The organism is Serratia sp. NA_112.1 (assembly GCF_052691715.1).
On the sequence record NZ_JBQZFO010000003.1, the window covers coordinates 226,397 to 280,964 of the forward strand.

The following is a 54,568-nucleotide window of genomic DNA, read 5'->3' on the forward strand; positions in this document are numbered from 1 at the left end:
GGATCCCGATTGATACCAATACCTGGCAGCAGATCTGTGCGGCAGCCAAACAGGCGGGCATGCCGGACGACGAACTGGACGGTTACCAGACCAGGGCGCTGCGAGTATAAAAAAAGCCACTCGCCTGGGGGCGGGTGGCTTTATTAGAACCGCATCAGCTTCAGTCTTTAAAATACCAGTAGCCGTTATTGATCAGTGCGGTCAGCAGCGCCAGGAACGACGGATCGTCCACCGCGTCACCCAACTGGCTAGCATTAACGCTGAAGTTCTGGCACATGGCATCGACAGCCTGCAGATGCTCGGTATCCATCAGTTCGCCGTTCACAAAGCACTGGTCACCAACGCGCAGTACGCGCAGGCCACCCAGACGTTGTAATGGCTCGCCCTGCTGGAGCAGTTCGTAGATTTCGCCGGCCTGGTAAGGCGGCTCCGGCGGCGCGGCATCCAGCTCGTGGCGGGTCTGGGAGATAAACTCGCCGAACCATTGTTGGAAGTGTTCCGGTTGCTCAACCAGATCCAGCATCATTTGGCGCAGAGCGTCGACTTCCTGCGGTAGCACTTGCGCCGGATGTTCACGCAGCTGAATGTCCGGATCGCTGTAACGTTTGCTGCCCAGTTCGCGTGCCAGTACGTGGTCGGCAAAGCCGCTGATCAGTTCACGCCCGTTCGGTGCCCGGAAGCCCACCGAGTAATTCAGCGCGTTTTCCAGCGCGTAGCCTTCATGTGGGAAGCCTGGCGGAATATACAGAATATCGCCCGGTTCCATTTCTTCATCGATAATGGCGTCGAAAGGTTCAACCTGCAGCAGGTCCGGGTGTGGGCAGTGCTGTTTCATCGGCACTTTTTCGCCTACGCGCCAGCGACGGCGGCCGGTACCCTGAATGATAAACACGTCATACTGATCGAAATGTGGGCCAACGCCGCCGCCCGGCACCGAGAACGAAATCATCAGATCGTCCATCCGCCAGTCCGGCAGTTGACGGAACGGGCGCATCAGCGCGCTGGAAGGCTCATGCCAGTGATCGACTGCCTGCACCAGCAGCGACCAGTTGTTCTCGCTCAGGTGGTCAAAACTCTCAAATGGGCCGTGAGCAACCTGCCAGCGGCCGTCCTGGTGGCTAACCAAACGGCTGTCCACTTCGTTTTCCATCGCCAGCCCAGCCAGCTCATCCGGGGAGATCGGATCGATAAAGTTTTTGAAGCCACGCTTCAGAATCACCGGACGCTTTTGCCAATAGCGTTGCAAAAAATCGTTCCAGTCCAGATCTAATTGATAATCCATGTTCTATTCCAGGATAGAGGAGTGAGCCTGAGTGCGATTATAACGGAAGTTTGGCCCCGTGGATCGGGGCCTGAGCAACAGAATTTACTCGTTATGGTGGGAGTCGTGCTGGCGAGCGAAAGTGACCTGCATACGTGCACCGCCCAGCGGACTGTCACTGATGGTAATGGAACCGTCGTACTGCTCGATAATCTCTGCCGCTACCGATAATCCCAAACCCTGACCGGGGCGCAATGTATCTACCCGCTGGCCGCGCTGGAAGATCAACTCGCGTTTGCTTTCCGGAATGCCAGGGCCGTCATCATCGATGACGATGGTGAGAAACTTATCGGAGTGGAGGGAGGTGATTTCAACGAATTCCAGGCAGTACTTACAGGCATTTTCCAGTACGTTACCCATCACTTCCATAAAGTCGTTTTTTTCGCCCATAAAGGTCACTTCCGGCGAGATATCCAGCGTGATCACCACGCCTTTGCGCTGATATACCTTGTTCAGTGCCACCGTCAGGCTGTCCAGCAGGGCCGGTACCGAATGGATCTCGCGAGTCAGCACCGTTTGCCCGGAGTTGATGCTGGCGCGGTGCAGGTAGTAGCCGATTTGCTGCGAGATACGGCTGATCTGGTCCAGCATGATCGGCTCGGCTTCCTCGATGGTGGTTTGCTTACCGGTGCGCAGTGAGCGCAATGTGGTTTGCAGTACCGCCAATGGGGTTTTCAGACTGTGGGTCAGATCGGAAAGTGTGGTGCGGTATTTGGTATAGCGCTGGCGTTCGTTGCGAACCAGAATATTCAAGTTGCGTACCAGCCCGCGGAGTTCGCTGGGGGGATTCTCGTCGAGCTGTTCCCGTTCACCGTTTTCCAGCTCGCCGACTTGATTCACCAACGCCTGGATCGGTCGCAGGCTCCAATAGGCCGCCAGCCACAGCAGGGGTACCACCAACAGCAGGTTGGCCAGCAACACATAGCTGAACCATTCCCAGACTACATCTGAACGCTGAAGTTCTTGTGGGATAGTGTCGACCACCACGATGCGTAGCGCTGGCAATCTTGCGGTCGCCGCATAGGTATTGACCGCCACGGAGTGGGTCAGCGCATTCTGGTCGTTGTCGTCATAGTCTTTGAGCTGATCCTGCGCCTTGGGGTTGTTACCCAGGACTTCGCTACTGATACGGGTATCGGTATCAATTTCGTAGAAACCGGACTCTTCCAGCCATTCTTTGTTGATCCGTTTTTCCAGTTCAGGTACCTGACGCTGGCTCCACAGCAGCTTGCCCTTAGCGTCGTAAATAAACACCAGAGTAGGGAAGTTGAGATCGATATCGGGCGGAATGGCGATGGTGAGCTTGTTGTCTTTCCATTGGGCCAGGCTGAAGAACAGATTGCTTTCACCGCGCAGCAGGCGGAAGGCGGTCTTGTCGAAGCTGACGATATAGCCCACTACCGCAACCAGGCCATAGGATAGCGACAGCGCCAGGATTACCCCGGCGGTAGCCATCAAAAAGCGAGCCCGTAGGGAAAAAGGCTTTTTATTTTTGTTGAACATCATGTTCACTTTGCATCAAAACGATAGCCCTGGCCACGAACCGTGGTGATCACTTCCTGTGGATATTCGGCCTGCACCTTTTTACGCAAACGCCCCATCAGTACGTCGATGGTGTGGCTTTCGCGCAGTTCGGCATCCGGATACAACTGCAACATCAGCGAGTCTTTACTGACCACTTTACCGGCGTTGCGGATTAAGGTTTCGATGATGGTGTATTCAAACGCGGTCAGTTTGATTTGCTGTTCGTTGACGCTCAGTTCACGGCGTGAAAGGTCGATCTGGAACGGCGGCAAGACGATCACCTGGGAAGCCAGGCCGCTGTTACGGCGCATTAATGCCTGCATACGGGCAATCACTTCTTCCAAATGAAACGGCTTGGTGACGTAGTCATCGGCACCGGCTTCAAGCACAGCCACCTTGTCTTGCCAGCTTTCACGGGCGGTCAGCACCAGGATCGGTAATTTCATTTGGTGGGCGCGCCAGCGGCGGATCAGGCTTAGGCCGTCTTCACCCGGCAGGCCGAGATCGACAATCGCGATGTCCGGCGCGTGCTCCTGCAGGAAGTAATCGGCTTCCTTGGCATCTTCTGCCGCATCAACCTGGTGGCCCATTTCACGCATCTGTACGGAGAGGTGGTGGCGCAATAAACCATTATCTTCAACAACCAGTACTCGCATGGCGGACTCCTGTAGATCTGCGGGTGAACATCCTGTCACCCACGCTGTAAAGGTAACACGCTCGGCAGCGTGTGAGGGATAGCGTGCAATAACCTTGGCCATCGGATCGTGATATTGACGTTATGGTAGGTATAACCGGCATTTCCCGCAAGGGACGCAGAGCCTTGGCAGGAAATAAGCGCTATCGATTTTTGGTGCGCGGCCATTATCGACAACGTCCAATAAACGTTGGATAAACAATTCCCATGAGAAGTTAAACCAAACTTAAACGAGAGGAGATGTGAGAAAAAGACAGGAGCCCAATCGGCTGGGCTCCTGGCCGGTTTTAAGGATGATCTGGTTTGGTGAGGCTGTTTTTGCGTATTTACTGCACCTGAGCGGCGGTGACCGCCGGTGCATCAGTTATCCAGATAGGTCTGAGCACCCGGTTGGCTGACGTTGCTGTTTAGCAAAATTTTGACCGATCCCCTATCCTGCAGCAGCGGATTTACCTGCAGTGCTGCAGACCTTTTCGAACTTGTCGAAGTAGGGTTCCAGCTCCTGATAGCTCAGCGGGTAGTCCTGCAGCGTCATGTCTTCTGGGATCCACTTGGCAGCGTATTTTTCATTTAGGGTGGTGTGCAGCTTCACCTCGGATGGCAAAGCGTGCATTGGTTTAGGGTTGGCGCTCTGAATGAAATAATGCATGATCTTTTTCAAAACATTTTGTTCACAACCAGATTGATATAGCTCAATTAACCAACATCTCCAGCGCTGGTTTATCCTCCAGCGGTATGGAAGACTCTGAGTCGGAATAGCATGAAACACAGCGGTGACAGCCAGCAGGGCGTTTCGCCAGATGCGATACAGGCAAGCTTTATTCAGCATTTACGACAAGGAATGACGCGTAAGGCTGCGCTGCATCTGACAATCAAACAGCAGGTAACGACGGGCGAACTGAGCTACCTGTCAAAGCTGCCGCCCAGCCGGGTTCTGGCGGCTCGATTGGGGGTTTCACGCGATACCGTCGAACAGACCTATGCCCAACTGGAAGCGGAGGGCTATATTGCCCGTGCCGTGGGGCGCGGTAGCTTTGTCAGCTACCAGCAAGACACCCTGATCGGTCGTGAACTGCTGGCCACTGACAACCCTGACCAGGCCCTGTTGGTGGAGCGTGAGCTGAGTGCGCATGGTCGCTCCTTGCTGATTGCCGCTCATGCTCCGCATACCCGCCGCAACGGCTCGTTGACCCCCTCACTGCCCGATTTGCGTCTGTTCCCCATCGACAGCTGGTTGCAACTGGAAAAGCAGGCGGTGCGACAGGGGGCGGAGCGCCTGTTGGGTTATGCCGATCCTCAGGGGCTGGTGGAGTTGAGAGAGGAAATCATCGAGTATCTGCGGCGTGAAAGAGGGGTTAAAGCCGGCACGGAACAGGTGATTGTGGTGACCAGTTCCCAGCAGGCGCTCTCGCTATGTACTCAGGTGCTGTTTAATCCCGGCGACCGGGTGTTTGTGGAAGAACCGGGTTACCAGGGCGCGAAAAAACTGGTTCAGTCTGCGGGATTAATCGCCCAGCCGATTGAGGTGGATCCCTGTGGCATGGATATTGATGCGTTAATAAATACCGAAGAGGGCGGACGGGGCGTTTATATTACACCGTCCCACCATTATCCGCTGGGATACTCACTCAGTATTGAACGAAGATTAAAACTGTTGGCATGGGCGCAGCGTGAAAAGGCCTGGATCCTCGAAGATGATTACGATTCCGAATTCAATTATAACGGCCTGACTACCGCTGCGTTGCAGGGGCTGGATCAACATCAACGAACCTTATATATCGGTACCTTTAGCAAGACCCTGTTCCCAGGATTACGCATTGGTTTTCTGATTGTTCCACCGCAGCTAATTAAACCCATGGTGGCCGCCAAACAATTCCAGGATGGATATACTTCGGCCCTGCCGCAAATGACGTTATTTAAATTTATCAATGAAGATTTCTATGCCGAACATTTAAGGAATATGCGCAAGATATATCAGGCCCGGCTGGAGATTTTGCATGCGGCGGTGCATCAGTACCTTGCCGCCTGGACTCAACCACGGTTACCGCAGGGCGGGCTGCAATTGGTTTGCCCGTTGCAGGACGCGGCTACCGAGCGGTGGTTGATTCAGGCCGCCGCTGCGCAGGACATGAGGGTCTACGGTTTGATTGATTTTTATACTCACACCCCAAGTGAAGGGGCGTTGGTATTTGGCTTTGCTGCCTATGCCCCCGACGAGATTGTAAATTTTATCAAAAAGTTATCATGCATTTTTGATTCGTTACCTGTACCGGGCTAAAAGCAGTCAGGTCGCTAAAATTGGTCTGCTCGTTGTTATTAATTGGTCTGTTTTCAGGCTGCGTTGGCCGGTGTACCCTGTTGGAATTACGTTACTTTTCTTGGAAAAACCCGTGAGGCACCATGCATCCAGTAAACCCTGAAGTAGTAGTACGCAGAATACAAAACGATGATAAATCACAATGGTTGGATCTTTGGCAGGGATATCTTCATTTTTATCGTGCGGATATTTCGGCAGAGGTTACCGATCATACCTTCGAACGTCTATGTGTAGAGTCGCAGGTTTATGGTCTGGTGGCGGAAGATAAAGGCGGCAAGCTGTTGGGATTGATGAACCTGATATTCCACCCTTCAACCTGGAGTTCTGTTGGCTATTGTTATATTGAAGATCTCTATGTTTCACCCGCGGCACGCGGCAAGAAAGTGTCTGAAAAATTATTTGATCAGGCCTATCGCTTGGCGAATGAAAAAGGCAGTGAGCGGGTTTATTGGGCGACGCAGGAATATAATGCTCCGGCCCGTTCGCTGTACGATAAAGTAGGTAAAAGAACTTCGTTTATTATTTACCAACGTTAACGGCAGGTTGCGGAGACTTTATGGTGCTCAATCAATTCGGCCAGCCGGTGGGTGAGCCATTAGCCGATTGGCAGGCGGCGAAGCGGCCCGGTGGCGAGACGCTTGACGGGCGCTTTTGTCGCCTGGAATCGCTTGAGCCTCAGCGCGATCATGCCGCGTTGTTCAGGGCTTTCCAGCAGGCACCCGATGGCCGCGACTGGACCTATTTATCGATAGAACGGCCGGAGAGTCTTGCTGCCATGCTGCAGCATCTGACAACCTTGCAGGCGAACCCCACGTTGGTGAACCTGACGGTGTTTGACCGCGCAAGCCAGAGTCCGGTCGGGACGGTTGCCTACATGCGTATCGACGAAGGTAACGGCGTGGCAGAGATTGGCCATGTCAGTTGGTCACCCGTGATGAAGCAGTGCTCGAGCGCCACCGAAGCGATTTATCTGATGCTGCGGCACCTGTTTGAGGACTTGGGTTATCGCCGCTGTGAATGGAAGTGCGACAGTCATAACGCGCCCTCCAAACGGGCGGCGGCGAGATTCGGCTTCAACCATGAGGGCACTTTCAGGTATGCGCTGATCACCAAGGGCCGCAGTCGTGATACCGACTGGTTTGCCATCACCGCTGACCGCTGGCCGACAATCAGGGGCGGGTTTGAGCAATGGCTGAACGCCGACAACTTTGACCAACAAGGGCGGCAGAAAAAACGGCTGCAGGATTTAATGGGATAAAAAAGGCGGCCAAATGGCCTAATGCTTGTCAGTTAAGAGAATGAGGCCCGATAATTCGGGCCTTAGCAGGAGAGATACCAGGTTGTAAGCCCGATTCTTTCGTTTTCCTCTAAGCATAAATATGAATTTTTATTCATACAATATGCTTAACTGATTGGTATTAGGCCAAATGGCCGTCTTGCTGTTTTTACTGTAGGGCGATTACTTCAATTCATCGACCATGGTCGCCGCGCGGCCAATGTAATTAGCCGGGGTCATGGCTTTCAGACGCGTTTTCTCTTCTTCCGGCAGTGCCAGGCTATCGATAAACGTCTGCATACCGGCAGCATCCACACGCTTGCCGCGAGTCAGCTCTTTCAGCTTCTCGTACGGCTTTTCGATGCCATAACGGCGCATGACGGTCTGGATTGGCTCGGCCAACACTTCCCAGTTGTGATCCAGTTCATCCAGCAGGTGTGTCTGGTTCACTTCCAGCTTGCTGATGCCTTTCATGGTCGCCTGGTAGGCGATCAGCGCATAACCCAGGCCAACGCCAAGATTACGCAGCACGGTGGAATCTGTCAGGTCGCGCTGCCAGCGGGACACCGGCAGTTTGCTGGCCAGATGGCCCAGTACCGCGTTTGACAGACCCAGGTTGCCTTCGGAGTTTTCGAAGTCGATTGGGTTAACCTTGTGCGGCATGGTAGAAGAACCGATTTCACCGGCGATGGTTTTCTGCTTGAAGTGATTCAGGGCGATATAACCCCAGATATCACGGTCGAAGTCGATCAGGATGGTGTTGAAACGCGTTACGCAGTCAAACAGCTCGGCGATATAGTCGTGCGGTTCGATCTGAGTGGTGTACGGGTTCCAGATAATGCCCAGCGAGGTAACAAACTCTTCGCTGAACAGATGCCAGTCCACTTCAGGGTAAGCGACGATGTGGGCGTTATAGTTGCCGACCGCGCCGTTGATTTTGCCCATGATTTCCACGCGCTCAAGCTGACGGAACTGACGCTCCATGCGGTAGGCGACGTTGGCAAATTCTTTACCGACGGTGGACGGGGTGGCCGGTTGGCCATGGGTACGAGACAGCAGCGGAATATCGCGGTATTCCAGCGCCAGGCCCTTGATCGAATCGATGATTTTACGCCAGTACGGCAGCACCACATCCTGACGTGCCGTTTGCAGCATCAGCGCGTGCGACAGGTTGTTGATGTCTTCGGAGGTACAGGCAAAGTGGATAAACTCGGATACCGCCTGCAGGGCAGGGACCGTTTCCACTTTTTCCTTCAGGAAATACTCAACCGCTTTCACGTCGTGGTTGGTAGTGCGTTCGATAGTCTTGATGCGTTGCGCGTCTTCTTCACTGAACTCTGCGACGATCTTATCGAGGAAAGCGTTTGCGTCGGCGTCAAAAGCCGGAACTTCCTTGATTTCTGCGCAGGCGGCCAGTTTTTGCAGCCAACGTACTTCAACCTGCACACGGAATTTCAGCAGACCGTACTCGCTGAAAATGGTGCGCAGTGCGCTGACTTTATCACCGTAGCGTCCATCAACGGGGGAAACGGCGGTCAGTGAGGATAATTCCATCGGTAGCAACTCCTGGGATCTATTAACAATGAGCAACGATATTTTGCGCCTGTTTGAACAGACGATTACGGGAAAACATTAACTGCAGGCGGCTACCGCCAACCTGTTGCCACAGCACAGCGGCACGGATGCCTGCCAGCAGTGCGGCGCGAACCTTGGCCTGCACCTGCGGGTTTTGCAGGATAGCCGGTGAACCTGTCACCTGAATGCGTGGCCCGAGTGGGCTGACGACGTCGACATAGATGCCGGCCAGCGCGCTGATAATGGTGTCTGATTCCAGATCAAAATGTGCCAGTTGACGTTCAAGCTGGCCGAGACGTTCGCCAAGCTGGTTCATCGCCTGTTTGTTGGCGTTGAGTTTACGCTCCAGCACCATCAGGCTGATGGTGTAGCGGGTCAGTTCTGCAGCCAGGCCTTTATTGTTGGCATTGAGCACGCCCATCAGCGTCTCAAGGCCCATTTTCAAATTGCGTTCTTCACCGCCGAACACCGCCAGCGTGGAAGGAGGATCCATCTGCAGCAGGCTGCTCAGCGAGGTATGAAATGCCTCGCGCTCGCATTGGCCTTCGTGCGCCAACTGCTGGACCAGACGCGCAGTCTGGCTGATCCCGGCCATCGCCAGCGTAATGTCATAATAGTTCTTCGCCACGATTACTCCTGTAAACGCTGTTCGATAATGCCGCCGCCGAGGCAGATTTCATCCAGGTAGAACACGGCTGACTGACCTGGGGTGACGGCGGCGACCGGCTCGTCGAAACGCACTTCAATGCGTTGTTCGTCAAGCGGGGTGACGGTGCAGGGAATATCCTGCTGGCGATAACGGGTTTTCACCGTACAGCGGAACGGCCCACTCAGCGGCAGGCGATCGACCCAATGCAGTTGCTGCGCGATCAGCCCGACGGACATCAGGCGCGGATGCTCATGCCCCTGCGCGACCACCAGCACGTTGTTGGCGACGTCTTTGTCCACCACGTACCATGGATCTTCGCTGCTGTCTTTCATGCCGCCGATACCCAGCCCTTTGCGCTGGCCCAGGGTGTGGTACATCAGACCCTGGTGTTCACCGACGGTTTGGCCGTCGACGCTAACAATCGGGCCGGGTTGTGCTGGCAGATAACGGCCGAGGAAGTCGCGGAATTTGCGTTCGCCGATAAAGCAGATACCGGTGGAGTCTTTTTTCTTGGCGGTCACCAGTTCAAGCTGTTCAGCGATGCGGCGCACCTCTGGTTTTTCCAGTTCACCGACAGGGAACAGGCTTTGTGCGACCTGCTCGTGGCTCAGGGTGTAGAGGAAATAGCTCTGGTCTTTGTTGCCGTCGACACCGCGCAGCAGACGGCTTTTGCCGTCAACGTCCTGGCGACGCACGTAGTGGCCGGTGGCGATAAAATCTGCCCCCAGATCTTCTGCGGCGAATTCCAGGAAGGCTTTGAATTTGATTTCTTTATTGCACAGGATGTCCGGGTTCGGCGTGCGGCCGGCCTTGTACTCTTCCAGGAACAGTTCAAACACGTTGTCCCAGTACTCTGCCGCGAAATTCACCGTGTGCAGTTCGATGCCGAGTTTGTCGCATACCGCTTGTGCATCGGCCAGATCGGTCGCTGCGGAGCAGTACTCTTCATCGTCGTCTTCTTCCCAATTCTTCATAAACAGCCCAGCGACCTGATAGCCCTGTTGCTGTAACAGATAGGCAGTAACGGAAGAGTCGACGCCGCCGGACATACCGACGATTACTTTTTTCTGGCTGTTGTCTGACATGGGGATCTCGCGAACTTGAACACTAACCGTGCTGATAAAAAACAAGCGCAGGATTTTACCACGTTGCCTTCGTCGGCGCACGGCACTTATTCACCTCAGAACGGCCAGTTATAGCTGCTGACCAGCGACAGCGGGTAGCGTTCCGGCTGCTGATAACAACGAATGCTTTCGGCGACCAGAGCGGAGCGCAGGTTGGGCGCCTGCAAAATCTCTTCGGCGCTCAGCCACAAACAACGGTCGATGTCACTGTCGTGCGGCTCGGTCGGCAATTGCTGCTCCAGCTCAATGACAAAGCAAAAGCGCAGGAACGGCGTGTTGTCCGGTGCGATCCACTGGTGCAGCTTGAGGAACGACTGCGGCGTGGCGCGAATGCCGGTTTCTTCCCACAGCTCGCGTTCTGCGGCTTGTACCAGCGTTTCATCGGACTCGAGATGGCCGGCCGGCTGGTTCCAGAGTGCCTTGCTGTTAATGGTCTCTTCGACGATTAAAAACTTGCCGGCGGCGTGAACTACGCAGGCAACGGTTACGTGCGGTTTAAACATGGAGGCCCCTTACAGCGAAGGATTGACGGGCGGACTAAAGTGAATCAAGGCATTTCCATTCACCGGGTTGCAGTTCCCCCAATGACATATTACCCATACTGTAGCGAATCAGTCGCAGGGTAGGGAAGCCGATATGTGCAGTCATGCGACGTACCTGGCGGTTTCTTCCCTCATACAGAGTGACTTTCAGCCAGGCCGTGGGGATCGACTTGCGTTCGCGGATCGGCGGATTGCGCGGCCACAGCCATTGCGGTTCGGCGACCAACTCCACGCCGGCCGGCAGGGTCGGGCCATCCTTGAGCGTGACGCCGTTGCGTAAAGCGACTAAATCGCTGTCCTGGGGCGCGCCTTCTACCTGCACGTAATACACTTTGCCGGTGCGTTTACCCGGCTCCGTGAGCTGCGCCTGCAGCTTGCCGTCATTGGTTAACACCAATAATCCTTCGCTGTCGCGATCCAGTCGCCCGGCGGCGTAAACATCAGGAAAAGGAATGAATTCTTTCAGCGTGGTGCGGCCGGCCTCATCGGTAAATTGCGGCAGCACATCGAAGGGCTTGTTGAATAACACCACGCGACGCGGCCCCTGCGCGATAGCAGGTTTGGCGGAAGCAGGCGGGCTGAATCGTTTAACTTTGTGATTTCTAACAGGGAATTTTTTCATAACAGTTGAGATTACGGATGATAGGCGCATTATAGCTGAATCCGTTTCGGATTGGCGCGGACAGAAAATTCCAGTAGTATCTACACGCATCTTACAAAGCATTAACAAAAATTGCGCTTGAAGGAGAGGTTGATGGAAAGCAAAGTAGTTGTTCCGGCAGAAGGTAAAAAGATTACGGTCGATGCCCAGGGTAAACTGGTTGTTCCGAATAACCCGATCATTCCGTTTATTGAAGGCGACGGCATTGGCGTCGACGTTACCCCTGCTATGATTCACGTGGTTGATGCAGCAGTAAAAAAAGCCTACCACGGCGAACGTAAAATCTCCTGGATGGAAATCTACACCGGCGAAAAATCCACTCACGTTTACGGGAAAGACGTGTGGCTGCCGGAAGAAACCCTGGATCTGATCCGTGACTACCGCGTTGCCATTAAAGGCCCGCTGACTACCCCAGTCGGTGGCGGTATTCGCTCCCTGAACGTGGCCCTGCGCCAGCAACTGGACCTATACGTGTGTCTGCGTCCGGTGCGTTACTACCAGGGCACCCCAAGCCCGGTTAAACAGCCAGAGCTGACCGACATGGTGATCTTCCGCGAAAACGCCGAAGACATCTATGCGGGTATCGAGTGGAAAGCCGGTTCTGCTGAAGCAGACAAAGTGATCAAGTTCCTGCGCGACGAAATGGGCGTGAAGAAAATCCGCTTCCCAGAGCAATGCGGTATCGGCGTGAAGCCATGCTCTGAAGAAGGGACCAAACGTCTGGTTCGTGCAGCGATCGAATACGCAATCACCAACGACCGTGACTCTGTGACTCTGGTTCACAAAGGCAACATCATGAAGTTCACCGAAGGTGCCTTCAAGGATTGGGGCTACGAACTGGCGCGTGAAGAGTTCGGCGGTGAGCTGATCGACGGCGGCCCATGGCTGAAAATCAAGAACCCGAACACCGGTAAAGAGATCGTGGTTAAAGACGTGATCGCCGACGCCTTCCTGCAGCAAATCCTGCTGCGTCCGGCTGAATACGACGTAATTGCTTGTATGAACCTGAACGGTGACTATATCTCCGACGCCCTGGCCGCACAGGTTGGCGGTATCGGTATCGCACCGGGTGCCAACATCGGTTCCGATTGCGCACTGTTCGAAGCGACCCACGGCACTGCACCTAAGTATGCCGGTCAGGATAAAGTGAACCCAGGTTCCATCATCCTGTCTGCAGAAATGATGCTGCGTCACATGGGCTGGTTCGAAGCGGCTGATCTGATCGTTAAGGGCACTGAAGGTGCAATCGCTGCCAAGACCGTGACCTATGACTTCGAACGCCTGATGGAAGGCGCTAAGCTGCTGAAATGTTCAGAGTTTGGCGACGCTATCGTTAAGCATATGTAATTTTCAGCATTGCTGAAAATGTTAACGGGGGCTTCGGCCCCCTTAGTTTTTCCCCTCTCAAAAAATTCTTCTGCAAAACTTCTGCAAAACGGATTGAAAAACGTACAAATTTCGTTATCGATTATTTCTCGTAAAAAACGTGATTGCACTAATACTAAACACATAAGTAATGTGATAGTTTTACGAAATCATCGTAATAGGGAATTTAAAGATGGTGACCTGCTCCCCGTTGATTAACACACCGCGATGTTAGTAATGTCTTCATAAGCCACATGAGGACATCCCCATGAAGAAGCGTTTTTCCGACGAACAGATCATCAGTATTCTCCGCGAGGCTGAAGCCGGGGTTTCTGCCCGTGAACTCTGCCGTAAGCATGCTATTTCAGACGCTACTTTCTACACCTGGCGCAAGAAGTATGGCGGTATGGAGGTGCCCGAGGTTAAGCGCCTGAAGTCGCTTGAGGAAGAGAACGCCAGACTCAAGAAGCTGCTTGCCGAAGCCATGCTGGATAAGGAGGCGCTTCAGGTGGCTCTGGGGCGAAAGTACTGACGACAGGCCAGAAGCGGGAAGCCGTTGAGTTTATGTGTGATGCGACCGGTCTGTCGCAACGTCGTGCCTGCAGTCTTACAGGTTTGTCTCTGTCGACCTGCCGCTACGAGGCTCAGCGTCCGGCGGCTGATGCGCATTTATCAGGGCGCATTACTGAACTGGCACTGGAGCTCAGGCGTTTTGGCTACCGCCGCATCTGGCAGTTACTGCGCCGTGAAGGGCTTCTGGTTAATCACAAGCGCGTGTACCGCCTTTATCTTCTCAGCGGGCTGGGTGTAAAACGCAGACGACGTCGTAAAGGACTGGCAACGGAACGTCTGCCGCTGCTCCGCCCTGCAGCGCCCAACCTGACCTGGTCGATGGATTTCGTCATGGACGCGCTGGCCACCGGTCGCAGGATAAAGTGCCTGACCTGCGTGGACGACTTCACGAAGGAATGCCTGACGGTCACTGTTGCCTTTGGGATTTCAGGTGTTCAGGTCACGCGTATTCTGGACAGCATTGCGCTGTTTCGCGGCTATCCGGCGACAATAAGAACTGATCAGGGCCCGGAATTTACCTGCCGCGCGCTCGATCAATGGGCCTTTGAGCATGGCGTGGAGCTGCGGCTTATCCAGCCCGGCAAGCCGACACAGAACGGATTTATTGAGAGTTTTAACGGACGCTTTCGCGATGAATGCCTGAATGAACACTGGTTCAGCGACGTCAATCATGCCAGGAAAACCATCAGCGAATGGCGTCAGGATTATAACGAATGTCGCCCGCACTCCGCGCTGAATTATCAGACGCCGTCTGAATTTGCAGCGAGCTGGAGAAAGGGTAATTCTGATAGTGAAGGATCCGACATTACTAAGTGAGCGTTGTATCTAATCCTGGGGGCAGGTCAGGTAAGTCTACACCTCGCCATTTTTCAATTGACCTGGAAAATTGTGAAGTCGGGGGGAGCAATAGCGTAAATGTCACCTTTTCTGGAGTAGAGGGTAAAGACGGTCGGCTTGGAATTTCAGGCACGGCCAGTGGCGCGAGTATTGCATTTACTGATGGCGCGGGCGAAGTGATTAAACTGGGATCGCCAAGTAAAAGTATTTCTCTCCAGAATGGGAGTAATACCCTTCCATTTACTGCTTACCTGCAAGGGGATGGCGTACCGGTAAATATTAAGCCGGGCGATTACCAGGCTTTGGCGCAGTTCACACTGAACTATCAATAACCTGTTTAATCCACTATTGAACACTGAGGCAACTGTATATGCAGTTGCCTTTTTTATTTGGAGATCACAATGGATCAAAAATTTTTCCGTATCCCCTTTGCCAGTGCTGGCGATAAACAACAAATTCCCGACGAGAAAAGCACAGAGGGTTTTGTCAGTTTTTCGAGGGCTGGGGAGAGGATTATCAAAAAGACTTGATGAGCGACGCCCGCGCCAAAGCGGTAGAGCGTGATGCGATGAACAGCATACTGAATGCCATTACGGTCGCACTGCGTCAGTATCAGACGGACAGCTTCCCTGAGTGGATCACGCCAGCGAACAACGGCGGCACGGCTTATCAGTATGGCGCTGGCGTGGTGGTCCGCCACCGTCAGGGTAATGGAGCATTTGCCTCTTATGTTTCGCTGGCGGAGAATAATGCAACTGAACCCGGTACCGAAGGTGCACAATGGCAAGCCTTTATCTACCGCCGGGCTACCCAGGGTGAAGCCGACGCAGGCACTGACGACACGCTAATTATTACCCCGCCCACGCTGCAGCAGGCCATTAAAAACGCCATTGGCGACATAACGACTGAGTTGGCACCGTTCCTGTTGCCAGTCGGGGTTATTGTTTCATGGGGCAGCATGACACCGCCTGATGGATGGATTGAGGCCAATGGACAGGGATTTGATATAGCCAAGAACCCCAAATTACATGCTGTATTCCCATCGGGCAATGTGCCTGACTTGCGAGGGAAGTTTGTACGTGGTTGGGCACATGGTTCAAATGCAGACCCTGATCCAGGCCGAAGCATGTTGAGTGAACAAGCGGCTGCTGACACGAACCATTATCACCATACGGGCAGGCTATGGGCTCCAGCAGGGAATAATGATGATATTTGGCTCATCAATCGAGGCGATGATAATAGCGGAGAGTCCTACGGGGCTTTCGTAGTCACCGGGGATAGTGGATGGTCACGGTTGGGGGGTATTCCTCCAGCGGCAGTGGGCAGTTTAGTGCTACGGGTAATCCGAAACGGTAGGATGGATCCTCAGGGATGGGTGACCCATATCCAGCAAATACGGCATTAATGTACATCGTCAAAACAGACCAGGCTGACAACATCAAGCCAGAGCCAACACCAACGAACATTATCGTAACGCCGTCATCGTTGAATATTGGTGTGGGTGCAACGCAGCAATTCAGCGCTCAGGTTCTGCCCGTCGATCTTGCCCCTAGCTTCCCGGTGACATGGGTAAGCACTAATACCGCGGTGGGTACGATTGATGGGAGCGGGCTATTCCGTGCTGTTGGCCCAGGCAGTACAGATATTATCGCGAGTGTCAGCTCGGGCCTGAGCGTGCGTGTGACTGTGCGGGTGGATATTCTATTAACGTCAATAACGCTGGCTGCCATTCCCGATCAGGTTGCGGGTAACACCTATGCGTTGAAAGTAACGAAAACACCATTGAATGCCACTGAAAACATTAGTTACGGTTCGACAGACAGTGCTGTGGGAAGTGTTACGGCTGATGGACAACTGATCGCTGCTGGAGAGGGAACGGCGACGATCAGTGTTGCCGGGGATGTTTCAGGGAAAAGTGCCAGTCGGGTTGTAAAAGTTACCGCTGCACCGGTGGTATCTGATTTTCTGGCAATTAAAAATAACTTGTCTGAAATTGCCGATGCGGGGGAAGTGGCGCAGGCCGAGTCTCAGAAGAACCTGGGCCTTGGGGCGTTGGCGACTAAGGATGCATTAACAGCGAAGGACACCGGCTCGGTGCCTGTGGTCGATAAAACGTTACCCGCAGGCACCGATCTAAACGATGTCACTGAGCCGGGAGAGTACTACCAGAACATGACCAGCAATGCCACGTTGGCGCTGAATTATCCTGAGGCACTGGCCGGCGCATTGAAGGTTATTCCGCACCGGGGTAGATAAGGGGGCCTGTCGTCAGGTGTATATGCCCTATAATTCAACGGTTGAGTACCGACGCTATGCTTTCGGCAGTCCGCTGGTGTTTTCTGCATGGAAGGCGTATTGAGTAAAGGGTCGGCGTTTGCCGACCTAATACAACCACCGTCCAGCCTTGGCTGATTTAATGAGCATATTTATGGTAAGAGGTTTTGGTGGCGATTTATCGTTAGGGAAATAGGTGCTGAAGTCCAATGTATCATGTTCAAGATGGAATTCCGTGAAAATCTCATCCAGCAAATCCATAGCTTCCTGTTCGTCAATTTTCATTGTGTAGTTCAGCGAACTATCGCCGGTCAGCATTGGTTTTTTTAAAGTAAGCCACGATCGTCCATTGTAAGGTTCCACCATCTCTAAAATACGCTTTTCAATGTCGACTACCATATCTTGTCACTCCCGCGGGCTATGGTGTTGTAATGAATCGTAGCTCTAAATGAAATCTCTGTTATATCTTTAGCCAAAATCACCCATCCAAGGACTGGTATCGCACGACCAACAAAAGTCCCCATTTTTCTTACCATGCGAATTTTTAATGTTGATGGAGGATAACCGCCTATTACTGAGGGCATTTTCAACCCGAAGGGGAACATTTTATTGCCGAAAACTTTGCGGGCTTGTCGAGATGCGAGAGATGTATCAGGTATAGCTGTTTTAAATTTCCCTCTTGTTGGCGATATGTTCCTCCCCGAATGGATAGCTGCTACGGCCGCAATATCCTGAATACCTAGTTGATCTGCCGTTTCTTCACAAAAAATCCAAAAGAACAACTCGCCAGCGCTCAGATTTTGCATACCCTTGTAAAAGTACGTCCCGCCTAATTCTTCAACCGTATCCATAACTTTTCCTTGTCATTTTAGTTGTTGCCTAACATACCAACTGAAGCGAAACATTTCTATGCTGGATGCTGATTTGGGAAAATGGCCCGGTTTTTGTTCTGAGGTGTGTTGCGGGATGCTGCCGCTTTAGTTCGAGAGAAAAAATAATGGTGTCCGATCATCATTTTTTTGATTACTGATTGCTCAAAATTTTTGCGGGGTTGTTCTGCAAAACTCAACGAAACCCACCGAGAATAAAGGCGTTTGAAACACGATTCAATGGATGTCAGAAAACAAAAAAAATCGGAATTTATTTATATATTTCAGATTGTTATTTTATCGGTAGTATATGCTGCTGCGTCACATGGGCTGGTTCGAAGCGGCTGACCTGATTGTTAAAGGCATGGAAGGCGCAATCGCTGCCAAGACCGTGACCTATGACTTCGAACGCCTGATGGAAGGCGCTAAACTGCTGAAATGTTCAGAGTTTGGCGACGCTATCGTTAAACACATGTAAGTGTGTTTTAGCGTTAAATGATAACGGGAGCCTGATGGTTCCCGTTTTTTATTATTCAAACCGCAACGGTTATCAAAACGTTATCAAAATAAATTATCAAAACCTAGTCGGTTTTCTCATCTTGCTTTGCTGAAAGACTTACTTTCAAAACTAGAATCAAGCAAGAAATTACTTCTATGGACTCTGAGGTGTCTGTTAAACCCGTGGCGATTCAGTTCTTTCCAGTGACTATTCTAAAAGAAGGGAATCATGAATAGCGTTCATTCAGGATTTAAAAAAACCTGCCGTCATTAATGCTTATTGTCGTCTCACTATGGCTGACAGGCTGTACCAAGGCGAATACTGAGGCGAACGCAGGGCCGTCTGCGGAGGGTGTCGATGATCTTTTTGCTGCCATTGACGGCAAAGCAACTCCTGCAGCAGGGGATGAGGTTAGCAACTATGCCTGGCAGGTACGCGCTGCGATTCAGAGCCATTTCTATGATGCCAACGCCTATGCCGGCAAGAAATGTTCTGTAAGAATGAAGTTTGCCCCGGATGGGATGCTTTTGTATGTCCGGTCTGAAAGTGGTGATCCCGCCCTTTGCCGGGCTGCTATAAAGGCAATCACAAATACCCGCTTCCCCAAGCCGCCGTCACAAGCGGTTTACGGTGTTTTTAAAAATTCCGTACTCGAATTTCGCCCCTAAGCGGCTGAATGAAAAAACTATCGTTCAACAGATGTGATTGTATTTTATGTTTGAACAACAATGGGAGCCGCAGGGCTCCCGTTAGGTTGCTTTGTGGTGAGCAGCCGAAAATCAATAAATTGATTTTCCTGATTTTTATTTATCGGCCTCTACTCGCTCTGGGCAGGAATGAGGTTTGTCATCAGTCTGACGGGAGCCGCAGGGCTCCGGTTTTTACTGGCAGTAAAAATCTCCGCAATATTTTAATCCACCTTGGTGGCATCAGGGTGATTCTTGCCTTCCTCGATAAAATCTTCATCAATCTCATCGGTGGTATCGGCACTGTCGCGGCCGGAAAGAATATTCCAGCAGGCGATGAACAGAGCGGCGATAAGCGGGCCGATGACGAAGCCATTAATGCCGTAAATCTCCATACCGCCCAGGGTTGAAATCAGGATCAGATAATCCGGCATCTTGGTGTCTTTACCCACCAGCAGCGGGCGAAGGATATTGTCGACCAAACCGATGATCACCACGAAGAAGCTCACCAGGAACAGGCCTTTCCACAACAGACCTGTGGCGAAGAAATAGATGGCGGCGGGTACCCAGATAATGGCGGAACCTACAGCAGGGATGATGGACAGGAACGCCATCAATGCGGCCCACAGCAGGCTGCCCTCGATACCGGTGATGTAAAACGCCAGGCCGCCGAGCGCGCCTTGCACTATTGCAACCACTACCGTGCCTTTCACCGTCGCGCGGGAAACCGCGGCGAATTTCACAAACAGATGATGTTTAACGTGCTCGGATAACGGTAAGGCTTCGAGCGACAGGTTAACCAGATAAGGGCCGTCTTTCAGCAGGAAGAACAGCAGATAGAGCATTACGCCAAAACCAACGGCAAAGTTGAAGGTGCCTTTACCGATCAGGAACACGCTACCGGCAAGATATTGTCCACCCTGCAATGCCACCTGTGAAAGTTTCTTTTGTATTTCTGCTGCGTTGTCGAGGTTATGCTCGGTAAGGAAATGGCGGGCCCAGCCAGGCAGCACCCGCAGGGTATCGGCCAGAACTACCGGGAATTGGGCGTTATTACCCTGTAATTTGGTGTAGACGACGTTAAGCTCAATAGCCAATGAAGACGCAATAATCGCCAGGGGCGTAAATACGATCAGACAGATTACTGCGACCGTCAAAAGCGACACCAGGCCGTTTCGCTCCCCCAGATACTGTTTAAGTTTTTGCTTCACTGGATGGAAAATCACCGCCAGTATAATTGCCCACAGAGCCGACGAATAATAGGGACCCAATACGTCCAGAAAAGCAGCGGTAACTATGAAAAGGATCAGAATAAAGAATCCCTTTGAAATACCCTTAGACATCATACGCGTCCCTCTGATGATAGATTTCTCCGCCAATGCCGGTATTCAACGGCATTGACACTTCTTGAAGATTAAACCCTATCATCACAAACGCGTAACAGGTAGTGGATTTTACAGATGAAATATTAATGAAACTTATCAGTCATCATCTGTTCAGCAGGGGGATTTGAGGGGGGAGATGCAGGCTTATTACAACAAAATCCCCCAGCCTGACTAACCCGTTACTCTTTGCGAATGAACGTAGGATTAATTACAGGCCTTGGCGATGGGCGGGCGTTGGGTCGAAAACTGTGTGCGCTCCGCCGATGCCGGCGCCAACTGGGTGGAGTTTCGCTCAGGCCCCGTATCGGGGCCTGAGACTGCTACCTGCTGAAAACCTCAGTTCGCACAATGATAGCTAACTTATTCACCATATTGATTTTAACGTGGAATACATAACCGCAGAGAATGTGGATTATGTGGCTCGAAGCATTAGAAATATCTTTAAATTCTGTTAAGTTGGCCGCTGGCCTAATCACAAGGAGAGAACGATGTTAGAGCAATACTATCCGACGACGATGAGCTCCAAATCGATCACGGATGAGCAACATAAAAGACTGGTGGCGGTGCAAGCGGCGCTGGAGCTGATCAAGGCCACGCTGTCTGATACCAACGACGGTAACGGCGTGGATTTTCAGTTGAAGGCCGCAGAAAAGCACATTGGCCCGATGGCTGATGCGATCCAGGAAGCGCTGAAATAAATTACGCCAGTGATGATTAACCGCCTAATGGGGGGTTATGCTACTCGTGTGGGAAAATTAGGATTTTTTGTCTAGTAATCGTGCAGAAATATTGACAAAAGTCCTTCAGGATTATTTTAGGGAACAGGCGGAGGAGAGCATTGATGAAGGATGTGCATATCGCACTTTCGGGCGGCTGTGTGAGGTTGGCCTATCCGGGAGAAAACGTTCTGGATTTCACCGATAACCTGTCATTTGGGCCGCTGTGCACACTGGATGACGCACAAGGTCTGCAGGATCGAACCCGCTGGTTTCAAGAGTTGTATCAATCTGTTCACGCCCCCGAATGGGACACTTCTTTACAGCGCCTGGCGGCGATGGAAAGCCTGAAAATACGGTTGGCCGCGGTAAGCGGGCAGGTGACCCTGTGGATTGGCGATAATTCCGATGAGCAATTGATGTTGCGGGCGCTGTTGCCTTTGCTGGCGGAAAATGCCGTTTTTGTGGTTAACGTCACCGAACTTGCCGGATGTGATACCACCGGTAGTTGTCCGATTGAAACGCTCGAATCCTTGTGGATCCGGCGGCGTGAGTTGACAGCGGAAGACCGAGCTACGCTTATCGCCGATTGGCAGCGTCTGTTGCAGGACAATGCGCGGGTGCGAATTTTCACTCAGGGAGGAATACAGGGCAAAACCCAGGACTTCCACGATCCACTGCTGTTACAACATTGTCCGAAGGATTTCACTCAGGGTTCCAAAGTCGTGGGCAACGCGATGGTCAATTCACCCTATTGGGTGGGCGACACCTTTTTGAACTTCCGGCTGTACGCACTAATAGAACAGGGCGTCTTGCAGGCGAAGATTGGCGGGGTCAACATGAATCGACTTCAGGTACGGCAGGCTTAACCTTACTTACCCGCGCGGTGTTTTTTGTGCTGTGCTGCGGGAAAACCGTTTTTCACAGGACAGCAGATCTGCTTATAATGCCTCACTGACTGTATAAATAAACAGGCGTGGTGCGATGACACTGAAGTTGGATGGTGAAAAGATTGTTCGTAACCGGTTTACCGGCGAAAAAATTGAAAACGGCAGCTTTATCAACTGCGATTTTTCAGGCACCGACCTGACGGGAACCGAATTTATCGACTGTCAGTTTTATGACCGCGAGAGTCAACAGGGCGGTAATTTCAACCGTGCGTTATTGAAGGATGCCAGCTTCAAAAACTGTGACCTGTCGATGGCTGACTTCAGAAACGCCAGCGCGTTAGGTATCGAAATCCGTGAGTGCCGGGCGCAGGGCGCAGATTTTCGCGGCGCCAGCTTTATGAATATGATCACCCCACGCACCTGGTTTTGCAGCGCATACATAACCAAAAGCAACCTGAGTTACGCCAATTTTTCGAAAGTGGTACTGGAGAAGTGTGAGCTGTGGGAAAACCGTTGGAACAGCGCGCAGATCCTGGGGGCGACTTTTAGCGGTTCGGATCTGTCCGGTGGTGAGTTTGCGTCGTTTGATTGGCGTGCCGCCAATTTTACCCACTGTGATTTGACCAACTCGGAACTCGGTGAGCTGGATCTGCGCAGCACCGATCTGCAAGGCGTAAAGCTGGAAAGCTACCAGGTGTTTCAGATGATGGAGCGGCTGGGTATTGCGATTATCGGTTAAGCGAGACTGGCGTTCCTGCTTTTGTAGCGCCTGATTGACAAGCCAGCGGAGGGTAAGGATTTTATCACTTTATCGGCATCCGGTGTCGAGAACTTATTGATTTGTCAGGTTTATGTTAAGGTTTTATTACAATTAAACATCAACACAATAATAAAATGTGTGTTGACGCCAGCAGTACAGAGATTGAGGATAAATGGCGCAATGCGGATGTGGTGGAAGGGACTTGATTTTAAATAGCGCTTGCTTAAATAAATCCCTCGTGTATAAATAGCGTCATCGGTTTGTAGTACAGACCTTATGAAAGCAGTTTTAGTAAAGCAGTTCTCAGTATTAGTGATATCCCATAGATACCTCTTCTTCCGCGAATTTCCTTCTCTAGTGCCCAAGTAAGTTTCCAATAAAAACAGACCTCAATCGCCTTATGGCGTCTCAAAAAAATAAAGGAAATATCTATGTCTACTAAAATGACTGGTTTGGTAAAATGGTTTGATGCAGGTAAAGGTTTTGGCTTTATCTCCCCGGCTGACGGCAGCAAAGACGTGTTCGTACACTTCTCCGCTATCCAGAGCAATGATTTCAAAACGCTTGATGAAGGTCAGCGCGTTGAATTCACTATCGAAAACGGTCAGAAGGGTCCTTCTGCCGGCAACGTAGTAGTTTTATAATTTATAGGTAGTGTTTTGTTTCTTACGATAGCGAAGATGGTAAAAACCGGAGCAGATAAGAAATAAAAGAATTACCTGAATAAACTCCGGGATTACCCGGAGTTTATCTAAAAATAATTATGCTTGGCGTATTTCAATAACCATAGGTTTCACTGACCATAGTTATTGGCAACAGAAAAAGAGATTGGCGTCGTAATAATAATAGCGGTCGCGATTGAGTCTATTTTCCTGTTGTGAAAAAGTTGTGCTTAGGCTGCGTAAGGTTGGAGTGTTGGACGGACGCTTACGCCATAACATGACAGTCGGGAAAGTGACCGACAAACATTGATGACCCTGGCCTGTGCCGGGGTTTTTTTATGCCTGCGGGCCGCCAAACGACGCTGCTGTCAGCATTTCTATAATCGTTGCTTATCGGTAAACGGTGATATAGGGCCGCCACTGAACTTATTGATTAATTATAATACAATAAGTAAATAGTCGTGAAGATGTATCTTTTTTAGTCTCATCAATGAGTTGGCCTAATTCCGATAATGCCGGTCCTGACACATTGAATTTGCGGTAAATACCTCTTTTTGATTATAAAACCGCACGTTTTGACTGTCCCTCTCCGCCCATGAGTTTTATCCTCGGACTCAATCAGTATTTGTATGATTTATAAAAATACATTCACATGGAGGAGTTCTTATGCGTTTCGACAATAAAGTGGTCATCATCACCGGGGCAGGCAACGGGATGGGGGAAGCGGCGGCACGCCGATTTTCCGCTGAGGGCGCAACCGTGGTGCTGGCTGACTGGGCAAAGGAAGCGGTAGATAAAGTGGCGGCCTCGCTGCCGAAAGGCAAGGCACTGGCGGTGCATATCGACGTTTCTGACCACGTCGCGGTTGAAAAAATGATGAACGAAGTCGCGAAGAAATTTGGTCGCATCGACGTATTGTTAAACAATGCCGGTGTGCATGTGGCGGGTAGCGTGCTGGAAACCAGCGTAGCTGACTGGCGTCGCATCGCCGGGGTCGATATCGACGGCGTGGTGTTTTGCTCCAAGTTTGCCATGCCGTATCTGCTGAAAACCAAAGGCTGCATCGTTAACACCGCTTCGGTTTCTGGCCTGGGCGGCGACTGGGGCGCGGCATACTACTGCGCAGCCAAAGGGGCGGTGGTAAACCTGACGCGTGCCATGGCGCTGGATCACGGCGGTGACGGCGTGCGGGTGAACTCGGTGTGCCCGAGTCTGGTAAAAACCAATATGACCAATGGCTGGCCGCAGGAGATCCGCGACAAATTCAACGAACGCATTGCTTTGGGCCGAGCGGCAGAGCCGGAAGAAGTGGCAGCGGTGATGGCGTTTCTGGCCAGTGACGACGCCAGCTTTATCAACGGTGCCAATATCCCGGTTGACGGTGGGGCGACCGCCTCAGACGGCCAACCGAAGATTGTTTAAGCGGTAATCATCAGGCCCGATGAAGCTAAACGCCGGGCCTGCAAGCTTTACACCCCGATCCGATCGCGCAGGGTGTAGTAGGCTGCACCAATGGCGGTAAACGGAATTTGCAGGTTGCGACCGCCGAAGAACGGCAGGTGCGGCAGCTTGGCAAAGGCGTCGAAACGTTCCGCATCGCCCTGCAATAACTCGGCAATCAATTTACCCGCCAGATGGGTACAGGTCACGCCGTGGCCGCTGTAACCCTGCATGTAATAGATATTATTTTCCAGTCGGCCGAACTGCGGCATACGCGACAGCGTCAGCAGGAAATTACCGGTCCAGCGGTAGTCGATATTCACCCCTTTCAACTGTGGGAAGGTTTTCAGCAGTTTGGGGCGGATCAGATTGTCGATATCGTCCGGATCGCGAGCACCGTACACCACGCCACCGCCGTACAGCAGGCGGTTATCACCGGTAATGCGGTAATAATCCAGCAGATAGTTACAGTCTTCGACGCAGTAATTTTGTGGGATCAGCGACTGCGCCACTTCCGGTGCCAGCGGCTCGGTGGCCACCACCTGGGTGCCGCACGGCATGCTGCGTTTGGCCAGTCTTGGCTCCAGCTTATCGCCCAGATAAGCATTACCGGCCACGATCACATAGCGCGCCTTCACCTGCCCATTGGCGGTACTGACGATAGCCGGTTCGCCGTGGCGGATGTTGGTCACGGCCGATTGTTCGAAGATCCGCCCACCCTGCAGGCGAATGGCTTCGGCTTCTCCGAGAGCCAGATTCAATGGATGAATATGACCACCGCTATGATCCAGCAGCGCGCCGATGTAGCGCTCGCTGTTGACCTCTTGACGAATGCGCCCAGCATCCAGCAGTTCAAGTTGAGTATTACCGTAGCGTTCCCAGTTCTGCTTCTGCTCGATCAACGCGTGGTATTGCCGGTTGTTCAGGGCGGCGAAGATGCCGCCGGGGCGATAGTCACATTCGATGGCGTACCTTTGGATACGGCTGCGAATGATCTCTGCGCCTTCAAACATCATACTGCCGAGAACGCGGGCGCTTTCTGCTCCATAGCGTTGTTCAATCACGTCAATATCGCGACTGTAAGAGTTGACCAGTTGGCCGCCATTACGGCCGCTGGCACCGAAACCGATGCGCGCAGACTCCAGCAGCACCACGTTATAGCCGGCTTCCACCAGAAACAGTGCGGAAGACAGACCGGTGTAGCCACCGCCGACGATGCAGACGTCGCATTCAATAGAATCATTCAACTGCGGGTAGGGGGCGTGGCCGTTGGCCGAGGCCGCATAATAGCTTTTCACATGTTCAGTCATGATATCTGCCCTTATTCCAGCGAAATCCAGGTGGTTTTCAGTTCGGTGAATTTTTCCAGCGCGTGCAGCGATTTGTCGCGACCGTTACCGCTTTGCTTGTAGCCGCCGAAGGGGACCGTCATATCGCCGTCGTTGTAGTTATTGACGAATACCGTACCGGCTTTTAACTGGCGTGCCAGTCGGTGAGCGCGGGACAGGTCACGTGTCCAGATGGCGGCGCCCAGACCGTAGTCGCTGTCGTTGGCCAACTGCATCGCCTGCTGTTCACCGTTAAAACGGGTGACGGCCAATACCGGGCCGAAAATCTCGTCACGCGCCACGCTCATGGTGTTATCCACCTGGGTCAGAATGGTCGGGCCGAGGTAGCCGACATGGCCGTTCTGTGGGTGTTCGCGGCCGTCGAGGAACAGGTTGGCACCCTGGCTCAGGCCCTGTTCGATGTAGTCGGCCACTTTCTCGCAGTGACCCTGATCGATCAGCGTACCCATCATCGTCGCCGGATCGAGCGGATCGCCTGGGGTGAAGGCTGCCGCATGTCGTCGTAGCGCCTGTAAGAACGCCTGCTGAATACTCTCTTCCACCAGCAATCGGGTGCCGGCAATGCACACCTGTCCCTGATTATAGAAGATGCCGACGGCGGCACTCTGAGCGGCCTTGTCCAGATCCGGGCAGTCGGCAAAGATGATATTGGCGCTCTTGCCTCCGGCCTCCAGCCACACCCGTTTCATATTGGATTGGCCGGCGTAAATCATCAGTTGTTTGGCGACCTGGGTGGATCCGGTAAAGGTCAGGGCGTCGACGTCGTTGTGCAGCGCCAGCGCCTTGCCGGCGTCAAAGCCGTAGCCTGGAACAATATTCAGCACGCCGTCCGGCAATCCGGCCTGTTGGGCCAGCTTGCCCAGATAGATGGCGGTCAACGGAGATTTTTCAGAGGGCTTAAGGATCACGCTGTTGCCGGTGGCCAGCGCCGGGCCGAGTTTCCAACAGGCCAATAACAGCGGGAAGTTCCACGGCACGATGGCGCCAATTACGCCGATAGGCTCTCGTTCAATCAGCGCCAGCGCATCACCGCCGGTAGGGGCGATTTCGCCATAAACCTTGTCGACTGCTTCGGCATACCAGCGCAGGCAGCGGATTGCCCCCGGCACGTCGTCGCGTAGGCTGTGACGGATCGGTTTGCCGGTATCGAGCGTTTCCAGCAGCGCCAGTTCTTCCTGGTGCTGTTCCATCAGGTTCGCCAACTGCAGCAAAGTGGCTTTGCGCTGCGCCGGAGCCGCTCTGGACCAGTCGCCGCGATCAAACACTTCACGCGCTGCGCTGACCGCCAAATCAATATCGACGCTGCTACCCCGTGCCACTTGGGTCAATTCGCGTTGCCCGGCAGGATCCTCCACGGCAAAGGTTTGGCCTTCAGTGGCCTGCTGATAGCGGCCATTGATAAACAGTCGGTTCTCAATTTTCAGGGCTTGCGCCCGATGTTGCCAATACTGCAAATGGTGGAAGTCCATACCTTGCTCCGTTGATCAGAATGTCGTCGGCGTATGGGCGCTGATAATCCGGCAAATCCGCGCCGACGTGTTGCTGAAACTGTGGGGAATGCCGGTGTTGATGGCGTAGCTCTGGCCAGCCGACAGGTGATAGGTCTGCCCGTTGACCTGCAGTAACACTTCGCCTTCCAGCAGGGTGCCGATCTCTTCCCCCTGATGCTTGATACGTTCGCCGGTGGTGGTACCCGGTTCATAGGTTTCGATCATCATCGCCAGGGTGCGATTAGGGTCGCCGTTGTGGATCAATTTCATCGAGACCCCCTGGCTGCCAATCTCAATCAGATCCTGGTTGTCGATAACAATCTGTGGTTCATCCGGTATTTCCGGTTCGGCGAAAAACGCCGACAGTGACAGCCCGTACACCGTCAGCAGCTTTTGTAAGGTGCTGATGGCCGGGCTGACCTTGTCCTGCTCGATTGTGCTGATGGCGCTATGGGTTAATCCTGACAGTTCGGCCACTCGGCGCTGCGACAATCCCAATTGCAGGCGGATTTGCGACAGGCGTTTTCCCGGTGCCAAGCTGACATTGCTCATGGGCGTTTTTCCTTTTGATAGTTCCGGCAGGCGTTAATGAACCCCTCAAACAGCAGGCGTGACAGGGCGTACTCCTCGCTGTTCCATTCCGGGTGCCATTGCACTCCCAACGCGAAAGGCTGGTCGCGCAGGCTGATGGCCTCCACCAACCCATCGGCGGCATGGGCCTCAATGCGTACGCCGGGGCCAAGGGTTTTTGCCCCCTGGCCATGCAGTGAGTTCACCCAGAATCGGTTGCAATCCGGTATCAGTTGCGAGAGCAAGCCGCCTTCCTGAACGATGACTTCGTGGGCGGGGGCATATTGTTGTTCCAACGGCAGGTCGTGATCTTCACGGTGCTCGAGCAGTTCGGGTAATTCAAACAACCGACGGTGCAGGGTGCCCTGACTGGCGACCACCATTTCTTGCATACCGCGGCAAATGGCGAAAAGGGGAATGCGCCTGTCGAGCGAGTGGCGGATCAGCGCCAGGCTCAATTCATCTCGCCCGGGATCGGCGTCAGGCTCATCGCCGTTTTCACCATAAAGGTGCGGCTGCACATTACTGGGGCTGCCTGGCAGCACAATACCGTCGAGGTGCTCCAGCAATTCTTCCAGCAGTTTCGGCTCCGCCAGCGCGTGTGGCAGGGCGATTGGCAACCCTCCTGCAGCGACTACGGCATTTAGGTACTTTTCTTGCAAGGTCTGAGTGAGGTGCCCGTTTAACCTATACCTGCACATTACTACGCCGACCACCGGCCTGTTAAATATATTGCCCATACTGTCCCCTTGGTATGTTCGAAATTATGAACGATAAGCTTCTCCACTGCCATTTTCGTTCAATATTTTATAAATCTAGCAGTCAAATGGGCAATATTCAAACTCAAATTAACACTTGCAAAACAATTTTGTTGCATCTATGTTTCATTGGTGGGCATTATATTGAGCAAGATGGTCAAAAAACATCGACGGCAATAAGTGTGAGAACCACAGACAAAAACATACATGGCGGGTGAATCATGCAGACCAACATAGTAGAAGTGGAAAACTTTGTTCAGCATCATGAAGAAAAGCGAAGTAGCGCGTTCCAGCGTGAAGTGAAGAACTACCTGGATCGTTATCCATTAACTCAGCACGTTGATGTTCTGCTGACCGACCTTAACGGCAGCTTCCGCGGCAAACGTATTCCGGTCGCTGGGTTGAGCAAGCTGGAGAAGGGCTGTTACTTCCCGGCGTCGGTGTTTGCGATGGATATTCTCGGCAACGTGGTGGAGGAAGCTGGACTGGGGCAGGAACTGGGGGAGCCGGACCATATCTGCGTGCCGGTACTGGGCACCCTGACGCCGTCGGCGGCGGACCCGCAATATATCGGCCAGGTGTTGCTCACCATGCTCGATGAAGATGGTACTCCCTTTGACGTTGAACCGCGCAATGTGCTGAACCGAGTGTGGCAGCGTTTGCGTCAGCGCGGGCTATCCCCCGTAGTAGCGGTAGAGTTGGAGTTCTATCTCATCGATCGACAGCGCGATTCGGAAGGCTATCTGCAGCCGCCGTGTGCGCCGGGCACCCAGGAGCGCAATACCCAAAGCCAGGTCTACTCGGTCGATAATCTTAACCATTTTGCCGACGTGCTGAGCGAGATTGACGAATTGGCGCGCATGCAGGGCCTGCCGGCCGACGGCGCGGTGGCAGAGGCTTCACCCGGTCAGTTTGAAGTCAACCTGCATCATACCGACAATGTCCTGCAGGCCTGTGACCATGCCCTGGCGTTAAAACGCCTGATCCGCATGGTGGCAGAGAACCACAACATGCAGGCCACCTTTATGGCCAAGCCCTACGAAGAGCACGCCGGTAGCGGCATGCACGTTCATATCAGCATGCTGGACCGGCAGGGCAACAACGTACTGGTTGATGACGACGGTGAAGACTCCGCGCTGCTGAAACAGGCGCTGGCCGGGATGATTGCCCTGATGCCTTCTTCTATTGCGTTGCTGGCACCGAACGTTAATGCCTACCGCCGTTTCCAGCCGGGCATGTACGTGCCGACCCAGGCGTCCTGGGGGCATAACAACCGCACCGTGGCACTGCGCATTCCCTGCGGCGATCGCGACAGTCATCGCGTGGAGTATCGCGTAGCCGGTGCTGATGCCAACCCTTATCTGGTGATGGCAACCATTCTGGCAGGTATTGTCTACGGCCTGGAAACCACGCTACCGCTGCAAGAGCCGGTGACCGGCAACGGGCTGGAGCAGGAGGGGCTGCCGTTCCCGATCCGCCAAAGCGATGCGCTGTATGAATTTGAGCATCAGCCGGTACTGAATGCACTGCTGGGTGAAAGGTTCAGCCATGTTTACCTGGCTTGTAAAACCGATGAACTGGTGCAGTTTGAGCGCCTGATCACCGAAACCGAAATCGAGTGGATGCTGAAAAACGCCTGACCCGCTCGACGCCAATCCTACCGCGCGCGTATGGCGCATTCCGCCGGCTATCCTGTGGCCTGCGATGCTGCGCGCTGCGGTAAAGCATTGCTTCCACTTTGGCGTACAGGACGCCGGCGAGGAAATAACCATGACAGCCATAACTGTTTCATCCGTCTGCGCAGGTATCTGCCTGTGCCGCGGTGAATACGGGCCAGCCGCTGGCCGAGTTTTATTGTCTTTACATCGCACCTCCCGCCGCCTGAGCAGCAGTTTCCCCGCGGCCTCTCTGAATGACGCTAAACGGTTACCAGCAGAGGACAACGAGGGGAAGAGCCATGACGACTAATGTGACTGACGTTAATGAGGCGGCCAAGCCGCAACTGCGCAAAAGCCTGAAGCTGTGGCAGGTGGTGATGATGGGGCTGGCCTATCTGACACCAATGACGGTGTTCGACACCTTCGGCATCGTTTCCGGCCTGACCGATGGCCATGTACCGGCCTCCTATCTGCTGGCGTTGGCCGGCGTGCTGTTTACCGCCATCAGCTACGGCAAGCTGGTGCGCCAATTCCCGACCGCCGGTTCGGCCTACACCTATGCGCAGAAAGCCATTAATCCGCACGTCGGTTTTTTGGTGGGCTGGTCTTCACTGCTCGATTATCTGTTCCTGCCGATGATCAATGCCCTGTTGGCGAAGATATACCTGACTGCACTGTTCCCTGAAGTGCCCCCGTGGATATGGGTTGTGGGTTTTGTGATTATTATTACCGCCATCAACCTGAAAAGCGTCAATCTGGTGGCCAACTTCAATACCCTGTTCGTACTGGCCCAGGTGGCGATCATTGTGGTATTTATCTACCTGGTGGTACGTGGCCTGCACAACGGTGAAGGGCTGGGGACGGTGTGGAGCCTGCAACCCTTCGTCAGCGAAAATGCGCATTTACTGCCGATTATCACCGGCGCCACCATCTTGTGTTTCTCGTTCCTTGGTTTTGATGCGGTAACCACGCTGTGTGAAGAAACGCCCGATGCCGCCAGGGTGATCCCGCGTGCTATCTTCCTGACCGCGCTGTATGGCGGGGTGATCTTCATCAGCGTCTCATTCTTTATCCAACTGTTTTTCCCTTCCATTCAGCGCTTTCATCAGCCGGATGCGGCACTGCCGGAAATCGCGCTGTACGTGGGCGGCAAGCTGTTCCAATCGATTTTCCTGTGCGTCACCTTTATCAACACCCTGGCCTCGGGCCTGGCGTCGCATGCCAGCGTTTCACGGCTGTTGTATGTGATGGGGCGCGATAACGTGTTCCCGGAAAAATATTTCGGCTATATCCACCCGAAATGGCGCACGCCATCACTCAACGTGTTGCTGGTGGGGCTGGTAGCCCTGTCCGCGCTGTCGTTCGACCTGGTCACGGCGACCGCATTGATCAACTTCGGTGCGTTGGTGGCTTTCACCTTCGTTAACCTGTCGGTGATCAGTCATTTCTATATTCGCGAGGGGCGGAACAAGAGCTGGAAGGATCGCTTCAACTATCTGTTCCTGCCATTGGTCGGGGCGTTAACGGTCGGTGTGTTGTGGTTAAACCTGGAAAAAAGCTCGCTGACCATGGGGCTGATCTGGGCGGTTATGGGCTTTGGTTACCTGGCGTATCTCACCCGGCGTTTCCGCCAGCCGCCACCGCAGCTGGAGCGACAACCGCAGCAATAACTGAGTCAGGCGGGTTTTCCCGCCTTAGTTTGATGGCAAACACCCGAAAAACGTGGTTTTCGGATGTTTGGGGTAAATCAGAAGACATAATCCTTTGTTTTTATTAGCCCTTAAAACGGGACTTTAACCGCAAAGAACTTTGTCAGCAGTCTGAGGCGGGTTTTCCCGCCTTTCTTTTTTGTCCGTCGGACAGTAGAGTGAAAATACTGATAAAAAATAACCGATTGGATCACCTCGATGTCTTCACTCCCCGTTTCGTATAAAGCCACTTTGCTCGGTCTGCTGGCGATCCTGTTGTGGAGCAGCGTGGTTGGTCTGATCCGCAGCGTCAGCGAAGGGTTGGGGCCTATTGGCGGTGCCGCGATGATTTACAGCGTCAGCGCGGTTTTTCTGCTGTTGGCGCTCCGGCTACCCCATCTTCGCCATTTTCCACGCGCCTACCTGATCCTCGGCAGTCTGCTGTTTGTCAGCTATGAGATCTGTCTGTCGCTGTCGTTGGGCTATGCCAACACCCGCCTGCAGGCCATAGAAGTAGGGATGATCAACTACCTTTGGCCCTGTTTCACCGTACTGATGGCGCTGGTGTTTAACGGACAAAAGGCCAAATGGTGGCTGTTGCCTGGATTATTACTGTCATTGTTCGGAATCGGTTGGATCATGAGTGGTGAGGGCGGCTGGTCGCCAGTGCAAATGCTGGCAAACGTACGCAGTAATCCATTGAGTTATTCGCTGGCCTTTGGTGGCGCGATAATTTGGGCGTTATATTGCAACCTGACCAAGAGAATTGCCCAGGGCCATAACGGCGTGGTGCTGTTTATTACCCTGACCGCCGTTGCGCTGTGGGTGAAATACGCCTTTAGCCACGAGAGCGGCATGCAGTTCTCGCTGCCGGTGACCCTGACGTTACTCTGTGCTGGCATGGCGATGGGAGCGGGGTACGCGGCGTGGAATGTGGGTATTTTACACGGCAATATGACGCTGTTGGCGACGGTATCCTATTTCACTCCGGTGCTGTCGGCGGTATTTGCCGCACTGGTATTGAATACCGCACTGACCGCCAGTTTCTGGCAGGGCGTGGTAATGGTGACTCTGGGATCGTTAATCTGTTGGTGGGCAACCCGAGGAAACTAACGGAAATGATCCGCCGGTTGCCCAATGTTGAACTAGAATCTAACTAGCAGACAAACATGAAGGAACATAAAAATGAGAGACGATATCCAATTTATTCAGCAGCCAGAGATTGACGGTGGAAGTTATATGCGCGGTGATACCGTGCGCCTGACTACTGCCAATCTGCGCCATGAATATCAGCTTGATGTCAGCATTCTGCGCCGGGAAGACAAGCTGATTTATGGTTCGGTGATCGCCGCCGCGCCGAAGGTGGATATCCCGCCCAAAGAGTGGGAGATCCAGCCGGGGCAAGAGGTGGTGTTCCGTAAGGAAAATATCGCCAAGGCGATACCTTCAATTAGCTGAATCCTGGCAAGAGTTCCTCCGTTTTCCTCAGCAGTATTCCCAAGAAAAGCCGGCGCTAAAAACGCCGGCTTTTTCATTTCTGCGACAGACCCGGTTACTTTTTTGTGCTGAGCACAATTGGCACAGAAACTGCTTAAAAAATCACCGTGCATGACAAAAATCACAGCGATCGTGAATTTTCATGAAACATAATTTGACAAGTGTTAACGCAATCGATTACCTATTCGCGAAATACATAACTGGATCACAGATTCTTACACCCGGTGATTTCTATAATGCGCGCGTCGCCCAAGAAGCTTGTAAGCGGAGGCAACGCCAGGTGTCGTCAGACTCATTGTCATCTTTTCTAACGGGCAGGAAATGGCCCTTTAAGCATGTGGTAATAAAATGAAAAAAATAGCTCTCGCAGCAGGTGTCCTGCTCGCAGCGTCTTACAGTGCATCATCAATGGCGGATAGCAAAGACAGCCAATACGTCTCGGATTGGTGGCACCAGAGCGTTAACGTGGTAGGCAGTTACCACACACGTTTCGGACCTCAGTTGAACAACGACGTCTACCTGGAGTACGAAGCCTTCGCTAAAAAAGATTGGTTTGATTTCTATGGCTACGTCGATGTGCCTAAATTCTTCGGCGTTGGCAACACCCCGGATCGTGGTATCTGGGACAAGGGCTCACCGATGTTTATGGAGATCGAACCTCGTTTCTCTATCGACAAACTGACCGGTACCGATCTGAGCTTTGGTCCATTCAAAGAGTGGTACTTCGCCAACAACTACATCTATGACCTGGGCCACAACACCGACGGCCGTCAGAACACCTGGTACATGGGTCTGGGCACCGATATCGAAACCGGCCTGCCAATGAGCCTGTCGATGAACATCTATGCCAAATACCAGTGGGAAAACTACCAGGCTGCCAACGAAAACAGCTGGGATGGCTACCGCTTCAAGGTGAAATACTTTGTGCCGCTGACTCAACTGTGGGGCGGCAATCTGAGCTATATCGGCTTCACCAACTTTGACTTTGGTTCCGATCTGGGCAAAGACAGCAACTGGACCGACGGCACTGGCAAACAGGTTCGCACCAGCAACTCGATCGCTTCCAGCCATATTCTGGCGCTGAACTACGATCACTGGCACTACTCCTTCGTGGCTCGTTATTTCCATAACGGTGGCCAATGGCAGGATGGGGCAGATATTGGTACTCCACAGGGGCCAATCAAATCTACCGGCTGGGGTTACTACCTGGTTGCCGGTTATAACTTCTGATTTTCCGTGGTATCAGAAACAGAAAACCCCGCTTTGGCGGGGTTTTTTTTCGTCATCACTGCACTTGTTCAGCGGGCAAATGTCGCACCGGCATAAATAATCGTCCTTTGATTACGTGGCATTCATTATCAATCCAACTGATGATTTGTTCACGACTCACGCCTTCAGATTGCGCGTAGCGGTGAAGATCGCCATTAAAGTGCTGCGTGATATATTCCATGAGGGTCATTTGCATGTCTTTTGCTCCTGAACGCCCACCCGTTGCCAACTGGCCACCGCGGGAGGTTAAGGTTTCTCAGACGCTGAATTTAAAGTATTGGCAACCAAATCTCAACAAAAAGCACTGTATCGGTGCATCTGATGTCTAATTATGGGGAAAAAGAATCCCGCACTGAGCGGCGGGAAGTCGTCCGAATTATCATTCTGGATGATAATAAATGATTTGAGGTGCGACGAAAAAGAGCAAGCTAACTCTTTTTTGTGACACTGCCAAACTACGACAAGGCTTATTTTGCTGCAAGAAAAATCTGGGCTGAAATTTCGGTTTTACCGAATTGTTTTGCGTTGGAATAATATTTGGCAAGATTGCCTGCCAAAGGTCTCTAAATGGGATCAAACTCTCAGAGTTTTCCGTATGCTTTATGTGGGAAATTAGGTTTATAGTGACGTTAATAACCCATGCAGGAAGTGAAATCATGAGCAAACGTCGTACTACTCTCACAGTGCTGGCGCTGATTGTTTCGATGGGCCTGTCATCCGCCCCGGCCTTGGCCGAGAAAGGGGGCAACGGTAATGGTCATGGCAACAGCGGTAATCATGGCAACAGCGGTAATCATGGTAATAGCGGTAATCATGGCAATAAAGCCAAAGGCAACGAGAGTGACCAGGGGCTGGTTTCCGTCAGTATTTCCCGCGATCGTGCACGATCACTGGCACGAAACTATGGTTTGACCGGCTACCGCTCTTTGCCGCCGGGGATTGCAAAAAATCTGGCGCGTGGCAAGCCGCTGCCTCCGGGTATCGCCAAGAAAATGGTGCCATCATCTATGTTGCGCGATCTGCCTTACTACCCGGGCTATGAATGGCGTATTGCCGGTGACGATCTGGTGCTGGTGGCGTTGAGTACCGCCCTGGTGGCCTCGGTGATCAACGGCGTATTTAACTAAGTTACGCTTTCCGTTTTAAAGCCTCGCTTCGGCGAGGCTTTTAGGTTGCTGACAAAGCAGGAAAAAACGTGGTTTTTCCTGCTTTGTGGTGATCAGCCGAAAATCAATAAATTGATTTTCCTTATTTTTATTTATCGACATCTACTCGCTCTGGGCAAGAGTGAGGTTTGTCATCAGTCTAAAGCCTCGCTTCGGCGAGGCTTTTTTATTTGCCTGAAGAGCAGAGAACGTGGTGAACTCATTTCCCGGTTATTTTCGAGAAGATAAGGGAATTGTCATGTTCAGGACGTTATTGATTGCCTGCTGCTTGGTCAGCTTTTCAGCGCTGGCGGACGGTGGTGCGGCGCTCGGCGAGCTGGTTAATCAGCGGCTGGCTTATATGAAAGACGTTGCCGGTTACAAGGCGCAGCAGCATTTGCCGATCGAGGATTTGGCGCAGGAGTCTAAAGTGTTGGTCAGTACGCAGGCTGAGGCAGAACGCCTGGGATTGGATCTGCTTTCGGTGCGGCCATTTATCATGGCGCAAATGGATGCCGCTAAGGCAATTCAGTACCGTTTCCGCGCAGACTGGCTGGCACAACCGGAAAATGACTGGCAGCCGCGCCCGCTTGATAGCGTGCGGCCACAAATAGCCGAACTCAGCAGCCGCATTTTACAGCGGCTGGCGCAGCGGTTGAAAACCGGCCCGCTGACCGAAGCGGCCCGTAACAGTTTCATCCAGGCTTTAACGCAGAGCAATCTCAGCGAGGCCGATAAGCAGCGGATGTTTACCGCATTACTGGCCGTTCGGGCCGGCAAACCGGGGTGAACACCAGGATTAATCGCTACCAGCACCGCTACGCTGAAAAGTCAGCACCCGGCTGCGATTGGCGATCAAGTCCACGCTGTAACCGCGAAAATACAGGCAAAAGCGTTTCGGCCACGGGCCGTCGCTGCTTTCGACCAGCATGCGGCCCTGACCCAGTGAGCTGATAGTGCCGTACTGCGCTGCGGGGCCAACGCCGATGTGTACCTGGTCCCCGCAAATTTCAAAGACAGTGCGGTATTGCGGGTGATACCACAAGCCCTGCACGTGTTTTAGACACTCGCGGTTGGCCGTCACCGGCAGGAAACGGCGTTCCACGTGGCAGACTTCCCCCTCAACCGCTTCACCGGTCCATTTCAGCCGCATCGGCATATGGGCGGAAAGCGAGACCGCATAGCCGTCATCGGCCTGATAGAGCGGTTCATCGCTCCCCATATAAGCGACATTGCCGTCCTTCACTTCCAGCCAGTAGGGATCGGCCACCGTGGTGTAAATGCCATCGGGAATGGCGCTGCTGCGTTGCGGCAGTGTTGCGCCCAGTAGGGCAGCCATCACTTGTAATGCCATGCCGAAACTATCGCAGTCCTCGCGGTTAGCCACCAGAGCGACACCGGCTTGACGACCGGGTGCCAGTAGAAAATAGGTTTTGTAACCGGCGTGGGAACCACCGTGTCCCAGTAGACGATGTTTGCCGAGCGAGGTTTGCGCCAGTCCTAACCCGTAAGCGCTGAGTTGGCCCTGATTGAGATGACGCGGGACGCTCAATTGCGCCAGCACGCCACGCCCCGGCCCCCGATCGGCCAGCAGTGTTTGCAACCAGCGAGTGAGGGCATTGGCGCTGCCGGTCAGACTGCCGGAGGCGGAGAGATGCAGGCCGGCACTGGCCAGTTGCCAACCCTGTTTTGAACGCCAATAACCGGGGGTTAACCCCGGCACTACGTCAAACCAGCTCTCTGGCGCCCGTAATTGCACTTTTAGCGGCTGGGCGATGTGTTGCTGCACCAGTTGGTCAAAGTGATACCCTTTGGCTTGCAGCGCCGCCTCTACCAACCGGTAGCCGGTATTGGTATAGGTTATTTCGCTGCCGGCTGGATAGTTCAGCCCGCCAAGCCCCTGAAGGAAATGCATTACCGGTTGGGCTTCGCTACGGGCATGTACAGAGATGCCCAGCAGCCCGAGGGTTTCACGCACGTCAGGTAGCCCACTGGTCATGTCCAGCGCCTGGCCGACAGTAATGTCCGCAAGCGGGGCCTGTAGCTCAGGCAGTAAGTCGCCAAGCCGGTCGTCCAGGTTCAGGGCGTTGTCGGTGGCGTTCAGCACCAGCGCGGCAAAAATATGTTTGGTTACCGAAGCGTAACGCACCACGCTGTCGGCGGTAAAAGCTGTGTTTTGTGCCAGATCGGCCAGACCGGCGCTAATACACGCCTGTGTCTGCGCTGCGTCGAACAGGGTAATGGTGCCACCGGGCTCGCCGTTGTGCTGCCAGTCAGCCAGCAGCCGTTCGGCGACTACCTGTGCGGTGCGCCAATTTAGTGGGATTTCAGACATACATCGCCTCCAGAGAGAGTTCCTGACTTGTGCCTCAGTGGGCTTTTCGCCAGATTGTCGCGTACCGCGAAATCCCTGTGCCGCTGTTTTGTGCGCTGTTCCGACCAGATAGGCAGATTTTCGGTCAAAACTGCGATGCAGTACGCAAATCGAAATGACAGCAGAAAAGAAGGCAAGATGTACGCCACAAAATTAGCGGACTAATGAGGGGATTTCGGCAGGCGTGGCGATGACGGGGCGGTGGCACTGCCCCGTATCGCGAAAGAACAGGCCTAGCGGGACTGGCCGCCCCAGGCAAGCAGGCTGTCGATCATTTGTTTCAGCAGGCGTTGCAGTGAGGCGGCACGCTGCGGGTCAAAGGCAAAGGGGTACTGCTCGGACATGTAGTTCACCTGCGCCAACTCCAGTTGGATCGCATGCTGCTGCTGGTGCGGTTGGCCATAAGCGCGGGTGATATACCCCCCCTTGAAGCGGCCGTTAAGCACGTGGGTGAATTGCTGTTGTTGTTCACAACAGGCAACCAGACGATCGCTCAGCGCCGGGGCACAGCTTTCACCGCCGTTGGTGCCCAGATTGAGATCCGGCAGTTTGCCGTCGAATAAACGTGGGATCACCGAGGCGATAGAGTGCGCATCAAACAGCAACGCGTAGCCGTGTTTAGCCTTTAACCGCGCCAGTTCGTCTTGCAGCTGCTGGTGGTACGGCTGCCAGATCTGCTGCAGATAGCCGGCCCGTTCCTGGTCAGAAGGCGCCTTACCCGGTAGAAAGCTTGGGCGGCCGTCAAACAGCACGTCCGGGTACAGGCCGGTGGTGGCGGTAGTATACAGCGGTTTATCGTCCGCCGGCCGGTTCAGGTCAATGACAAAGCGCGAGTAATTGCCGACCAACACGCTGGCACCCATCGTACGGGCAAAGTCATATAACTGTGGGATATGCCAGTCGGTGTCGGGCAGCGGCCGTGCATCCTCGGTTAAACCGGCCTCAACCGCTGGAGTGAGCCGGGTCCCTGCGTGGGGAATGCTGATCAGCAGCGGCAGGCTGCCAGCGTGGAAATCAAAAGGATCGCGAATGGTCATTGACGTACTTCTCCTCGGAAAATCACCGTGCAGGGCAGTTGTCCACCCAACCAATAAGCCAGTTCAGCCGGTCGCGACAGCGGCCAGTGTATAAAGTCGGCCACCTTGCCGGTTTCCAGCGTACCGTGGCTCGCCTGCAGGCCGAGCGCTTTCGCCGCGTGGGTCGTTACGCCCGCCAGAGCTTCTTCCGGCGTCAGGCGGAACAACGTGCAGGCCATGTTGATCATCAGGCGCAGCGACAAGGCCGGAGAGGTGCCAGGGTTGGCGTCGCTGGCAATCGCCATCGGCACGTTGTGTTTACGGAATAAATCAACCGGTGGGCATTGGGTTTCGCGCAGCAGGTAGTAAGCGCCCGGTAGCAGCACCGCAACGGTACCGGCGTCGCCCATCGCCCGGGCATCCTGCTCGGTGGCATATTCAAGATGATCGGCGGAAAGCGCATGGTGTTGCGCCGCCAATTCGCTGCCTCCCAGAGCGGAAAGCTGTTCGGCGTGCAGTTTCACCGGCAGTCCGGCGGCCTCTGCGGCGGCAAATACTCGCGCCACCTGTGCCGGTGAGAACGCCAGATGTTCACAAAAGGCGTCAACCGCGTCAGCCAGCCCGGCAGCGGCAGCCTGAGGAATAATGGTGTTGCACACCAAATCGATATAGTCGTCGGCCCGGCTGGCATATTCCGGCGGCAGTGCGTGCGCCGCCAGGCAGGTGGTTTTCACCTCAACCGGCAGCAGTTCGCCTAGTCGACGCGCCACGCGCAGCATTTTCAGTTCGCTTTCCGGCGTCAGTCCATAACCGGATTTGATCTCCACACAGGTCACGCCTTCTGCCAGCAGAGGGCGTAGCCGGAACAGAGCCTGTTCCAGCAGCCGTTCTTCATCGGCATCGCGGGTGGCCTTGACCGTGGAAATGATGCCGCCGCCTTGAGCTGCGATCTCGGCATAGCTCACGCCGTTCAGGCGCTGTTCGAACTCTGCGCTGCGGTTGCCGCCGAACACCAGGTGGGTGTGGCAGTCGATAAAGCCCGGCGTGATGATGCCGCCGTCGAATTTTACTCTTTCATCTGCGGTCAGTGTCGCCGGCAGCGCGTCATATTCGCCCAGCCAGACAATTTTGCCGTCACGCGTGGCGATCGCGCCGTTGCTGAGGGTGTGATACTTGCCGTCGCGCATGGTGACGATGTCTGCCCCGTACCACAGGCTGTCGCAGTGAGTCTCAGAAGTCATGGCTTTTCTCCGCCGGAGCCTTGGCTCCCACATGGTTGTATATACAATTAAAAACAACCTAGCGCATTCATTGAGTTGTCACAAGAGGCGGGATAAAAATTTGTTATCGGGATGTGATCGTTGTGGAAGAACGGGTGCCAAAGCAGCACCCGCAGGACTCAGACTTCGCTGGTGAAACGGCCAAACAGTTGATAGCGGCTGCCGGGGTACAGCAGGCGAGCCGAGGTCACGACGGTTTTGCCGGACCAGGTACGGCGATGGATCAGCAGGCCGGGTTCGTGGTCTTCCAGTTGCAGCAGTTGACGCTCATGGTGGGTTGGCACCACGGCTTCCACGATGTGCTCGCCTGCGGTCAGCGGAGCGGCCTGCGTCAGGTAGATATAAGGCGTGACGCGATCGAAATCCTGCAGCATGTAGTCGGGGGCTATCAGGGGATTGACGCAGCGGTCTTCCACCTGCACCGGCAGGTCGTTTTCATAATGCACGATCTGCGAATAAAACAGCTGTTGGCCGGGTTGAATGCCAAGCGCCAGCGCTTCTTCTTCACTGGCCGGACGGGCCTTTAACTGCAGGATCTTGCTACTGTGGCGGTGCCCTCGGGCGACGATTTCGTCGGCGATGTTATGCACTTCCAGCAGGGCAGTGTGCGCTTTGGCTTCGGCGACAAAGGTCCCCACGCCCTGCATGCGGATCAGGAAACCTTCGGTGGTCAGTTCGCGCAGCGCACGGTTGATGGTCATGCGACTGACGCCAAGTTCGGCCACCAGTTCACTTTCCGAGGGCACGCGTTGGTGCGGTAACCAGTGGCCGGCACGGATTTGGTTTACGATCGCCTGCTTGACCCGTTGATAGATCGGGGCGGGGGTATCGCTCATGGCAGCAGCCAGTTGCAGCACGGTCTGTTGATCAACCAAGACGTTAACCTCGTCAAATAAAAAAATAATAACACCAGTTTACTGTTGGTGTCGGCGTATGTATATGTATATACAACTAAGGGCTGGTTCGCCACAGCAATGCGATGGGCCAGTGCATTTTTCGGATGCGTGATTATCGCGCGTTATTAGTCTTTACACTAACAGTGGAATTCTGCCATGCCTGCTTATTTTGCCTCACGCGCTCTGCTTCCTGAAGGCTGGGCGCATAACGTTCGGTTGGACGTTAATGCGCAAGGTCACCTCACCCAGGTGACTGCCGATGCCGATCCTGAAGGCTGCACCCGACTGCACGGCGACATAGTGCCGGGTATGCCAAACCTTCACTCTCACGCCTTTCAGCGTGCGATGGCCGGGCTGGCGGAGGTGGCGGGTAATCCGCAGGACAGTTTCTGGACCTGGCGCGATCTGATGTATCGCCTGGTACAGCGGCTGACGCCGGAGCAAGTCGAGGTTATTGCCCGTCAACTGTATATCGAAATGCTCAAGGGCGGATACACCCAGGTGGCCGAATTCCACTACCTGCATCACGACGCCGACGGTAAGCCTTACGCCGATCGCGGTGAAATGACCGGCCGCCTCAGCGATGCCGCGCATCAAGCTGGCATCGGCATGACGATGCTGCCGGTGCTGTACAGCTACGCCGGGTTCGGCGGTCAGCCCGCCCAGCCGGGGCAGAAACGTTTTATCCAGGATACCGAAAGCTATTTGCACCAGCAGCAGGTGATTGCCCGCCAGCTGGCGGATCGTCCGTTGCAGAATCAGGGGCTGTGCTTCCATTCGCTGCGTGCGGTGGAGCTGGGCCAGATGCAGCAGATTTTGGCTGCGTCGGATCGCACTTTGCCGGTGCATATTCATATCGCCGAGCAGCAAAAAGAGGTGAACGACTGCCTGGCGTGGAGCGGTCGCCGTCCGGTAGCCTGGTTGTATGAGCACCTGCCGGTGGATAGCCGCTGGTGTCTGGTGCACGCGACTCATCTTGATCGCGACGAGCTCGAGCAGTTGGCGCGCAGCAAGGCGGTGGCGGGCCTGTGCCTGACCACCGAGGCCAATTTGGGCGACGGTATTTTCCCCGGTGACGCCTATCTGCAGCATCAGGGCCGTTGGGGCATTGGTTCCGACAGCCATGTGTCGCTCAACGTGGTAGAGGAGCTGCGCTGGTTCGAATACGGTCAGCGTCTGCGTGACCAGCGTCGTAACCGCCTGACCACGCCGGAGCAGCCTGCGGTGGCTGACGTGCTTTACCAGCAAGCTTTGCAGGGTGGGGCGCAGGCCTGTGGCGCCCCGATCGGTCGTTTGCAAAGCGGCTACCGAGCCGACTGGCTGGTGCTGGACGGTGACGATCCTTACCTGGCCGCCGCGCCGGATGCCTCCATTCTCAATCGCTGGTTGTTTGCAGGAGGTAAAGAACAAATTCGCGATGTGTTTGTTGGCGGTCGTCAGGTGATCGACCAAGGGCGTCACGCGTTACAACAACAGAGCAGCACCGAGTTCTTGCAGGTGCTGAAAACCTTCCAGCAGGAGGCATGATGAGCCTGACGCGTTTTGATTTTGCTGCGCTGCCGGTCACGCCGTGGCGCAATGGCGGCGGGGAAACCCGCGAGATTGCCTGCTGGCCGCCGGGGGCTCAGGATTTTGACTGGCGCGCCAGCATTGCCACCATTGCGCAGGACGGTCCGTTTTCGGCGTTCAGCGGTATAGATCGCTCTATCACGCTGTTGGAAGGTGACGGTGTCCTCCTGTTCAGCGAAGGGCAGATTGAACATCACCTGTCACAGATCGGTGAGCCGTTCGCTTTCTCCGGCGATGTGGCACTGCAGGCGACCTTACTGGGGGGCTGCAGCCAGGATTTCAATATTATGACCCGGCGCGGACGTTGGGCGGCCAGAGTGCAGCGGGTGACGGCGGCGACCACGCTGCCGGAACAACATGCGGGCGTGTTGTACGTGTTGCAGGGCAGTTGGGTACTTAGTGACGGTGTCACTTTGGTGGTGCGCGAAGGCGGTTGGTGGGCGGCGGATGAGCACTGCGGCTCGCTGACGCCGCTGACGGAGGATAGCGTTATTCTGTGGGCCGACATCACACCTGTCTAAAGCGGGCTAGAGTCCGGCCTAAGTTGTGGGATTATCTGGTTTTCTATCCGACACAGAGAAGGGCGCATGGCCTCGCTGAAAGACGTTGCCAAACTTGCCGGGGTATCGTTAATGACGCTATCCCGCGCTATCCCGCGCTATCCCGCGCTATCCCGCGCTATCCCGCGCTATCAACGAGCCCAACAAGCTGCGGCCGGACACCTATCAACGCGTTAAGCTGGCAATTGACCAACTCGATTACGTGCCCGATCTCGCGGCGCGACGTATTCGCGGCGACAGCAGCCGGGTGCAAACCCTCGGTGTGCTGGTGCTGGATACCGCTCCCCCCCTTTCTCGGTGGACATGATCCTGTCGATTGAGAAAACCGCACGTGAACACAGCTGGAACAGCTTTGTAGTCAACTTGTTTGCCGATGAGAGTGCGGTGTAGGGAAAACAGGGCGCTCAGGGCGCCCGACAGGGTTTAACGTTCGTTAAGCGAACGCAGATGATCGTCGCGTCGCAGGGTCATCAGCGCGAACAGGCTAACTACTGAGGTGGCCACCACGTAGTAGGCCGGGATATCGAGGTTGCCGGTCTGCTTGATAAGCCCGGTGATGATTAACCCGGCGGAACCTGAGAACACCGCATTGGACAGTGAGTAGGCCAGCCCCAGACCGGTATAACGCACCTGGGTGGGGAACATTTCTGCCAACATGGCCGGGCCGGGACCGGCCAGCAAGCCGACCACTGCACCGGCAATCATCACCGCGATACCTTTGGTCAGCAATGAACTTTGCGGGTCCTGCAACAGGTGCAGCAGTGGGAAGGTAAACAGAATAACCGCCACCACTGCCGTCAGCATTACCGTTTTGCGCCCCAATTTATCGCTGAGGATACCGGCGGGCAAAATGGTCAGAGCGAAACCGACATTGGCCAGAACAGTGGCAACCAGCGCCTGCTGGAAGGTGGCGTGCAGCGAGGTTTGCAGGTAGGAGGGCATGACGACCAAAAAGGTGTAACCGGCGGCGGACCAGCCCATCATGCGGCCAATGCCCAGAGCAATGGTTTTTGCTACGCCGCTCAGTTTTACCGCCGGTGGCTGCGACGTCGAGTTACGGGTTTGCTGTGCCTGGGTAAAGGTCGGCGTTTCCTGCAGTTTCAACCGCAGCCACAATGCCACCGCACCCATCGGCAGTGCCAGCAGGAAGGGAATGCGCCAGCCCCAATCGTGCAGCTGTTCCGGCGTCAATAACGCGGCCAATAACGCCACCAACCCGGCACCGGCCAGCAGCCCGAACGCGACGGTCAGTGATTGCCAGGCGCCGAACAGGCCGCGCTTGCCCTTGGGCGCGAACTCGGTCATCAGCGACACCGCGCCGCCGAACTCCCCGCCGGCAAACAGCCCCTGGAACATGCGCAACAGGGTCAGCAGCAGCGGGGCGGCAACGCCAATAGAGGCATAGGTGGGCATCACGCCGATCAGCGCCGTGGCAACCGTCATCAGCAGCAATACCGCGATCAGAGTCGGTCGGCGACCAATGCGATCGCCGATGCGACCGAAAATCACCGCGCCGAGCGGCCGACAGAAGAAAGCCAGTGCAAAGGCGGCGTAGGTCAGGATCAGGCTGGTGATTTCGCTTTCGCCCTGCAGGCTGAAAAAGTTGGTGGCGATTACGGTGGCGAGAAAACCGTAAACGCCGAATTCATACCACTCGATAAAGTTACCGACCGATCCGGCCAGTAATGCCTGCCGTGACTGACGTGCGTTAATCACCCTCTCTTGTGTGTCCATCCCCATTCCCCTGTGTTTGAATTATTGTCAGTCAGTTCTAAATTCTTATGACAAAACAATCAATTATTTTCAGCGGGAACTGTGAAGGGGGATCACCAGGGTAAGGGGGCCGGTTCATGGCCGTTTTCGGCGTATTACAGCGAGGGCAGGAATTGCGACAAATAACTGAATTCGTTGTAGCAGTGGCGCATCAGGTTGAAGTCCACCTTATCGGGCAGTTCTTCATGAGCATTGACACAGGATTTCCCCAACAGGAAGCGGCTGCGCAGTACGCAACCGTATGGGGTATCGCGTGCCAGGTGCAGCATTTCGCCGTCACGTGGATCGCCATTGTCATCCAGCGCCACCTGCTCGCCAAAGCCGATGCGGACACATATCGCGGCAGACAATGCCTGATCTTCGCGGGCCCTGTTGCAACGGTTGTGCGGCGAAGAAGTCTTCTGCTGCATGAAACTTGAGTCGAGCAGGCACCGGCGGCAGCTCCGCCAGCCATTCTACCGCGTTGATGCTGGCACCCAGGTAGCACCGTGGATTCGGTGGCGAAGCGAGCCGGAACGGCCAAGAAAACCCTGTATCGATTTGCCGACAACCGCGATGCGCTGGCTGCGCGAGCTCGATTGCGCGCAGACCAGCGATCTGTTGTTGGCGATGGTGATGGCCGAACCTTTACGTCAAATGGCGCTGGGATTGCTGCCGCCGGGCAGCGATATCGATAATCGCATTACGGCGGCATTGGACCTGGTTTTACCGGGGTTGCTCCGGTCTTAACTCCCCCCTTTCAGTCTTAGAGTTTGGGACCGGCGCTGACCAGCTTTTCACCCGCCGGCGTCACGGTGTATTTGGCAAAGTTATCGATAAAGCGCTGCGCCAGATCCTGCGCTTTCTCTTGCCACAGAGATTCGTCGGCATAGGTTTTGCGCGGATCGAGAATCGACGGATCAACCCCCGGCAGCGCGGTCGGGATTTCCAGGCCAAAGATCGGCAGGGTAAAAGTTTCGGCATGTTCAATCTCACCGTTTAAAATGGCGTCGATGATGCCGCGCGTATCTTTGATCGAGATACGTTTGCCGCTGCCGTTCCAACCGGTATTCACCAGATAGGCCTGCGCTCCGGCCGCTTTCATGCGTTTCACCAGCACTTCGGCGTACTGCGTCGGGTGAAGCGTCAGGAACGCGGCGCCGAAGCAGGCGGAGAAGGTCGGCGTCGGGGCGGTGATGCCGCGCTCGGTGCCGGCCAGCTTGGCGGTGAAGCCGGACAGAAAGTGGTACTGGGTCTGCTCAGGCGTTAGGCGTGAGACCGGCGGCAGTACGCCGAAGGCGTCGGCGGTCAGGAAGATGATCTTGCGCGCATGGCCGGCTTTGGACACCGGTTTGACGATGTTCTCAATGTGATAAATCGGATAGGAGACGCGGGTGTTCTCGGTTTTGCTGGCGTCGTCGAAGTCGATGCAGCCGTCGGCCAGCACGGTAACGTTTTCCAGCAGCGCATCGCGGCGGATCGCCTGATAGATTTCCGGCTCCGCCTGCGGCGACAGCTTGATGGTCTTGGCGTAGCAGCCACCTTCAAAATTGAACACGCCGTCGTCGTCCCAGCCGTGCTCGTCATCGCCGATCAGCTGGCGCTTCGGATCGGTGGAGAGGGTGGTTTTGCCGGTGCCGGACAGGCCGAAGAACACCGCCACGTCGCCTTGCTCGCCGACGTTAGCCGAGCAGTGCATCGAGGCAATACCCTGCAACGGCAGCAGGTAGTTCATGATCGAGAACAGGCCTTTCTTCATCTCGCCGCCGTACCAGGTGCCGCCGATCAGTTGGATACGCTCGGTCAGGTTAAAGGCAACGAAGTTTTCTGAATGCAGCCCCTGTTGTTGCCAGTCCGGGTTGGTGCATTTGGCCCCGTTCATCACCACGAAGTCCGGTTCGAAATTCTGCAGTTCTTCATCTGTTGGGCGGATAAACATGTTTTTGACAAAGTGCGCCTGCCAGGCCACTTCGGTAATGAAGCGAACCTTCAGGCGAGTGTCGGCATTGGCGCCGCAGAAGGCGTCCACCACAAACAGACGCTTGCCGGAAAGCTGGTTACCCACCAGCTTTTTCAGATGCTGCCAGACTTCTGGCGACAGCGGTTGGTTATCGTTTTTGCCGGTGCCGCTATCGGACCACCAGACGGTATCGCGCGTGGTGTCGTCACGTACGATGTATTTATCTTTCGGTGAACGGCCGGTGAATTCACCGGTATCGACGTTGACCGCACCCAGCTGGGTCAGCGTACCGCGTTCCAGTACCGGCAGGTCGGCACAGGTTTCTTCGGTAAACAGTTGCTCGTAGCTTGGATTATGGACGATTTCGGTAGCCTGATGGATGCCGTAACGGGCCAGTGTTTGTGGGGTAATCGCGATTGAAGACATATCCTACTTCCTTATTAGTTCTATGCCTGCAGGCTTTCGGCCTGTCGCCCTGGTGGCGACAATGAAAGCCATGGGGCATATATTATTGCCTGTTTTCTGCACGGTGCCGCGTGTAGAAGCAGGTTCGGGTACAGCTGACCGGATTCAGCTAATTACCGCTCCGGTTCTCATTAATAAACGCACGGATTTTTACTTCCACCTATAGCATAGCAGCGAATTCAAACCTGATTATTTTAATTACAAAACGCTGACGATAATTAATTAAAACCAACATTTGTGTAAGCTCACAATATTGGATTAATCAGGCGGAATTTAGTTTTTTGTTTTTATTTTTTATCATATCGTCATGGCTGTCTACTATTTTCATTCATTATAAATAATAAAATATCTCAGCGTGTTTATGATGGAAACGCTTTTTAACCGTTTAAATTTTTTCATAAAACGTTGGGCGATCCGCTCCGTACTGAACACTTGTCAGCAGGGTGAACAATGAAACAGATAAATGCAGAAATGGCCTGTGAGAAAGAGGCGTTGCCGCCTGATTCATCAGGGTTGATTAACCAAATCCGACAAATGAATATTGGCGCCGTGCCGGTGGCGTTGTTTATCACCATTTGTGCCATTGTCACTATGTCGGCCTATGCCAATTTTTTACCCAAGAATATGATCGGTGGCCTGGCGGTAATTATGACGCTGGGTTTCGCATTGGCGCATTTAGGCAAAAGCATTCCGGTGCTGCGTGATATCGGTGGCCCGGCCATCCTGTGTCTGATGGTGCCTTCGGTACTGGTCTATTTTAATTTCTTCCAGCCGAACGTGATGGGTACTGTCCATCTGCTGATGAAAGACGCCAACCTACTGTATTTTGTTATCGCCAGCCTGGTGGTTGGCAGCATTCTCGGCATGAATCGGGTGATCCTGATCCAGGGCATGATCCGTATGTTCGTGCCTTTGGTGGTCGGCACGGTGACGGCGGTGGTGACCGGGTTGCTGGTGGGCAAGCTGTTTGGTTTTACCTTCTATCACACCTTCTTCTTTATCATTGTGCCAATTATCGGTGGCGGTATCGGCGAGGGCATATTGCCGTTGTCGCTGGCATACTCAGCGATTCTTGGATCGACGCCGGATGTGTACGTGGCCCAACTGGCACCGGCGGCGGTATTGGGCAATATCTTCGCCATTGTGGCAGCTGGCGTATTGGCCCGCCTGGGGATGAAGCGCAAGGCGCTGAGCGGTGACGGCATGCTGATCCGTTCGGCGCAGGATAACGCGGTGTTTGCTATCAAGGAAAGCAGTGGCAACGTTGATTTTCAGCTGATGGGCGGCGGGCTGCTGGTGATTTGCGCGTTCTTTATCGTTGGTGGGTTGTTCGAACACATCGTCCATATTCCCGGCCCGGTGCTGATGATTCTGTTTGCGGTACTGTGCAAATATTGCCGGGTGATCCCAACTTCAATGGAAACCGGTGCGCACAGTTTTTATAAGTTTGTTTCAACCGCGCTGGTGTGGCCGCTGATGATTGGCCTGGGCATGCTGTACGTACCGTTGGAAAGCGTGGTGGCGGTGTTCTCGGTAGGCTATGTGGTGGTCTGCGGTTCGGTGGTGCTGTCGATGGGGCTGGTGAGCTTCCTGATTGCGCCTTACCTGAAAATGTACCCGGTTGAAGCGGCCATCGTTACCTGCTGCCACAGTGGGTTAGGTGGGACCGGTGACGTGGCGATCCTTTCCGCGTCCAACCGTATGGGGTTAATGCCGTTCGCGCAAATCGCCACGCGCATCGGCGGCGCGTCGACCGTGATTGGCGCCACGCTATTGTTGGGTTGGTTAATCTGAGGCCGGATTAAATTATGAATGCCGGGGTGAAGTACCCCGGTTTTTTATTTTGCTACTGACTAATAATAAGCACTCAAAAAGGTTTGAAATCGACGAGATTATTTTTGTCAGATAATTCTGTATTTTAATAAAAAGTGGCTATTCTTTTATTTAAGGGATTATCGTGCTCATTAAGAGTGCTCATGGAGAGCACCAGCCGCATTACCGAAATCCCCGTATTTATCCAGCACCGGACCACGGCCATTAAGGCCATCCGTCAGTGACGCCTTCGGCACACTGAAATGACAAATATGGAGATACAGGTATGTCATCAAATAATCAATCGGCTAACGCCTCCGCTGAAGCTATCAGCGTCTTGGTCCTGCAGGGCGCTTATAAACCCGATAGCGATCCGTTGCTGAAGGTGATTCATCCCTCAAAAAGTTTTGAGAATGCCGGGCTGGAACTGATCCGCGGTGACCGGAGCTGGCACGACAAAGGCGTGACCGACACCGCGGTTAACCTGAGTTACAGCTTTTGGGAACAGGCACCGGGCAATATGTCGAGCATGGCGATTAGTGGGTTCAGAAGCTTTAATCAGCAGCAGCGCGAGCAGGCGAAACTCTCACTGCAATCCTGGTCAGATGTTGCCAATATCACCTTTACCGAAACCAGCGATACCCAAAGCGCCAATATTAAATTTGGCCTGTTCGATGTTAGCTCGCGCGATTCTTATGCTTTCGCTTATAATCCGGATACTTCTGCCTCGGTGGCGGGGCAGACTTGGTATAACGCCAAAAATAATGTATTCGCCAATAACCTGATTAACGAAAATGAATATGGCCGTCAGACGTTAACCCATGAAATTGGCCACGCGCTGGGGGTGCAGCACCCTGGGGATTACAATGCCGCTCCAGGGGTGAGTATCACTTACAACAAGGACGCGACCTACTTTGAAGACAGTCGCGCCCACAGCGTGATGAGCTATTTCAGCGAAAGCAGCACGGGCCAGGATTTCCAGGGCGCATACTCTTCCGCACCCTTGTTAAATGACATTACCGCCATCCAGCATTTCTATGGTGCCAACATGACCACCCGCAGCGGGGATACGACCTACGGTTTTAACTCCAACACCGATCGCGATTTCCTCACTGCCACAGGCGCTAAGGATAAAATCGTGTTTAGCGCCTGGGATGCCGGTGGCACCGATACCTTCGATTTCTCCGGCTTTAGCCAAAATCAGCGTATTAACCTTAACGAGCAATCTTTCTCCGACGTGGGGGGGCTGAAGGGGAACGTTTCTATTGCTGCCGGCGTGACTATCGAAAACGCTTTTGGCGGTGCCGGAAACGATGTGCTGATCGGTAATCACACCAATAACATTTTGCTGGGCGGTGCCGGGGACGACATTCTGTACGGTGGTGGCGAGTCGGATCATCTGTTTGGTAATGGGGGCAAAGATACTTTCGTTTATTTCGCTGCCAACGAGTCACGCGTTGATGCGCCGGACTGGATCGTCGATTTTGTCAGTGGTGAGGATAAAATTGATCTGTCGCTGTTTAACACCGGCAGCAATAATGGTATCGAATTTGTCAGTCAGTTCAGCGGCAAGGCTGGTGAGGCAATGCTGAGCTACGACGCGCAGGCGCACGTCAGCGATTTAGCCATCAATATGGGCGGCGGGTTTGACGCTAGCGATTTTCTGGTAAAAGTGGTGGGGCAGCCGCTGGGAACCAGTGATTTCGTGCTGGCCTGAGGTCAGATGGCAATAAAAAATCGGTATTATGAGGAAAAACCCGACAATTCCTATTAATTCCGTCATGTTAGCCTGACATAATTGCGCACAGAAGGCCGGGCTTGCATACCTCGGGCTTCTGCAGAATCGCCAACCTTTTCGGTTGGCGATTCATTTTCCATCTTTCAGCATGTTGATCGCGGCACCAATCAGGATCCGGCGTTCAATATCGTGACAGTCGGCCAGTTGCTGGGCCAGGTGTTTTGCTAACGTTTCTACCGATAAAACCTCGCCACGATGGCGTAACTGCATCACGCTGTCGCCAATCAAGCGTGCCACTTCATCCCACACCGGTTTTATCTCCTGCTCCGAGAACATCATCGCTTACCTCGGCTGGCTGATTTTTGGTCAATGTAGCAGTTGAGCCAGGTGTTCGCCACCGCACCGATCGCACAATATTAAAACAGGAAGCATAAAAAACAACCCATCAGTATTTCTTCTGGTTTTTTCACACAATACTGACAGTGTCGAAACTGTGGAGGGTGAATGATGAAACTGATTGAACAACTGGCTAAGTACCATCGCCGTAGCCAGCCGGCAGAAGTGCCACATTGGCTGTGTCGTCTGTGGTTGCCGCAAGGGGAGGCGCGGATTGCCTATTTGCGTGAGCTGCTGGAGCCGGAAACCAAACAACCCGCAGAGCGGGAACGGGGATAAGGGGGGAGTCAGTGTCCGGCCGGACTGACATTACTCGAGAATATCTTCGATCTCTTCGAGTACCTGATGACCCAACTCAGTGGTGAGCATCAATATACCGCAGACCAAAAAAACCAGCGCCAGTAGCAGTAAGGCGATCTGTACCCCGTTGCCGTTTCGTTTTGCCATCTGTTTTGCTGCCTGCCATTAGCCAAAGACTATCGCCGCCCAGCGCAATAACAGCAGGGCGAGACAGATCAGCAACAGTATCAAAAACATTTTCCAGTGCTTGGTACGCATGCGTTTGATTGCCAATGTGACCTCCTGTTTTGCCGATCAGCTGAAATACCAGACGGCAATAATAAAGATAGCAATCACCACCACTGCCAGCACCTTTAACAAGGCGCTGAAAGTGTCATCGGAATTTTGGTCGTCATGCTTCATTTTGCCGCCTGGCTGATAGCCATGGAGTGAATTGCGTTCACAGTATGCCTGTTGTCCCGACATAGGCACAGGAATTTACCGTAAATAGCCTGTAAAGCTGTTGGAATAGAAGATTGAGGGTGAATTCGGCAGGTGCAGGCAGCGGGGAATACGTTGTACTATTCTGTCTGCACAATGATTCATTCAATAAGGTATGGCAATGGCGAACGAAATTCCGAAGAAATACGAAAATACCGAACGTTGGGCGTTTGGCAACACCGAGCAACAGGCCGATGAGGTAGTCAAGTTGATCCTCAACGGTACCAAAACGGCCACCTGTGCCAATCTTGACGGTGAAGGCATCCCGCTGGCCGGTGATGTGTTTGTGGTGGTTGATGGTAAAGGCAACCCGGTGTGTGCGGTAGAGCTGACGTCGGTAGAAATGAAAACCTACGATCAGGTCGATGAAGCCCATGCTTTTGCTGAAGGTGAGGGTGATCGTTCCCTGGCCTACTGGCGCAAAGAACTGCAGAGCTTCTTCGAAGAATATGAGCTGTTCTCACCGGATATGACGCTGGTGCTGATGAATTTCAAAGTGGTAGAGACTTTCTGATTTGACCTCCCCTGTCCCTTACGTCTGTCAATGGGCGACGCCCGAACTGGCGACTGCGTTGATTGCTGGTCGAGCGACGTTGGCGGACGATGCCAACTGGGCGCTCAGTGGCGCACGCGATCGGGCGGAATATATCGAGTGGGCCAATCACGTCTGTGGTATGGCCTGCCTGAAAATGGTGCTGACCCATCGAGACGGAGATGCGCCGTCGCTGCTTGAACTGGCACGCCGCAGTCTGCCGTACGGCGCTTACGTGCGTGAAGGTGAGCGTATCAAAGGGCTGATCTACGCCCCATTTGTCGACTATGTGCGTGAGCAGTTTTTGCTGGAGGCCGAGGTACGGGTCGGTATCGAAGTAGCAACGTTGCCGCAGTTACTGGCACAGCGGCGTTATTTTATCGCCTCGGTACATCCCGGCATTCGCCGGCCCGAGCAGACGCCACCGCAACGGGGCGGCCATCTGGTGTTGGTCACCGCGGCTGAGGGGGATGGTGTGACCTTCCACAATCCTTCCGGTGACAGCCCGGGTACACGCCAACAGGTGACTTTGCCGCTGAGCAGCTTTGGTCGTTTCTTCGCCGGCCGTGGTATTGCTATCACATAAAAAAACGCGCCGTGTTCCTGAGGGGGCACAGCGCGTTCTTCAGTTTTTCATCTTTCATTCTAAACGCATCACCCAGGCATCGCTTTGCCGATCGTAATGTTGCTTATACAGCAGCGACTGTTTGCCATCGAGTATGGCCGGGATGCTGGTGTGCTCATCCCAACCGTCCAGCTGCATGCACAGATCGGGATCTGACTTGCAAGGGATCGCTAGCGTGCTGTCCTGCTCGGGCGAGGAGGACAAATGCGCATCATCAACCTCGAAACTGCCTATTTTTACCACGGTTTTGCCCATTGGAACTCCTTGCATGATCTTCTGGTATGAGGTGTGACCAGTTGAGGCCGTCATCATCAGCATAGTCAAATGAGCAAAAAATGCCACATAAAAAATACAAACTGGCAACATTGGCGAGCCGTGGCTAGCGGCTGCGCTTAATACTCCACCACAAAACTGATGTTGTCCTGATAGGTACCTACCGGGACTTCGGTTTGCGCCGGGTTGATTCGCGCCAGGTAAGGAATGCTTTGTGCAAGCCCGGTACCCGCCCCGGCTTGTTTGTTGGTGCTGTTCCATACCGTGGTGCTGTTGGGCAGGTAAATTTGGTACTGCATATAGTTGCTGGTGCCGCTTTTCATGCGTCGCCAGCCGGTCACCGGGTTATTGCCGTCGGTAAAGTAAGTGTTGTAGCCCTCAGTTTTGGTGCAGGTGAGGGTGATGCTCTGGTTCACCGGGTTATACTGCCCGACCAGCGCCATGCTGCCAAAGTTGACGTTTTGCGCGGTGCCAAAC

The 54,568-nt window shown here is 53.9% G+C and carries 59 protein-coding genes and 4 pseudogenes (2 of these 63 cut by a window edge); 34 read left to right on the plus strand and 29 right to left on the minus strand.

Features of this window, described 5'->3' with window-relative positions; all coding sequences use genetic code 11:
- Positions 1 to 110, plus strand: partial view of a malate/lactate/ureidoglycolate dehydrogenase gene (locus tag ACUTQ5_RS08825; protein WP_445650943.1) — the 3' end only. Its footprint begins 982 nt before the window's first position; only the last 110 of its 1,092 coding nucleotides appear in the window; its start codon lies beyond the left edge, outside the window; it ends in the stop codon at positions 108 to 110.
- A 50-nt stretch (positions 111 to 160) separates the two neighbouring features.
- Here ACUTQ5_RS08825 and ACUTQ5_RS08830 read toward each other — a convergent pair whose 3' ends face one another.
- The 4 genes from ACUTQ5_RS08830 to ACUTQ5_RS08845 form a co-directional block, all read right to left on the minus strand.
- Positions 161 to 1,282, minus strand: coding sequence for a ribosomal protein uL16 3-hydroxylase (locus tag ACUTQ5_RS08830; protein WP_261106878.1), 1,122 nt, complete (start codon positions 1,280 to 1,282; stop codon positions 161 to 163).
- 84 nt (positions 1,283 to 1,366) lie between these two features.
- A complete protein-coding gene (phoQ, locus tag ACUTQ5_RS08835; protein WP_445651147.1) occupies positions 1,367 to 2,824 on the minus strand; it encodes a two-component system sensor histidine kinase PhoQ in 1,458 nt (485 codons plus the stop codon).
- A gap of 5 nt (positions 2,825 to 2,829) precedes the next feature.
- On the minus strand, positions 2,830 to 3,501 hold the full coding sequence (gene phoP, locus ACUTQ5_RS08840) for a two-component system response regulator PhoP (RefSeq protein WP_012006437.1): 672 nt from the start codon (positions 3,499 to 3,501) through the stop codon (positions 2,830 to 2,832).
- Between the two features lie 468 nt (positions 3,502 to 3,969).
- Positions 3,970 to 4,188 carry a hypothetical protein gene (locus ACUTQ5_RS08845; protein ID WP_445650944.1) on the minus strand — a complete coding sequence of 73 codons (219 nt, stop codon included), beginning with the start codon at positions 4,186 to 4,188 and terminating at the stop codon, positions 3,970 to 3,972.
- Between the two features lie 111 nt (positions 4,189 to 4,299).
- Between ACUTQ5_RS08845 and pdxR the strand changes: the two genes are divergently transcribed.
- The 3 genes from pdxR (at position 4,300) to ACUTQ5_RS08860 (ending at position 7,114) form a co-directional block, all read left to right on the plus strand.
- Positions 4,300 to 5,817: a MocR-like pyridoxine biosynthesis transcription factor PdxR gene (gene pdxR / locus ACUTQ5_RS08850; protein WP_445650945.1), complete on the plus strand. Its 1,518-nt coding sequence runs from the start codon at positions 4,300 to 4,302 to the stop codon at positions 5,815 to 5,817.
- A gap of 122 nt (positions 5,818 to 5,939) precedes the next feature.
- Positions 5,940 to 6,392, plus strand: coding sequence for a GNAT family N-acetyltransferase (locus tag ACUTQ5_RS08855; protein ID WP_445650946.1), 453 nt, complete (start codon positions 5,940 to 5,942; stop codon positions 6,390 to 6,392).
- Between the two features lie 20 nt (positions 6,393 to 6,412).
- Positions 6,413 to 7,114 carry a GNAT family N-acetyltransferase gene (locus tag ACUTQ5_RS08860; protein WP_445650947.1) on the plus strand — a complete coding sequence of 234 codons (702 nt, stop codon included), beginning with the start codon at positions 6,413 to 6,415 and terminating at the stop codon, positions 7,112 to 7,114.
- Between the two features lie 201 nt (positions 7,115 to 7,315).
- Here ACUTQ5_RS08860 and purB read toward each other — a convergent pair whose 3' ends face one another.
- From purB to rluE, 5 genes are all read right to left on the minus strand, one after another.
- Complete coding sequence (gene purB / locus ACUTQ5_RS08865; protein ID WP_445650948.1) at positions 7,316 to 8,686, minus strand: adenylosuccinate lyase; 1,371 nt, start codon at positions 8,684 to 8,686, stop codon at positions 7,316 to 7,318.
- A 22-nt stretch (positions 8,687 to 8,708) separates the two neighbouring features.
- Positions 8,709 to 9,335: a high frequency lysogenization protein HflD gene (hflD, locus tag ACUTQ5_RS08870; RefSeq protein ID WP_261098648.1), complete on the minus strand. Its 627-nt coding sequence runs from the start codon at positions 9,333 to 9,335 to the stop codon at positions 8,709 to 8,711.
- A gap of 2 nt (positions 9,336 to 9,337) precedes the next feature.
- Positions 9,338 to 10,441 carry a tRNA 2-thiouridine(34) synthase MnmA gene (gene mnmA, locus ACUTQ5_RS08875; protein ID WP_445650949.1) on the minus strand — a complete coding sequence of 368 codons (1,104 nt, stop codon included), beginning with the start codon at positions 10,439 to 10,441 and terminating at the stop codon, positions 9,338 to 9,340.
- 95 nt (positions 10,442 to 10,536) lie between these two features.
- Positions 10,537 to 10,983, minus strand: coding sequence for an NUDIX hydrolase (locus ACUTQ5_RS08880; RefSeq protein ID WP_445650950.1), 447 nt, complete (start codon positions 10,981 to 10,983; stop codon positions 10,537 to 10,539).
- A 34-nt stretch (positions 10,984 to 11,017) separates the two neighbouring features.
- Positions 11,018 to 11,644 carry a 23S rRNA pseudouridine(2457) synthase RluE gene (gene rluE / locus ACUTQ5_RS08885; protein ID WP_445650951.1) on the minus strand — a complete coding sequence of 209 codons (627 nt, stop codon included), beginning with the start codon at positions 11,642 to 11,644 and terminating at the stop codon, positions 11,018 to 11,020.
- Positions 11,645 to 11,776: 132 nt separating this feature from the next.
- Between rluE and icd the strand changes: the two genes are divergently transcribed.
- From icd to ACUTQ5_RS08915, 6 genes are all read left to right on the plus strand, one after another.
- Complete coding sequence (gene icd / locus ACUTQ5_RS08890) at positions 11,777 to 13,030, plus strand: NADP-dependent isocitrate dehydrogenase (RefSeq protein ID WP_112362581.1); 1,254 nt, start codon at positions 11,777 to 11,779, stop codon at positions 13,028 to 13,030.
- A gap of 286 nt (positions 13,031 to 13,316) precedes the next feature.
- Positions 13,317 to 14,437, plus strand: a protein-coding gene (locus ACUTQ5_RS08895; protein WP_445650952.1) for an IS3 family transposase whose coding sequence is annotated in 2 segments (ribosomal slippage) — positions 13,317 to 13,575 and positions 13,575 to 14,437 — 1,122 coding nt in all. Because the reading frame shifts where the segments join, the coding sequence is not laid out codon by codon here.
- Entirely contained in the window at positions 14,434 to 14,790 is a 357-nt protein-coding gene (locus ACUTQ5_RS08900; RefSeq protein WP_445650953.1) for a fimbrial protein, read from the plus strand. Before ACUTQ5_RS08895 ends, ACUTQ5_RS08900 begins: the two co-directional genes overlap by 4 nt.
- A gap of 69 nt (positions 14,791 to 14,859) precedes the next feature.
- Positions 14,860 to 14,988, plus strand: a complete 129-nt coding sequence (locus ACUTQ5_RS08905; RefSeq protein WP_445650954.1) for a hypothetical protein — start codon at positions 14,860 to 14,862, stop codon at positions 14,986 to 14,988.
- Positions 14,988 to 15,863: a tail fiber protein gene (locus ACUTQ5_RS08910; protein WP_445650955.1), complete on the plus strand. Its 876-nt coding sequence runs from the start codon at positions 14,988 to 14,990 to the stop codon at positions 15,861 to 15,863. The genes ACUTQ5_RS08905 and ACUTQ5_RS08910 overlap by 1 nt, the downstream gene beginning before the upstream one ends.
- A complete protein-coding gene (locus ACUTQ5_RS08915) occupies positions 15,830 to 16,714 on the plus strand; it encodes an Ig-like domain-containing protein (RefSeq protein WP_445650956.1) in 885 nt (294 codons plus the stop codon). Before ACUTQ5_RS08910 ends, ACUTQ5_RS08915 begins: the two co-directional genes overlap by 34 nt.
- Positions 16,715 to 16,840: 126 nt before the next feature.
- Here ACUTQ5_RS08915 and ACUTQ5_RS08920 read toward each other — a convergent pair whose 3' ends face one another.
- Together ACUTQ5_RS08920 and ACUTQ5_RS08925 are read right to left on the minus strand one after the other, a co-directional pair.
- A complete protein-coding gene (locus ACUTQ5_RS08920) occupies positions 16,841 to 17,131 on the minus strand; it encodes a DUF1493 family protein (RefSeq protein ID WP_445650957.1) in 291 nt (96 codons plus the stop codon).
- A complete protein-coding gene (locus ACUTQ5_RS08925) occupies positions 17,125 to 17,583 on the minus strand; it encodes an STM2901 family protein (protein WP_445650958.1) in 459 nt (152 codons plus the stop codon). The genes ACUTQ5_RS08920 and ACUTQ5_RS08925 overlap by 7 nt, the downstream gene beginning before the upstream one ends.
- A gap of 328 nt (positions 17,584 to 17,911) precedes the next feature.
- On the opposite strand from ACUTQ5_RS08925, the pseudogene ACUTQ5_RS08930 reads away from it, so the two are divergent.
- A pseudogene (locus ACUTQ5_RS08930) lies at positions 17,912 to 18,079 on the plus strand (isocitrate/isopropylmalate family dehydrogenase); the annotation flags it as partial.
- Between the two features lie 293 nt (positions 18,080 to 18,372).
- A complete protein-coding gene (tolA, locus tag ACUTQ5_RS08935; RefSeq protein ID WP_445650959.1) occupies positions 18,373 to 18,768 on the plus strand; it encodes a cell envelope integrity protein TolA in 396 nt (131 codons plus the stop codon).
- Positions 18,769 to 19,010: 242 nt separating this feature from the next.
- On the opposite strand, the gene ACUTQ5_RS08940 is transcribed toward tolA, so the two are convergent.
- Complete coding sequence (locus ACUTQ5_RS08940) at positions 19,011 to 20,132, minus strand: AI-2E family transporter (RefSeq protein WP_445650960.1); 1,122 nt, start codon at positions 20,130 to 20,132, stop codon at positions 19,011 to 19,013.
- Between the two features lie 250 nt (positions 20,133 to 20,382).
- Between ACUTQ5_RS08940 and ACUTQ5_RS08945 the strand changes: the two are divergent.
- The 6 genes and pseudogenes from ACUTQ5_RS08945 to ACUTQ5_RS08970 form a co-directional block, all read left to right on the plus strand.
- Positions 20,383 to 20,502, plus strand: a pseudogene (locus ACUTQ5_RS08945) (hypothetical protein); the annotation flags it as partial.
- A gap of 157 nt (positions 20,503 to 20,659) precedes the next feature.
- Entirely contained in the window at positions 20,660 to 20,869 is a 210-nt protein-coding gene (locus tag ACUTQ5_RS08950; RefSeq protein WP_445650961.1) for a hypothetical protein, read from the plus strand.
- Positions 20,870 to 21,012: 143 nt separating this feature from the next.
- Positions 21,013 to 21,756, plus strand: coding sequence for a DUF3658 domain-containing protein (locus tag ACUTQ5_RS08955; protein ID WP_445650962.1), 744 nt, complete (start codon positions 21,013 to 21,015; stop codon positions 21,754 to 21,756).
- A 115-nt stretch (positions 21,757 to 21,871) separates the two neighbouring features.
- The gene (locus ACUTQ5_RS08960; protein WP_445650963.1) at positions 21,872 to 22,516 is read left to right on the plus strand and encodes a Qnr family pentapeptide repeat protein; all 645 of its coding nucleotides are present in this window, start codon (positions 21,872 to 21,874) and stop codon (positions 22,514 to 22,516) included.
- Between the two features lie 452 nt (positions 22,517 to 22,968).
- Positions 22,969 to 23,181 (plus strand): transcription antiterminator/RNA stability regulator CspE, encoded by a 213-nt coding sequence (gene cspE / locus ACUTQ5_RS08965; protein ID WP_012006483.1) that lies wholly within the window; start codon positions 22,969 to 22,971, stop codon positions 23,179 to 23,181.
- 684 nt (positions 23,182 to 23,865) lie between these two features.
- Positions 23,866 to 24,621 (plus strand): SDR family NAD(P)-dependent oxidoreductase, encoded by a 756-nt coding sequence (locus ACUTQ5_RS08970; protein ID WP_445650964.1) that lies wholly within the window; start codon positions 23,866 to 23,868, stop codon positions 24,619 to 24,621.
- 47 nt (positions 24,622 to 24,668) lie between these two features.
- Here the strand turns inward: ACUTQ5_RS08970 and ACUTQ5_RS08975 are convergent, their stop codons facing one another.
- Genes ACUTQ5_RS08975 through puuD form a run of 4 tightly spaced genes read right to left on the minus strand, consistent with a single transcriptional unit; the run spans position 24,669 to position 28,788 of the window.
- Complete coding sequence (locus tag ACUTQ5_RS08975; protein ID WP_445650965.1) at positions 24,669 to 25,949, minus strand: NAD(P)/FAD-dependent oxidoreductase; 1,281 nt, start codon at positions 25,947 to 25,949, stop codon at positions 24,669 to 24,671.
- Positions 25,950 to 25,960: 11 nt separating this feature from the next.
- On the minus strand, positions 25,961 to 27,457 hold the full coding sequence (puuC, locus tag ACUTQ5_RS08980) for an aldehyde dehydrogenase PuuC (protein ID WP_445650966.1): 1,497 nt from the start codon (positions 27,455 to 27,457) through the stop codon (positions 25,961 to 25,963).
- 15 nt (positions 27,458 to 27,472) lie between these two features.
- Positions 27,473 to 28,030: an HTH-type transcriptional regulator PuuR gene (gene puuR, locus ACUTQ5_RS08985; RefSeq protein WP_445650967.1), complete on the minus strand. Its 558-nt coding sequence runs from the start codon at positions 28,028 to 28,030 to the stop codon at positions 27,473 to 27,475.
- A complete protein-coding gene (puuD, locus tag ACUTQ5_RS08990) occupies positions 28,027 to 28,788 on the minus strand; it encodes a gamma-glutamyl-gamma-aminobutyrate hydrolase (protein ID WP_445650968.1) in 762 nt (253 codons plus the stop codon). Before puuD ends, puuR begins: the two co-directional genes overlap by 4 nt.
- Positions 28,789 to 29,027: 239 nt before the next feature.
- On the opposite strand from puuD, the gene ACUTQ5_RS08995 reads away from it, so the two are divergent.
- The 5 genes from ACUTQ5_RS08995 to ACUTQ5_RS09015 all read left to right on the plus strand — a co-directional run bounded on the left by ACUTQ5_RS08995 (position 29,028) and on the right by ACUTQ5_RS09015 (position 34,879).
- Positions 29,028 to 30,446, plus strand: coding sequence for a glutamine synthetase family protein (locus ACUTQ5_RS08995; RefSeq protein ID WP_445650969.1), 1,419 nt, complete (start codon positions 29,028 to 29,030; stop codon positions 30,444 to 30,446).
- A 317-nt stretch (positions 30,447 to 30,763) separates the two neighbouring features.
- Positions 30,764 to 32,134, plus strand: a complete 1,371-nt coding sequence (locus ACUTQ5_RS09000) for an APC family permease (RefSeq protein WP_445650970.1) — start codon at positions 30,764 to 30,766, stop codon at positions 32,132 to 32,134.
- Between the two features lie 237 nt (positions 32,135 to 32,371).
- Positions 32,372 to 33,265: an aromatic amino acid DMT transporter YddG gene (yddG, locus tag ACUTQ5_RS09005; RefSeq protein ID WP_445650971.1), complete on the plus strand. Its 894-nt coding sequence runs from the start codon at positions 32,372 to 32,374 to the stop codon at positions 33,263 to 33,265.
- Between the two features lie 72 nt (positions 33,266 to 33,337).
- Positions 33,338 to 33,610, plus strand: coding sequence for a hypothetical protein (locus ACUTQ5_RS09010; RefSeq protein ID WP_174352580.1), 273 nt, complete (start codon positions 33,338 to 33,340; stop codon positions 33,608 to 33,610).
- Between the two features lie 387 nt (positions 33,611 to 33,997).
- Complete coding sequence (locus ACUTQ5_RS09015; protein WP_445650972.1) at positions 33,998 to 34,879, plus strand: nucleoside-specific channel-forming protein Tsx; 882 nt, start codon at positions 33,998 to 34,000, stop codon at positions 34,877 to 34,879.
- Positions 34,880 to 34,934: 55 nt separating this feature from the next.
- Here the strand turns inward: ACUTQ5_RS09015 and ACUTQ5_RS09020 are convergent, their stop codons facing one another.
- Entirely contained in the window at positions 34,935 to 35,114 is a 180-nt protein-coding gene (locus tag ACUTQ5_RS09020) for a hypothetical protein (protein WP_041418544.1), read from the minus strand.
- Between the two features lie 460 nt (positions 35,115 to 35,574).
- Here ACUTQ5_RS09020 and ACUTQ5_RS09025 point away from each other — a divergent pair, with 460 nt between their 5' ends.
- Positions 35,575 to 36,045 carry an anti-virulence regulator CigR family protein gene (locus tag ACUTQ5_RS09025; protein ID WP_445650973.1) on the plus strand — a complete coding sequence of 157 codons (471 nt, stop codon included), beginning with the start codon at positions 35,575 to 35,577 and terminating at the stop codon, positions 36,043 to 36,045.
- Positions 36,046 to 36,322: 277 nt separating this feature from the next.
- A complete protein-coding gene (locus tag ACUTQ5_RS09030; protein ID WP_445650974.1) occupies positions 36,323 to 36,853 on the plus strand; it encodes a chorismate mutase in 531 nt (176 codons plus the stop codon).
- A gap of 9 nt (positions 36,854 to 36,862) precedes the next feature.
- Here ACUTQ5_RS09030 and ACUTQ5_RS09035 read toward each other — a convergent pair whose 3' ends face one another.
- From ACUTQ5_RS09035 to hutC, 4 genes are all read right to left on the minus strand, one after another.
- Positions 36,863 to 38,398, minus strand: a complete 1,536-nt coding sequence (locus ACUTQ5_RS09035; RefSeq protein WP_445650975.1) for a serine hydrolase domain-containing protein — start codon at positions 38,396 to 38,398, stop codon at positions 36,863 to 36,865.
- Positions 38,399 to 38,670: 272 nt separating this feature from the next.
- On the minus strand, positions 38,671 to 39,474 hold the full coding sequence (hutG, locus tag ACUTQ5_RS09040; RefSeq protein WP_445650976.1) for an N-formylglutamate deformylase: 804 nt from the start codon (positions 39,472 to 39,474) through the stop codon (positions 38,671 to 38,673).
- Positions 39,471 to 40,694, minus strand: coding sequence for an imidazolonepropionase (gene hutI, locus ACUTQ5_RS09045; RefSeq protein WP_445650977.1), 1,224 nt, complete (start codon positions 40,692 to 40,694; stop codon positions 39,471 to 39,473). Before hutI ends, hutG begins: the two co-directional genes overlap by 4 nt.
- Before the next feature lie 158 nt (positions 40,695 to 40,852).
- Positions 40,853 to 41,608, minus strand: coding sequence for a histidine utilization repressor (hutC, locus tag ACUTQ5_RS09050; RefSeq protein WP_445650978.1), 756 nt, complete (start codon positions 41,606 to 41,608; stop codon positions 40,853 to 40,855).
- A 177-nt stretch (positions 41,609 to 41,785) separates the two neighbouring features.
- On the opposite strand from hutC, the gene ACUTQ5_RS09055 reads away from it, so the two are divergent.
- The 3 genes and pseudogenes from ACUTQ5_RS09055 to ACUTQ5_RS09065 all read left to right on the plus strand — a co-directional run.
- A complete protein-coding gene (locus tag ACUTQ5_RS09055; protein WP_445650979.1) occupies positions 41,786 to 43,156 on the plus strand; it encodes a formimidoylglutamate deiminase in 1,371 nt (456 codons plus the stop codon).
- Positions 43,156 to 43,719, plus strand: coding sequence for a HutD/Ves family protein (locus ACUTQ5_RS09060; RefSeq protein WP_445651148.1), 564 nt, complete (start codon positions 43,156 to 43,158; stop codon positions 43,717 to 43,719). Before ACUTQ5_RS09055 ends, ACUTQ5_RS09060 begins: the two co-directional genes overlap by 1 nt.
- Positions 43,720 to 43,785: 66 nt before the next feature.
- Positions 43,786 to 44,139: pseudogene (locus tag ACUTQ5_RS09065) on the plus strand (LacI family DNA-binding transcriptional regulator); the annotation flags it as partial.
- 42 nt (positions 44,140 to 44,181) lie between these two features.
- On the opposite strand, the gene ACUTQ5_RS09070 reads toward ACUTQ5_RS09065, so the two are convergent.
- Both ACUTQ5_RS09070 and ACUTQ5_RS09075 read right to left on the minus strand, forming a co-directional pair.
- Positions 44,182 to 45,492, minus strand: a complete 1,311-nt coding sequence (locus ACUTQ5_RS09070) for an MFS transporter (RefSeq protein ID WP_445650980.1) — start codon at positions 45,490 to 45,492, stop codon at positions 44,182 to 44,184.
- Between the two features lie 134 nt (positions 45,493 to 45,626).
- Positions 45,627 to 45,941, minus strand: coding sequence for a DAPG hydrolase family protein (locus ACUTQ5_RS09075; protein ID WP_445650981.1), 315 nt, complete (start codon positions 45,939 to 45,941; stop codon positions 45,627 to 45,629).
- A 151-nt stretch (positions 45,942 to 46,092) separates the two neighbouring features.
- On the opposite strand from ACUTQ5_RS09075, the pseudogene ACUTQ5_RS09080 reads away from it, so the two are divergent.
- Positions 46,093 to 46,260 (plus strand): annotated as a pseudogene (locus tag ACUTQ5_RS09080) (TetR/AcrR family transcriptional regulator); the annotation flags it as partial.
- 16 nt (positions 46,261 to 46,276) lie between these two features.
- Here the strand turns inward: ACUTQ5_RS09080 and pckA are convergent.
- Positions 46,277 to 47,896: a phosphoenolpyruvate carboxykinase (ATP) gene (pckA, locus tag ACUTQ5_RS09085; protein ID WP_445650982.1), complete on the minus strand. Its 1,620-nt coding sequence runs from the start codon at positions 47,894 to 47,896 to the stop codon at positions 46,277 to 46,279.
- A 489-nt stretch (positions 47,897 to 48,385) separates the two neighbouring features.
- On the opposite strand from pckA, the gene ACUTQ5_RS09090 reads away from it, so the two are divergent.
- Both ACUTQ5_RS09090 and ACUTQ5_RS09095 read left to right on the plus strand, forming a co-directional pair.
- A complete protein-coding gene (locus tag ACUTQ5_RS09090) occupies positions 48,386 to 49,729 on the plus strand; it encodes a 2-hydroxycarboxylate transporter family protein (protein ID WP_445650983.1) in 1,344 nt (447 codons plus the stop codon).
- A 304-nt stretch (positions 49,730 to 50,033) separates the two neighbouring features.
- Entirely contained in the window at positions 50,034 to 51,464 is a 1,431-nt protein-coding gene (locus ACUTQ5_RS09095; RefSeq protein ID WP_445650984.1) for a serralysin family metalloprotease, read from the plus strand.
- A 150-nt stretch (positions 51,465 to 51,614) separates the two neighbouring features.
- Here the strand turns inward: ACUTQ5_RS09095 and ACUTQ5_RS09100 are convergent, their stop codons facing one another.
- The gene (locus tag ACUTQ5_RS09100; RefSeq protein ID WP_085116409.1) at positions 51,615 to 51,824 is read right to left on the minus strand and encodes a hypothetical protein; all 210 of its coding nucleotides are present in this window, start codon (positions 51,822 to 51,824) and stop codon (positions 51,615 to 51,617) included.
- Positions 51,825 to 51,989: 165 nt separating this feature from the next.
- Between ACUTQ5_RS09100 and ACUTQ5_RS09105 the strand changes: the two genes are divergently transcribed.
- A complete protein-coding gene (locus ACUTQ5_RS09105; RefSeq protein WP_445651157.1) occupies positions 51,990 to 52,160 on the plus strand; it encodes a hypothetical protein in 171 nt (56 codons plus the stop codon).
- Between the two features lie 30 nt (positions 52,161 to 52,190).
- Here ACUTQ5_RS09105 and ACUTQ5_RS09110 read toward each other — a convergent pair whose 3' ends face one another.
- Entirely contained in the window at positions 52,191 to 52,328 is a 138-nt protein-coding gene (locus ACUTQ5_RS09110) for a hypothetical protein (protein ID WP_445650985.1), read from the minus strand.
- A gap of 18 nt (positions 52,329 to 52,346) precedes the next feature.
- Entirely contained in the window at positions 52,347 to 52,454 is a 108-nt protein-coding gene (yniD, locus tag ACUTQ5_RS09115; RefSeq protein WP_445650986.1) for a small membrane protein YniD, read from the minus strand.
- A gap of 328 nt (positions 52,455 to 52,782) precedes the next feature.
- On the opposite strand from yniD, the gene ACUTQ5_RS09120 reads away from it, so the two are divergent.
- Positions 52,783 to 53,175 (plus strand): ASCH domain-containing protein, encoded by a 393-nt coding sequence (locus tag ACUTQ5_RS09120; protein WP_445650987.1) that lies wholly within the window; start codon positions 52,783 to 52,785, stop codon positions 53,173 to 53,175.
- Position 53,176: 1 nt separating this feature from the next.
- On the plus strand, positions 53,177 to 53,779 hold the full coding sequence (locus ACUTQ5_RS09125; protein ID WP_445650988.1) for a C39 family peptidase: 603 nt from the start codon (positions 53,177 to 53,179) through the stop codon (positions 53,777 to 53,779).
- Positions 53,780 to 53,833: 54 nt separating this feature from the next.
- Here ACUTQ5_RS09125 and ACUTQ5_RS09130 read toward each other — a convergent pair whose 3' ends face one another.
- The gene (locus tag ACUTQ5_RS09130) at positions 53,834 to 54,073 is read right to left on the minus strand and encodes a YebV family protein (RefSeq protein ID WP_445650989.1); all 240 of its coding nucleotides are present in this window, start codon (positions 54,071 to 54,073) and stop codon (positions 53,834 to 53,836) included.
- A 137-nt stretch (positions 54,074 to 54,210) separates the two neighbouring features.
- On the minus strand, positions 54,211 to 54,568 hold the end of the coding sequence (locus ACUTQ5_RS09135; protein ID WP_445650990.1) for a Csu type fimbrial protein. Its footprint extends 572 nt past the window's final position; the window shows 358 of its 930 coding nt (coding positions 573-930); its start codon lies off the right edge, out of view; the stop codon is at positions 54,211 to 54,213.

Excerpts from the sequence above, each read along its gene's own strand:
- ACUTQ5_RS08830 (WP_261106878.1), bottom strand. The coding sequence starts at position 1,282 with ATGGATTATCAATTAGATCTGGACTGGAACGATTTTTTGCAACGCTAT.
- phoQ (WP_445651147.1), bottom strand. The coding sequence starts at position 2,824 with ATGTTCAACAAAAATAAAAAGCCTTTTTCCCTACGGGCTCGCTTTTTG.
- phoP (WP_012006437.1), bottom strand. The coding sequence starts at position 3,501 with ATGCGAGTACTGGTTGTTGAAGATAATGGTTTATTGCGCCACCACCTC.
- ACUTQ5_RS08845 (WP_445650944.1), bottom strand. The coding sequence starts at position 4,188 with ATGCATTATTTCATTCAGAGCGCCAACCCTAAACCAATGCACGCTTTG.
- pdxR (WP_445650945.1), top strand. The coding sequence starts at position 4,300 with ATGAAACACAGCGGTGACAGCCAGCAGGGCGTTTCGCCAGATGCGATA.
- ACUTQ5_RS08855 (WP_445650946.1), top strand. The coding sequence starts at position 5,940 with ATGCATCCAGTAAACCCTGAAGTAGTAGTACGCAGAATACAAAACGAT.
- ACUTQ5_RS08860 (WP_445650947.1), top strand. The coding sequence starts at position 6,413 with ATGGTGCTCAATCAATTCGGCCAGCCGGTGGGTGAGCCATTAGCCGAT.
- purB (WP_445650948.1), bottom strand. The coding sequence starts at position 8,686 with ATGGAATTATCCTCACTGACCGCCGTTTCCCCCGTTGATGGACGCTAC.
- mnmA (WP_445650949.1), bottom strand. The coding sequence starts at position 10,441 with ATGTCAGACAACAGCCAGAAAAAAGTAATCGTCGGTATGTCCGGCGGC.
- ACUTQ5_RS08880 (WP_445650950.1), bottom strand. The coding sequence starts at position 10,983 with ATGTTTAAACCGCACGTAACCGTTGCCTGCGTAGTTCACGCCGCCGGC.
- rluE (WP_445650951.1), bottom strand. The coding sequence starts at position 11,644 with ATGAAAAAATTCCCTGTTAGAAATCACAAAGTTAAACGATTCAGCCCG.
- icd (WP_112362581.1), top strand. The coding sequence starts at position 11,777 with ATGGAAAGCAAAGTAGTTGTTCCGGCAGAAGGTAAAAAGATTACGGTC.
- ACUTQ5_RS08905 (WP_445650954.1), top strand. The coding sequence starts at position 14,860 with ATGGATCAAAAATTTTTCCGTATCCCCTTTGCCAGTGCTGGCGATAAA.
- ACUTQ5_RS08910 (WP_445650955.1), top strand. The coding sequence starts at position 14,988 with ATGAGCGACGCCCGCGCCAAAGCGGTAGAGCGTGATGCGATGAACAGC.
- ACUTQ5_RS08915 (WP_445650956.1), top strand. The coding sequence starts at position 15,830 with ATGGGTGACCCATATCCAGCAAATACGGCATTAATGTACATCGTCAAA.
- ACUTQ5_RS08920 (WP_445650957.1), bottom strand. The coding sequence starts at position 17,131 with ATGGTAGTCGACATTGAAAAGCGTATTTTAGAGATGGTGGAACCTTAC.
- ACUTQ5_RS08925 (WP_445650958.1), bottom strand. The coding sequence starts at position 17,583 with ATGGATACGGTTGAAGAATTAGGCGGGACGTACTTTTACAAGGGTATG.
- tolA (WP_445650959.1), top strand. The coding sequence starts at position 18,373 with ATGCTTATTGTCGTCTCACTATGGCTGACAGGCTGTACCAAGGCGAAT.
- ACUTQ5_RS08940 (WP_445650960.1), bottom strand. The coding sequence starts at position 20,132 with ATGATGTCTAAGGGTATTTCAAAGGGATTCTTTATTCTGATCCTTTTC.
- ACUTQ5_RS08950 (WP_445650961.1), top strand. The coding sequence starts at position 20,660 with ATGTTAGAGCAATACTATCCGACGACGATGAGCTCCAAATCGATCACG.
- ACUTQ5_RS08955 (WP_445650962.1), top strand. The coding sequence starts at position 21,013 with ATGAAGGATGTGCATATCGCACTTTCGGGCGGCTGTGTGAGGTTGGCC.
- ACUTQ5_RS08960 (WP_445650963.1), top strand. The coding sequence starts at position 21,872 with ATGACACTGAAGTTGGATGGTGAAAAGATTGTTCGTAACCGGTTTACC.
- cspE (WP_012006483.1), top strand. The coding sequence starts at position 22,969 with ATGTCTACTAAAATGACTGGTTTGGTAAAATGGTTTGATGCAGGTAAA.
- ACUTQ5_RS08970 (WP_445650964.1), top strand. The coding sequence starts at position 23,866 with ATGCGTTTCGACAATAAAGTGGTCATCATCACCGGGGCAGGCAACGGG.
- ACUTQ5_RS08975 (WP_445650965.1), bottom strand. The coding sequence starts at position 25,949 with ATGACTGAACATGTGAAAAGCTATTATGCGGCCTCGGCCAACGGCCAC.
- puuC (WP_445650966.1), bottom strand. The coding sequence starts at position 27,457 with ATGGACTTCCACCATTTGCAGTATTGGCAACATCGGGCGCAAGCCCTG.
- puuR (WP_445650967.1), bottom strand. The coding sequence starts at position 28,030 with ATGAGCAATGTCAGCTTGGCACCGGGAAAACGCCTGTCGCAAATCCGC.
- puuD (WP_445650968.1), bottom strand. The coding sequence starts at position 28,788 with ATGGGCAATATATTTAACAGGCCGGTGGTCGGCGTAGTAATGTGCAGG.
- ACUTQ5_RS08995 (WP_445650969.1), top strand. The coding sequence starts at position 29,028 with ATGCAGACCAACATAGTAGAAGTGGAAAACTTTGTTCAGCATCATGAA.
- ACUTQ5_RS09000 (WP_445650970.1), top strand. The coding sequence starts at position 30,764 with ATGACGACTAATGTGACTGACGTTAATGAGGCGGCCAAGCCGCAACTG.
- yddG (WP_445650971.1), top strand. The coding sequence starts at position 32,372 with ATGTCTTCACTCCCCGTTTCGTATAAAGCCACTTTGCTCGGTCTGCTG.
- ACUTQ5_RS09010 (WP_174352580.1), top strand. The coding sequence starts at position 33,338 with ATGAGAGACGATATCCAATTTATTCAGCAGCCAGAGATTGACGGTGGA.
- ACUTQ5_RS09015 (WP_445650972.1), top strand. The coding sequence starts at position 33,998 with ATGAAAAAAATAGCTCTCGCAGCAGGTGTCCTGCTCGCAGCGTCTTAC.
- ACUTQ5_RS09020 (WP_041418544.1), bottom strand. The coding sequence starts at position 35,114 with ATGCAAATGACCCTCATGGAATATATCACGCAGCACTTTAATGGCGAT.
- ACUTQ5_RS09025 (WP_445650973.1), top strand. The coding sequence starts at position 35,575 with ATGAGCAAACGTCGTACTACTCTCACAGTGCTGGCGCTGATTGTTTCG.
- ACUTQ5_RS09030 (WP_445650974.1), top strand. The coding sequence starts at position 36,323 with ATGTTCAGGACGTTATTGATTGCCTGCTGCTTGGTCAGCTTTTCAGCG.
- ACUTQ5_RS09035 (WP_445650975.1), bottom strand. The coding sequence starts at position 38,398 with ATGTCTGAAATCCCACTAAATTGGCGCACCGCACAGGTAGTCGCCGAA.
- hutG (WP_445650976.1), bottom strand. The coding sequence starts at position 39,474 with ATGACCATTCGCGATCCTTTTGATTTCCACGCTGGCAGCCTGCCGCTG.
- hutI (WP_445650977.1), bottom strand. The coding sequence starts at position 40,694 with ATGACTTCTGAGACTCACTGCGACAGCCTGTGGTACGGGGCAGACATC.
- ACUTQ5_RS09055 (WP_445650979.1), top strand. The coding sequence starts at position 41,786 with ATGCCTGCTTATTTTGCCTCACGCGCTCTGCTTCCTGAAGGCTGGGCG.
- ACUTQ5_RS09060 (WP_445651148.1), top strand. The coding sequence starts at position 43,156 with ATGAGCCTGACGCGTTTTGATTTTGCTGCGCTGCCGGTCACGCCGTGG.
- ACUTQ5_RS09070 (WP_445650980.1), bottom strand. The coding sequence starts at position 45,492 with ATGGACACACAAGAGAGGGTGATTAACGCACGTCAGTCACGGCAGGCA.
- ACUTQ5_RS09075 (WP_445650981.1), bottom strand. The coding sequence starts at position 45,941 with ATGCAGCAGAAGACTTCTTCGCCGCACAACCGTTGCAACAGGGCCCGC.
- pckA (WP_445650982.1), bottom strand. The coding sequence starts at position 47,896 with ATGTCTTCAATCGCGATTACCCCACAAACACTGGCCCGTTACGGCATC.
- ACUTQ5_RS09090 (WP_445650983.1), top strand. The coding sequence starts at position 48,386 with ATGAAACAGATAAATGCAGAAATGGCCTGTGAGAAAGAGGCGTTGCCG.
- ACUTQ5_RS09095 (WP_445650984.1), top strand. The coding sequence starts at position 50,034 with ATGTCATCAAATAATCAATCGGCTAACGCCTCCGCTGAAGCTATCAGC.
- ACUTQ5_RS09100 (WP_085116409.1), bottom strand. The coding sequence starts at position 51,824 with ATGATGTTCTCGGAGCAGGAGATAAAACCGGTGTGGGATGAAGTGGCA.
- ACUTQ5_RS09105 (WP_445651157.1), top strand. The coding sequence starts at position 51,990 with ATGATGAAACTGATTGAACAACTGGCTAAGTACCATCGCCGTAGCCAG.
- ACUTQ5_RS09110 (WP_445650985.1), bottom strand. The coding sequence starts at position 52,328 with ATGGCAAAACGAAACGGCAACGGGGTACAGATCGCCTTACTGCTACTG.
- ACUTQ5_RS09120 (WP_445650987.1), top strand. The coding sequence starts at position 52,783 with ATGGCGAACGAAATTCCGAAGAAATACGAAAATACCGAACGTTGGGCG.
- ACUTQ5_RS09130 (WP_445650989.1), bottom strand. The coding sequence starts at position 54,073 with ATGGGCAAAACCGTGGTAAAAATAGGCAGTTTCGAGGTTGATGATGCG.